This is a genomic window from Photorhabdus caribbeanensis (genome assembly GCF_018448885.1).
Taxonomy (GTDB): Bacteria; Pseudomonadota; Gammaproteobacteria; order Enterobacterales; family Enterobacteriaceae; genus Photorhabdus; species Photorhabdus caribbeanensis.
On the sequence record NZ_RCWB01000001.1, the window covers coordinates 171,392 to 229,062 of the forward strand.

General features: G+C 44.0%; 53 protein-coding genes and 1 other RNA gene (1 of these 54 cut by a window edge). 33 read left to right on the forward strand and 21 right to left on the reverse strand.

Annotated features, from left to right (window positions below; all coding sequences use genetic code 11):
• The 4 genes from ftsQ to lpxC form a co-directional block, all read left to right on the forward strand.
• On the forward strand, positions 1-65 hold the final stretch of the coding sequence (gene ftsQ, locus EAE90_RS00945; protein ID WP_214051863.1) for a cell division protein FtsQ. It extends 742 nt beyond the left edge of the window; the window shows 65 of its 807 coding nt (coding positions 743-807); its start codon lies off the left edge, out of view; the stop codon is at positions 63-65.
• A 41-nt stretch (positions 66-106) separates the two neighbouring features.
• Entirely contained in the window at positions 107-1,363 is a 1,257-nt protein-coding gene (gene ftsA / locus EAE90_RS00950; RefSeq protein ID WP_036777496.1) for a cell division protein FtsA, read from the forward strand.
• 61 nt (positions 1,364-1,424) lie between these two features.
• Positions 1,425-2,585, forward strand: coding sequence for a cell division protein FtsZ (gene ftsZ / locus EAE90_RS00955; RefSeq protein ID WP_214051864.1), 1,161 nt, complete (start codon positions 1,425-1,427; stop codon positions 2,583-2,585).
• A gap of 98 nt (positions 2,586-2,683) precedes the next feature.
• A complete protein-coding gene (gene lpxC / locus EAE90_RS00960) occupies positions 2,684-3,601 on the forward strand; it encodes a UDP-3-O-acyl-N-acetylglucosamine deacetylase (protein WP_214051865.1) in 918 nt (305 codons plus the stop codon).
• Positions 3,602-3,696: 95 nt separating this feature from the next.
• Here the strand turns inward: lpxC and EAE90_RS00965 are convergent, their stop codons facing one another.
• A complete protein-coding gene (locus EAE90_RS00965; protein ID WP_214051866.1) occupies positions 3,697-4,215 on the reverse strand; it encodes a DUF721 domain-containing protein in 519 nt (172 codons plus the stop codon).
• 32 nt (positions 4,216-4,247) lie between these two features.
• Between EAE90_RS00965 and secM the strand changes: the two genes are divergently transcribed.
• The 3 genes from secM (at position 4,248) to mutT (ending at position 8,082) form a co-directional block, all read left to right on the forward strand.
• A complete protein-coding gene (secM, locus tag EAE90_RS00970; RefSeq protein ID WP_214051867.1) occupies positions 4,248-4,772 on the forward strand; it encodes a secA translation cis-regulator SecM in 525 nt (174 codons plus the stop codon).
• 82 nt (positions 4,773-4,854) lie between these two features.
• Positions 4,855-7,566: a preprotein translocase subunit SecA gene (gene secA, locus EAE90_RS00975; protein ID WP_214051868.1), complete on the forward strand. Its 2,712-nt coding sequence runs from the start codon at positions 4,855-4,857 to the stop codon at positions 7,564-7,566.
• Positions 7,567-7,689: 123 nt separating this feature from the next.
• Entirely contained in the window at positions 7,690-8,082 is a 393-nt protein-coding gene (mutT, locus tag EAE90_RS00980) for an 8-oxo-dGTP diphosphatase MutT (protein WP_214051869.1), read from the forward strand.
• Between the two features lie 37 nt (positions 8,083-8,119).
• Here mutT and yacG read toward each other — a convergent pair whose 3' ends face one another.
• The 6 genes from yacG to ppdD all read right to left on the reverse strand — a co-directional run bounded on the left by yacG (position 8,120) and on the right by ppdD (position 13,045).
• A complete protein-coding gene (yacG, locus tag EAE90_RS00985) occupies positions 8,120-8,317 on the reverse strand; it encodes a DNA gyrase inhibitor YacG (protein WP_214051870.1) in 198 nt (65 codons plus the stop codon).
• A 30-nt stretch (positions 8,318-8,347) separates the two neighbouring features.
• The gene (gene zapD / locus EAE90_RS00990; RefSeq protein ID WP_214052031.1) at positions 8,348-9,100 is read right to left on the reverse strand and encodes a cell division protein ZapD; all 753 of its coding nucleotides are present in this window, start codon (positions 9,098-9,100) and stop codon (positions 8,348-8,350) included.
• On the reverse strand, positions 9,093-9,716 hold the full coding sequence (coaE, locus tag EAE90_RS00995; protein WP_036777507.1) for a dephospho-CoA kinase: 624 nt from the start codon (positions 9,714-9,716) through the stop codon (positions 9,093-9,095). The genes zapD and coaE overlap by 8 nt, the downstream gene beginning before the upstream one ends.
• Before the next feature lie 91 nt (positions 9,717-9,807).
• A complete protein-coding gene (gene hofC / locus EAE90_RS01000) occupies positions 9,808-11,007 on the reverse strand; it encodes a protein transport protein HofC (RefSeq protein ID WP_214051871.1) in 1,200 nt (399 codons plus the stop codon).
• A gap of 2 nt (positions 11,008-11,009) precedes the next feature.
• On the reverse strand, positions 11,010-12,452 hold the full coding sequence (gene gspE / locus EAE90_RS01005) for a type II secretion system protein GspE (protein WP_214051872.1): 1,443 nt from the start codon (positions 12,450-12,452) through the stop codon (positions 11,010-11,012).
• A 167-nt stretch (positions 12,453-12,619) separates the two neighbouring features.
• Positions 12,620-13,045 (reverse strand): prepilin peptidase-dependent pilin, encoded by a 426-nt coding sequence (gene ppdD, locus EAE90_RS01010; RefSeq protein ID WP_214051873.1) that lies wholly within the window; start codon positions 13,043-13,045, stop codon positions 12,620-12,622.
• Between the two features lie 36 nt (positions 13,046-13,081).
• Between ppdD and EAE90_RS01015 the strand changes: the two genes are divergently transcribed.
• Positions 13,082-13,246 carry a hypothetical protein gene (locus tag EAE90_RS01015; RefSeq protein ID WP_214051874.1) on the forward strand — a complete coding sequence of 55 codons (165 nt, stop codon included), beginning with the start codon at positions 13,082-13,084 and terminating at the stop codon, positions 13,244-13,246.
• Here EAE90_RS01015 and nadC read toward each other — a convergent pair.
• A complete protein-coding gene (gene nadC / locus EAE90_RS01020) occupies positions 13,243-14,133 on the reverse strand; it encodes a carboxylating nicotinate-nucleotide diphosphorylase (RefSeq protein ID WP_214051875.1) in 891 nt (296 codons plus the stop codon). The two genes, EAE90_RS01015 and nadC, sit on opposite strands and share 4 nt — an antisense overlap.
• A gap of 603 nt (positions 14,134-14,736) precedes the next feature.
• Here nadC and ampE point away from each other — a divergent pair.
• Complete coding sequence (ampE, locus tag EAE90_RS01025) at positions 14,737-15,591, forward strand: beta-lactamase regulator AmpE (RefSeq protein ID WP_214051876.1); 855 nt, start codon at positions 14,737-14,739, stop codon at positions 15,589-15,591.
• A gap of 128 nt (positions 15,592-15,719) precedes the next feature.
• Here ampE and EAE90_RS01030 read toward each other — a convergent pair whose 3' ends face one another.
• From EAE90_RS01030 to EAE90_RS01060, 7 genes are all read right to left on the reverse strand, one after another.
• Positions 15,720-16,874: a hypothetical protein gene (locus tag EAE90_RS01030; RefSeq protein WP_214051877.1), complete on the reverse strand. Its 1,155-nt coding sequence runs from the start codon at positions 16,872-16,874 to the stop codon at positions 15,720-15,722.
• Positions 16,875-17,020: 146 nt separating this feature from the next.
• Entirely contained in the window at positions 17,021-19,663 is a 2,643-nt protein-coding gene (locus EAE90_RS01035) for a fimbria/pilus outer membrane usher protein (protein WP_214051878.1), read from the reverse strand.
• A gap of 82 nt (positions 19,664-19,745) precedes the next feature.
• Positions 19,746-20,381, reverse strand: coding sequence for a fimbrial biogenesis chaperone (locus tag EAE90_RS01040; protein ID WP_339920480.1), 636 nt, complete (start codon positions 20,379-20,381; stop codon positions 19,746-19,748).
• 177 nt (positions 20,382-20,558) lie between these two features.
• A complete protein-coding gene (locus EAE90_RS01045; protein ID WP_214051880.1) occupies positions 20,559-21,293 on the reverse strand; it encodes a fimbrial biogenesis chaperone in 735 nt (244 codons plus the stop codon).
• A 33-nt stretch (positions 21,294-21,326) separates the two neighbouring features.
• Positions 21,327-21,899, reverse strand: a complete 573-nt coding sequence (locus EAE90_RS01050; RefSeq protein ID WP_214051881.1) for a fimbrial protein — start codon at positions 21,897-21,899, stop codon at positions 21,327-21,329.
• A complete protein-coding gene (locus tag EAE90_RS01055; protein ID WP_214051882.1) occupies positions 21,899-22,618 on the reverse strand; it encodes a fimbrial biogenesis chaperone in 720 nt (239 codons plus the stop codon). Before EAE90_RS01055 ends, EAE90_RS01050 begins: the two co-directional genes overlap by 1 nt.
• Before the next feature lie 114 nt (positions 22,619-22,732).
• Positions 22,733-23,311: a fimbrial protein gene (locus tag EAE90_RS01060; protein WP_214051883.1), complete on the reverse strand. Its 579-nt coding sequence runs from the start codon at positions 23,309-23,311 to the stop codon at positions 22,733-22,735.
• A gap of 993 nt (positions 23,312-24,304) precedes the next feature.
• On the opposite strand from EAE90_RS01060, the gene EAE90_RS01065 reads away from it, so the two are divergent.
• The 9 genes from EAE90_RS01065 to acnB all read left to right on the forward strand — a co-directional run bounded on the left by EAE90_RS01065 (position 24,305) and on the right by acnB (position 36,653).
• On the forward strand, positions 24,305-24,883 hold the full coding sequence (locus EAE90_RS01065) for a hypothetical protein (RefSeq protein ID WP_214051884.1): 579 nt from the start codon (positions 24,305-24,307) through the stop codon (positions 24,881-24,883).
• A gap of 8 nt (positions 24,884-24,891) precedes the next feature.
• Positions 24,892-25,113 carry a helix-turn-helix domain-containing protein gene (locus tag EAE90_RS01070; RefSeq protein WP_011147794.1) on the forward strand — a complete coding sequence of 74 codons (222 nt, stop codon included), beginning with the start codon at positions 24,892-24,894 and terminating at the stop codon, positions 25,111-25,113.
• A gap of 328 nt (positions 25,114-25,441) precedes the next feature.
• Positions 25,442-25,714 carry a lipoprotein gene (locus EAE90_RS01075; protein ID WP_214051885.1) on the forward strand — a complete coding sequence of 91 codons (273 nt, stop codon included), beginning with the start codon at positions 25,442-25,444 and terminating at the stop codon, positions 25,712-25,714.
• Between the two features lie 47 nt (positions 25,715-25,761).
• The gene (locus EAE90_RS01080) at positions 25,762-26,130 is read left to right on the forward strand and encodes a hypothetical protein (RefSeq protein ID WP_214051886.1); all 369 of its coding nucleotides are present in this window, start codon (positions 25,762-25,764) and stop codon (positions 26,128-26,130) included.
• A 597-nt stretch (positions 26,131-26,727) separates the two neighbouring features.
• Entirely contained in the window at positions 26,728-27,492 is a 765-nt protein-coding gene (gene pdhR / locus EAE90_RS01085) for a pyruvate dehydrogenase complex transcriptional repressor PdhR (RefSeq protein WP_214051887.1), read from the forward strand.
• 189 nt (positions 27,493-27,681) lie between these two features.
• Positions 27,682-30,345 carry a pyruvate dehydrogenase (acetyl-transferring), homodimeric type gene (gene aceE / locus EAE90_RS01090; protein WP_214051888.1) on the forward strand — a complete coding sequence of 888 codons (2,664 nt, stop codon included), beginning with the start codon at positions 27,682-27,684 and terminating at the stop codon, positions 30,343-30,345.
• 14 nt (positions 30,346-30,359) lie between these two features.
• Complete coding sequence (gene aceF, locus EAE90_RS01095) at positions 30,360-31,958, forward strand: pyruvate dehydrogenase complex dihydrolipoyllysine-residue acetyltransferase (RefSeq protein ID WP_214051889.1); 1,599 nt, start codon at positions 30,360-30,362, stop codon at positions 31,956-31,958.
• A gap of 207 nt (positions 31,959-32,165) precedes the next feature.
• A complete protein-coding gene (gene lpdA / locus EAE90_RS01100) occupies positions 32,166-33,593 on the forward strand; it encodes a dihydrolipoyl dehydrogenase (RefSeq protein WP_214052032.1) in 1,428 nt (475 codons plus the stop codon).
• A gap of 462 nt (positions 33,594-34,055) precedes the next feature.
• On the forward strand, positions 34,056-36,653 hold the full coding sequence (gene acnB / locus EAE90_RS01105) for a bifunctional aconitate hydratase 2/2-methylisocitrate dehydratase (RefSeq protein WP_214051890.1): 2,598 nt from the start codon (positions 34,056-34,058) through the stop codon (positions 36,651-36,653).
• A gap of 979 nt (positions 36,654-37,632) precedes the next feature.
• Here acnB and EAE90_RS01110 read toward each other — a convergent pair.
• Complete coding sequence (locus EAE90_RS01110) at positions 37,633-37,929, reverse strand: Dabb family protein (protein WP_214051891.1); 297 nt, start codon at positions 37,927-37,929, stop codon at positions 37,633-37,635.
• A 374-nt stretch (positions 37,930-38,303) separates the two neighbouring features.
• Here EAE90_RS01110 and EAE90_RS01115 point away from each other — a divergent pair, with 374 nt between their 5' ends.
• Positions 38,304-38,672 (forward strand): YacL family protein, encoded by a 369-nt coding sequence (locus tag EAE90_RS01115; RefSeq protein ID WP_214052033.1) that lies wholly within the window; start codon positions 38,304-38,306, stop codon positions 38,670-38,672.
• A 135-nt stretch (positions 38,673-38,807) separates the two neighbouring features.
• Entirely contained in the window at positions 38,808-39,680 is an 873-nt protein-coding gene (mscS, locus tag EAE90_RS01120) for a small-conductance mechanosensitive channel MscS (RefSeq protein WP_214051892.1), read from the forward strand.
• A gap of 111 nt (positions 39,681-39,791) precedes the next feature.
• On the opposite strand, the gene EAE90_RS01125 is transcribed toward mscS, so the two are convergent.
• Positions 39,792-40,172 (reverse strand): hypothetical protein, encoded by a 381-nt coding sequence (locus tag EAE90_RS01125; RefSeq protein WP_214051893.1) that lies wholly within the window; start codon positions 40,170-40,172, stop codon positions 39,792-39,794.
• A 236-nt stretch (positions 40,173-40,408) separates the two neighbouring features.
• Between EAE90_RS01125 and argO the strand changes: the two genes are divergently transcribed.
• A complete protein-coding gene (gene argO, locus EAE90_RS01130) occupies positions 40,409-41,032 on the forward strand; it encodes an arginine exporter ArgO (protein ID WP_036810765.1) in 624 nt (207 codons plus the stop codon).
• A 113-nt stretch (positions 41,033-41,145) separates the two neighbouring features.
• Positions 41,146-41,868: an oxidative stress defense protein gene (locus EAE90_RS01135; RefSeq protein ID WP_214051894.1), complete on the forward strand. Its 723-nt coding sequence runs from the start codon at positions 41,146-41,148 to the stop codon at positions 41,866-41,868.
• On the opposite strand, the gene EAE90_RS01140 is transcribed toward EAE90_RS01135, so the two are convergent.
• Positions 41,865-42,767 (reverse strand): LysR family transcriptional regulator ArgP, encoded by a 903-nt coding sequence (locus tag EAE90_RS01140; RefSeq protein ID WP_214052034.1) that lies wholly within the window; start codon positions 42,765-42,767, stop codon positions 41,865-41,867. The two genes, EAE90_RS01135 and EAE90_RS01140, sit on opposite strands and share 4 nt — an antisense overlap.
• 405 nt (positions 42,768-43,172) lie before the next feature.
• Between EAE90_RS01140 and EAE90_RS01145 the strand changes: the two genes are divergently transcribed.
• The 4 genes from EAE90_RS01145 to serA all read left to right on the forward strand — a co-directional run bounded on the left by EAE90_RS01145 (position 43,173) and on the right by serA (position 46,416).
• Positions 43,173-43,727: a hypothetical protein gene (locus EAE90_RS01145; RefSeq protein ID WP_214051895.1), complete on the forward strand. Its 555-nt coding sequence runs from the start codon at positions 43,173-43,175 to the stop codon at positions 43,725-43,727.
• A 182-nt stretch (positions 43,728-43,909) separates the two neighbouring features.
• Positions 43,910-44,071 (forward strand): hypothetical protein, encoded by a 162-nt coding sequence (locus tag EAE90_RS01150; RefSeq protein ID WP_214051896.1) that lies wholly within the window; start codon positions 43,910-43,912, stop codon positions 44,069-44,071.
• Between the two features lie 170 nt (positions 44,072-44,241).
• Positions 44,242-44,901, forward strand: a complete 660-nt coding sequence (rpiA, locus tag EAE90_RS01155; protein WP_214051897.1) for a ribose-5-phosphate isomerase RpiA — start codon at positions 44,242-44,244, stop codon at positions 44,899-44,901.
• Between the two features lie 273 nt (positions 44,902-45,174).
• Entirely contained in the window at positions 45,175-46,416 is a 1,242-nt protein-coding gene (gene serA, locus EAE90_RS01160; protein ID WP_214051898.1) for a phosphoglycerate dehydrogenase, read from the forward strand.
• Positions 46,417-46,463: 47 nt separating this feature from the next.
• On the opposite strand, the gene EAE90_RS01165 is transcribed toward serA, so the two are convergent.
• The 3 genes from EAE90_RS01165 to zapA all read right to left on the reverse strand — a co-directional run bounded on the left by EAE90_RS01165 (position 46,464) and on the right by zapA (position 47,724).
• The gene (locus EAE90_RS01165; RefSeq protein WP_214051899.1) at positions 46,464-47,060 is read right to left on the reverse strand and encodes a 5-formyltetrahydrofolate cyclo-ligase; all 597 of its coding nucleotides are present in this window, start codon (positions 47,058-47,060) and stop codon (positions 46,464-46,466) included.
• A gap of 37 nt (positions 47,061-47,097) precedes the next feature.
• A non-coding RNA gene (ssrS, locus tag EAE90_RS01170) (6S RNA) lies at positions 47,098-47,284 on the reverse strand.
• 110 nt (positions 47,285-47,394) lie between these two features.
• Positions 47,395-47,724 carry a cell division protein ZapA gene (gene zapA, locus EAE90_RS01175; protein ID WP_214051900.1) on the reverse strand — a complete coding sequence of 110 codons (330 nt, stop codon included), beginning with the start codon at positions 47,722-47,724 and terminating at the stop codon, positions 47,395-47,397.
• A gap of 185 nt (positions 47,725-47,909) precedes the next feature.
• On the opposite strand from zapA, the gene EAE90_RS01180 reads away from it, so the two are divergent.
• From EAE90_RS01180 to gcvP, 7 genes are all read left to right on the forward strand, one after another.
• The gene (locus EAE90_RS01180; protein ID WP_214051901.1) at positions 47,910-48,485 is read left to right on the forward strand and encodes a YecA/YgfB family protein; all 576 of its coding nucleotides are present in this window, start codon (positions 47,910-47,912) and stop codon (positions 48,483-48,485) included.
• 46 nt (positions 48,486-48,531) lie between these two features.
• Positions 48,532-49,848 (forward strand): Xaa-Pro aminopeptidase, encoded by a 1,317-nt coding sequence (pepP, locus tag EAE90_RS01185; protein ID WP_214051902.1) that lies wholly within the window; start codon positions 48,532-48,534, stop codon positions 49,846-49,848.
• A gap of 8 nt (positions 49,849-49,856) precedes the next feature.
• Positions 49,857-51,035: a 2-octaprenyl-6-methoxyphenyl hydroxylase gene (ubiH, locus tag EAE90_RS01190; protein ID WP_214051903.1), complete on the forward strand. Its 1,179-nt coding sequence runs from the start codon at positions 49,857-49,859 to the stop codon at positions 51,033-51,035.
• 39 nt (positions 51,036-51,074) lie between these two features.
• Positions 51,075-52,307 carry an FAD-dependent 2-octaprenylphenol hydroxylase gene (ubiI, locus tag EAE90_RS01195; protein ID WP_214051904.1) on the forward strand — a complete coding sequence of 411 codons (1,233 nt, stop codon included), beginning with the start codon at positions 51,075-51,077 and terminating at the stop codon, positions 52,305-52,307.
• 358 nt (positions 52,308-52,665) lie between these two features.
• The gene (gene gcvT, locus EAE90_RS01200) at positions 52,666-53,760 is read left to right on the forward strand and encodes a glycine cleavage system aminomethyltransferase GcvT (protein WP_214051905.1); all 1,095 of its coding nucleotides are present in this window, start codon (positions 52,666-52,668) and stop codon (positions 53,758-53,760) included.
• Between the two features lie 121 nt (positions 53,761-53,881).
• On the forward strand, positions 53,882-54,274 hold the full coding sequence (gene gcvH / locus EAE90_RS01205; RefSeq protein WP_214051906.1) for a glycine cleavage system protein GcvH: 393 nt from the start codon (positions 53,882-53,884) through the stop codon (positions 54,272-54,274).
• 87 nt (positions 54,275-54,361) lie between these two features.
• Entirely contained in the window at positions 54,362-57,238 is a 2,877-nt protein-coding gene (gene gcvP / locus EAE90_RS01210) for an aminomethyl-transferring glycine dehydrogenase (protein ID WP_214051907.1), read from the forward strand.
• Positions 57,239-57,671 lie beyond the last annotated feature (433 nt).

The window sequence follows — 57,671 nt, forward strand, 5'->3', positions numbered from 1 at the left end:
GTGCCGCGGTAGGTTGGGCGCCTTTACCAATTGGTGATCTTAATGCTCCGGCCAAAGGGCAATAAACAATTACTGGCAATAATTATATGAGGCAGGCAGAGCAACGATGATCAAATCGACGGACAGAAAATTAGTAGTTGGCCTAGAAATTGGCACAGCAAAGGTATCTGCCCTTGTTGGTGAAATTCTGCCCGATGGTATGGTTAATATTATCGGGGTGGGAAGCTGTCCATCCCGCGGTATGGATAAAGGCGGTGTAAACGACCTGGAGTCGGTTGTTAAATGTGTACAGCGGGCTATCGATCAGGCTGAATTGATGGCAGATTGTCAAATTTCCTCTGTTTATCTGGCATTATCTGGAAAACATATCAGTTGTCAGAATGAAATAGGAATGGTTCCTATTTCCGAAGAGGAAGTCACTCAGGAAGATGTAGACAATGTTGTTCATACTGCCAAATCAGTTCGTGTACGAGATGAATACCGAATACTGCATGTTATTCCACAAGAATATGCCATTGATTATCAGGAAGGTATTAAAAATCCGGTGGGACTTTCCGGTGTGCGTATGCAGGCGAAAGTTCACTTGATTACCTGTCATAATGATATGGCGAAAAATATTGCAAAAGCCGTTGAACGCTGTGGTTTGAAAGTCGACCAGCTTATTTTTTCCGGGTTGGCCGCCAGCTATGCTGTTTTGACCGAAGACGAGCGTGAATTGGGCGTTTGCGTGGTAGATATCGGCGGCGGGACGATGGATATTGCAGTGTATACCGGCGGAGCGCTGCGTCATACCAAAGTTATCCCTTATGCCGGCAACGTTGTCACCAGTGATATTGCTTATGCCTTTGGTACGCCGCCAAGCGATGCAGAAACGATAAAGGTACGCCACGGTTGTGCACTAGGTTCGTTAGTCAGCAAAGATGAAAGTGTGGAAGTGCCAAGTGTTGGGGGACGCCCACCACGTAGCTTACAACGTCAGACGTTGGCTGAGGTCATTGAGCCGCGTTACATCGAATTACTGAATTTAGTGAATGATGAAATCTTGCGATTGCAGGAACAGTTACGCCAGCAAGGGGTTAAACACCATCTGGCGGCGGGTATTGTCTTGACTGGCGGTGGCGCCCAGATTGATGGCTTGGCTGAATGTGCTCAGCGTGTATTCCACGCTCAGGTGCGTATTGGTCAACCTCTTAATATTACTGGTCTGACGGACTATGCGCAGCAACCCTATTATTCAACAGCAGTGGGGTTGCTGCATTACGGGAAAGCCTCTCATCTTAATGGTGATGCGGATATTGAAAAACATGCTTCAGTGAGTCGCTGGTTTAAGAGAGTCAGTAGCTGGCTGAAAAAAGAGTTTTAATTTTATACAGAGGCTGCGTTTCTTTAGCCTCGATATAAAGGCACAAAGCGGAGAGAAACATATGTTTGAACCAATAGAATTAACCAATGACGCGGTGATTAAGGTCATCGGCGTCGGCGGTGGCGGCGGTAACGCTGTTGAGCACATGGTGCGTGAACGCATCGAAGGTGTTGAATTCTTTGCAGTAAATACGGATGCTCAGGCATTGCGTAAAACGGCTGTCGGCCAGACTATCCAGATTGGTAATGGTATTACTAAAGGTTTGGGGGCTGGGGCAAACCCGGAAGTTGGTCGCACTGCTGCTCAAGAAGATCGGGATGCATTGCGCACTGCGCTTGATGGCGCGGATATGGTATTTATCGCTGCCGGTATGGGTGGCGGTACCGGTACTGGCGCAGCGCCTGTGGTAGCTGAAATTGCAAAAGAGCTTGGGATTTTGACCGTTGCGGTGGTGACTAAGCCTTTCAATTTCGAAGGTAAGAAACGCATGGCGTTTGCCGAACAAGGGATCACTGAATTGTCTAAGCATGTCGATTCATTGATTACTATCCCTAACGACAAACTGTTGAAAGTGCTTGGTCGTGGCATTTCACTACTGGATGCTTTCGGCGCAGCTAATGACGTTTTGAAAGGCGCGGTTCAGGGTATCGCTGAATTGATCACGCGTCCAGGTCTGATGAATGTTGACTTTGCTGACGTGCGTACTGTGATGTCCGAAATGGGCTACGCCATGATGGGTTCTGGTATCGCACAGGGTGAAGATCGCGCAGAAGAAGCCGCTGAGATGGCGATTTCCAGTCCACTGCTGGAAGATATCGACTTGTCAGGCGCTCGCGGTGTTCTGGTTAACATTACTGCTGGCTTTGATCTGCGTTTGGATGAGTTCGAAACAGTGGGTAACACGATCCGTGCATTTGCATCTGATAATGCAACTGTCGTGATCGGTACCTCTCTGGACCCAGACATGAACGATGAATTGCGTGTGACTGTGGTTGCCACCGGTATTGGTATGGATAAACGTCCTGAAATTACGTTGATTACCAATAAGTCTTCTCAGTCAAGTGTAATGGAACACCGTCATCAGCAAATGTCTGGCGGTATGTCTTCATTGTCTGAAGAAAATAAACCAGCGGCAAAAGTGGTGAATGACCAAAGCGTACAAACTAGCAAGGAGCCCGATTATTTGGATATTCCTGCATTTTTGCGTAAACAGGCCGATTAATAGCTAAAAAATTGGATTCTCCGCTTTTTGTGCTAAACTTGCCCGCCAACCATAGTGTATAGTGGTTGGCAGGATGGATAACATTGCGAGATAAAACGATGATCAAACAAAGGACACTTAAACGTATTGTTCAGTCGACTGGCGTCGGTTTGCATACCGGTAAAAAAGTCACGCTAACAATGCGCCCAGCACCGGCTAATACCGGGGTCATCTATCGCCGCACTGACTTGAATCCACCGGTTGATTTTCCGGCAGATGCAAAATCCGTGCGTGATACTATGCTCTGTACTTGCCTGGTAAATGAGCATGACGTGCGAATCTCAACGGTTGAGCACCTGAATGCAGCACTTGCGGGGTTAGGGATCGATAATATTATTATCGACGTTGATGCGCCAGAAATTCCTATTATGGATGGTAGTGCCAGCCCGTTTGTTTTCCTGCTGCTGGATGCGGGCATTGAAGAGCTGAACGTAGCGAAAAAATTCCTGCGTATTAAGGAAACTGTACGTGTGGAGGAGGGTGATAAGTGGGCAGAGATGACACCTTATAATGGTTTCAGTCTGGATTTCACTATCGATTTCAATCATCCTGCGATTGATTCAAGCTCTCAACGTTACTGTCTGGATTTCTCGGCAGAAGCGTTTGTTCGTCAAATCAGTCGTGCACGTACATTTGGCTTTATGCGTGATATTGAATACTTACAATCTAAAGGCTTATGTTTAGGCGGCAGCTTTGATTGTGCGATTGTTGTTGATGACTATCGTGTACTTAATGAAGATGGCTTGCGTTTTGAAGACGAATTTGTCCGTCATAAAATGCTGGATGCAATTGGTGATTTGTTCATGTGTGGCTATAACATTATTGGCGCATTTACTGCGTTCAAATCAGGTCATGCGTTGAACAATAAACTGTTGCAGGCAGTTCTGGCGCAAGAAAGTGCATGGGAACTGATCACTTTCGAAGATGAAGCTGAAATGCCATTGGCTTTTCGTGCTCCATCAACTGTAATGGCATAACTCTCTAGTGTGCTGAGAATAATTCAATGATATATCAGTGGGTTATGTTATCAGTGATTTTGTTCTCGCTGATGTTTTTTACTCAGCGTTAGCGCTTATTTTTTAGCTGTGCTGGCACTCTCTCCGGCCAGTGCAGCTAATCGCTCTAATCTTTCCTTCAACTTTTTTGGGCTGCGGTTTGCCAGCACGATTAATTCTTTCGCACTCTCTTGACTTAACTGACGCATCGGTAATGTTTTGTGATCATCGCTCATCGTTTTTGCGAAGCTTTGCGCACTATTGTCACGCTTAATCATAAGTGATGGGTTAATCCTGATGTCGATAGATGACAATGATGGTAGAATTCCGCTTCTTAGTGTAGAGAGCAGTGTTGGCAGCTCGTAACGTAATCTGGTCATCCAACTGGCGTTTCCTGCTTCCAGTACCAGAATTTGTTTGCGATAATTAGCGACCCGGCACCACGGATGTAATTGTGCGGGAAGCAAGCTGATAACGGCACGGTTAAGTTTTAACAAAGCGACGGCTCGTTGCTGGATAACATGAAGCGGGCTTTTCTCAACGGCAGCGGCGTCTTCAAAAAGAACATCTAATGATTGTGGGCGGCTATCGCGCATAATAACAGTAGCTCCGGTATGATGAAGGATTAATGGGTATTCTAAATCTTTGGCGACAATTTGGCAGACGTTATTTCTGGTCACATCTGTTATTAGGAGTGGTTGCGGCAAGTATTGGCGTTCCTACCATTTTAGCGGGTGTTGCCGATAATATTTCACAAGCTAATACCTCTTCTAGCCAGAATTGGCAGAATCAGGCTTTATCAGCTTTTGATAATCTATTCTCATTGCAGAATGTTCAACATCAGCCTGCCAATGGCGTTAATTACTGGCAACAACATGCTGTACGCAATGTTATCAGGCAGCTTTCTTTTGTTTTTTCTGTTTCCCAACCTATGAACGATGAAACAACAAAACAAAGTATCCGGTTAAGTTCTTCCAGTATTCAACAGCTCGTATTAGAAACCCTGAATGCACTATTAACTCAGGAACCTAGGCCACCGGAACCCGTTTCAGATATACCGTTCCTGAATGTTTCATCACAATCTTCTTATACTCCGACGTTTTGGATTGCTAAAGCCCAAGGTATCCGTGCAGGTCCTACTGCCTATCTCTGAATCTTCGTTTTTTTACAAATTCCGAAATAAATAACTATTTGCTGGCCGCGAGATAACGGCCTTATCTGAGATGTAATTAACTATGCTGATTAAATTATTAACAAAGGTTTTTGGTAGTCGTAATGACCGTACACTGCGTCGTATGCGTAAAATTGTTGATGTGATCAACCGCATGGAGCCAGAGTTTGAAAAATTGTCTGATGACGAATTGAAGGGAAAAACAGCCGAATTTCGTGCCCGTTTAGAAAAGGGGGAATCGCTGGAAAGTTTGTTGCCTGAAGCATTTGCAACAGTACGTGAAGCGAGTAAGCGCGTGTTTGCTATGCGTCATTTCGACGTTCAGTTGCTGGGGGGGATGGTTCTGAATGAACGCTGTATTGCAGAGATGCGTACTGGTGAAGGTAAAACACTGACAGCGACTTTACCTGCTTATTTGAATGCATTAACCGGGCGTGGTGTTCACGTAGTCACAGTGAATGATTATCTGGCACAGCGTGACGCTGAAAATAACCGCCCACTGTTTGAGTTTCTAGGATTGAGTGTTGGTATTAACCTGCCAGGTATGCCGGCCCCCGTTAAACGCCAGGCATATGCGGCGGATATTACCTATGGTACTAACAACGAATATGGCTTTGACTATCTTCGTGACAACATGGCATTTAGCCCGGAAGAGCGTGTTCAGCGCAAACTACATTATGCGCTAGTGGATGAAGTTGACTCCATTCTGATTGATGAAGCGCGGACGCCATTGATTATCTCTGGCCCCGCTGAAGATAGTTCTGAACTTTATATTAAAGTCAATAAGTTGATCCCTAAATTGATTCGTCAGGAAAAAGAGGATTCAGAGACGTTCCAGGGAGAAGGGCATTTTTCTGTCGACGAAAAGTCCCGTCAGGTTAACTTGACGGAACGTGGTTTGGTTTTGATTGAACAATTACTGTCGGAAGCCAAATTGATGGAAGAAGGTGAATCTCTATATTCACCAACCAATATCATGTTGATGCACCATGTTACGGCTGCGTTGCGTGCTCATGCGCTGTTTACCCGCGATGTTGACTATATTGTGAAAGATGGTGAAGTCATTATTGTTGATGAGCATACTGGCCGTACCATGCAGGGGCGCCGCTGGTCTGATGGATTGCATCAGGCTGTTGAAGCTAAAGAAGGTGTAGAAATTCAGAATGAGAACCAAACTCTGGCTTCTATCACCTTCCAAAACTACTTCCGGTTGTATGAAAAACTGGCGGGTATGACTGGTACAGCCGATACAGAAGCATTTGAGTTTAGCTCTATTTATAAGCTTGATACCATTGTAGTGCCGACAAACCGTCCAATGATCCGTAATGATTTGCCGGATCTGGTTTATATGACCGAAGCTGAAAAAATTGAAGCTATCATTGAAGATATCCGTGAACGTACTGGTAAAGGGCAGCCTGTATTGGTGGGGACTATTTCTATTGAAAAATCTGAACTGGTTTCCCATGAACTGACTAAAGCGGGTATTGAGCACAACGTACTTAACGCTAAATTCCATGCAATGGAAGCAGATATTATTGCTCAGGCTGGTCAAGTGAGCGCGGTAACTATTGCGACTAACATGGCTGGTCGTGGTACGGATATCATGCTAGGCGGTAGTTGGCAGGCAGAAATTGCTAAACTGACCGAGCCAACAGAAACTCAGATTGAAGAGATTAAAGCCGCATGGCAGGAACGTCATGATAGGGTTCTGGCCGCAGGTGGTTTGCATATTATTGGTACGGAACGTCATGAATCTCGTCGTATTGATAATCAGTTACGTGGGCGTTCCGGTCGTCAAGGGGATGCGGGATCGTCCCGTTTCTATTTATCAATGGAAGACTCATTGATGCGTATCTTTGCCTCTGATCGTGTCACTGGCATGATGCGTAAATTGGGTATGAAACCGGGTGAGGCGATTGAACACCCGTGGGTGACTAAAGCCATTGCCAATGCTCAACGTAAAGTAGAAAGTCGTAACTTCGATATACGTAAGCAATTGCTAGAGTACGATGATGTTGCTAACGATCAACGCCGTGCTATTTATGCTCAGCGTAACGATTTGCTGGATGTGAGTGATGTTAGTGAAACCATTGGTAGCATTCGTGAAGATGTATTTAAAGCAACTATTGATGCTTATATCCCTCCTCAATCTCTGGAAGAGATGTGGGATGTGGAAGGTTTGCAGCAACGTTTAATGACTGATTTCGATTTGGAGCTGCCGATCAAAGAGTGGTTGGATAAAGAGCCTGAACTACATGAAGAGACGTTGCGTGAGCGTATCCTTGAACAGGCTATTGAAGTCTATAAACGTAAAGAAGAGATTGTTGGCATCGAAATGATGCGTAACTTCGAAAAAGGTATCATGTTGCAGACTTTGGATATGTTGTGGAAAGAGCATCTGGCAGCAATGGATTACCTACGTCAGGGTATCCATCTACGTGGTTATGCTCAGAAAGATCCAAAACAGGAATATAAACGTGAATCTTTCGCTATGTTTGCAAGCATGTTGGAATCGCTGAAATATGAAGTGATTAGTACATTGAGCAAAGTTCAAGTGAGATTGCCGGAAGAAGTCGAGGCATTGGAACAACAGCGCCGGGCGGAAGCTGAACGCTTGGCAAGGCAACAGCAATTAAGCCACGAAGTTGAAAAAGGCGCATTGATGTCTACAACAGAAGCTCAAATTGCCAGTGGCGCTCGTAAAGTAGGCCGTAATGATCCTTGTCCTTGTGGATCGGGTAAAAAATATAAACATTGCCACGGGCGCTTGCAGTGATGATGAAAAGGCGGGAAACCGCCTTTTTGTTGTTAGGTTTAAGTGAACAACGTTGGATGTAGCATTTGGTTATTGGTCGTTGATCAATTAAAACGAATATATAGATGAAGAAGTAAGAGTAATATGGAAAAGAAACACCTGCATATAGCCGCTGGGATTATTAGAAATACGCAACATGAAGTTTTTATTACTCAGCGTCATGCTGATGCCCATATGGGTGGTTTCTGGGAATTTCCTGGCGGGAAGGTTGAGAAAGAGGAAACGCCTGAACAGGCTTTAGTACGTGAGTTACAGGAAGAAATTGGTATTACTGTTACTCATTATGAGTTGGTAAAAACGGTTGAACATGATTTTCCTGACAGATTGATTACCCTGTATTTCTTCTTGGTGGATGGGTGGGAAAATGAACCTTTCGGTAAAGAAGGACAACTTTCTCGATGGGTATTACAGAAAGATTTAATTGCTGATGAATTCCCGCCAGCCAATCGCAGTATTGTTGCATTACTTACCGCTTGAGTTGTCAATAGCCGCATTATAATAACGCGGCTATTTATTATTGCTCTGGTTGTTCGCTCCAATCGTCGCTATCGGAGTTTTCACTTTGGCTTGGTATCCGTTTCTCTTCATTTGCCCATTCGCCTAAGTCAATCAATTGACAGCGTTTACTGCAAAATGGGCGATATGGGCTTATTTCTCCCCAAACCACAGTATTACCACATGTTGGACATTCAATCGTTAATAACTCAGACATAATAATTTTCCTAATAATTAGTTTGTCATATTAGCAACATGCTAATTCAAATGGTAAATGGGCAGGCACGGAGCCTTTTTCACTATCCAATGGTAAAAAACGGATAGCAAACCGGGTCTTATGGCCGGAAATTTGAGGAAACAGTAAAGGTTTTAATGGCAAACGTAATCTCAGTAAATCTGCGCCTTCTGCCGTATTCTGATGAAAACCGTTTTTACTGATTTCTGACCGGAAAATAGCAGATTGGCGGATGAGTTCTAAAATACTTTCCAGAGCTTGTTGGAGAGGTAGCAAACTATCAATCCAAAATGCGACCATTTTATCCCTTTCTGATTGCGGTAAATGAAGCCATAGATGTAGGGTGGGTAGATCAAAACCGCAACAACCGCTTGGAATACTGAGACGCTGGCGCACCATACTGATAATTTTATCTTCTTTCAGGGATTGCCCCAGTCGTGGAGCTTTACTTAACGCGATAGCCCGCTCTCTTAACTTTAATCTGAAACTATTGACGATATTAATATCAACATCGGGTATTTCAGCCCATTGTTTTAATTTTGCCTGTTGGCGTTCCAACTCTTTTAGTAATTCTGAACGTACTTCCCCTCGTTCTAGCACTTCAAGTAGTTCAGTCACTGTGCGGAAGAAGGCGAGGCTGCTTGCCAGTGAGTCTAAATGGCGTTGACTGGTGAGTTGTTGCAGAGAAGATTCAATTCTCAACCATGCCCGCATTTTTTCATTCAGTGGGTGTTCAAAGATGATTGTAGAAGTTGTGTCACTCATCATGATTATCCTGCCTGGCTGATCTAGCTAACCTTAAATATTGTTGATGTAGTTCGGCAACACGAGGAGCAATTGCCTGTACATTATCATGATTTGAGATAATGTCATCGGCATAAGCCAGCCTCTCGCTACGGGATGTTTGGGCCGCCAAAATATTTTCAACCTGTTGGTTGCTAATACCATCACGAGTGGCTACCCGGCTGATTTGTAATTCAGGTGAAACGTCAACGACTAGAATTCGATCCGCCAGATGTCCCAAATTATTTTCGACTAATAATGGAACAACCCAAATAACATAAGGTGCAGTTATCTGTTTCAATTGCCGTTGGGTTTCTTGATGTATTAGAGGGTGAAGAAGTTGATTAACCCACTGTTTCTCTTGTTTGTTGGTGAATATTTTCTGGCGTAACAGTGCTCGGTTAAGGCTGCCATCGGGGGTTAATATGTCATGACCAAAGTGTTCTGTGATAGCTTGTAGAGCCGACGTTCCAGGAGCAACGACTTCTCTGGCAATAATATCTGCATCAACAAGAGGAACACCAAGAGCTGCAAAAGCATTGGCAATCGTGGTTTTACCGCTGCCAATCCCACCTGTGAGTGCAATAATATAAGTCATCCTATCCCTTAATATTACTTGATACTATTTTGGGATTGTAACCGAAAGGAGGCAGATGACCTAGAGACAAAGCTATGGAATCATTTTTACTTTAGGTGAGTATCGTACCTAGCTGAAAAATGGGTAAATACATTGCGAGCAATAGCGTACCGACAATAATCGCTATTACGACTATAAGTATTGGTTCTAGTAACTGGGTCATATTATCAGAAATTTCCAATGCTTGTTGTTGGTACCAGTTAGCGAGATTTCCTAATAACAGTTCCAGATTACCAGATTCTTCGCCAACACTGACAAACTGTTGACACAGAGCAGGAAAACAAGATTGTTGTTTCAGTGTTTCGCTCATTGGTATCCCTTGATTAATTTGAGCTCGTAAGAATTTAGTCGCTTGCAGAAATACCGGATGATTTATTGATGCGATAGCACTATCTAACCCTGCGGTGAGTGTCAGGCCGGCTTTTTGAGTCATAAACAGGATATGGAAAAGTTGCCCTAATTGCTGGCAACTAATTAATTTTGCAATAACGGGTAATCGTAACATTAGATTTTTTTCACGATTAATCCATATTGTATGACGTTGACGTAATTGTAGGTAAAATAGAAACAGTATAATTAATCCAATAACACCATAGCTACCATATTGAATTAGCCAGTTAGAAGTTATTAATAAACTGCGAGTGAGCAGGGGAAGTTGTGCGTCAAATGAATGATAAATATGTTCAAATTCGGGTAAAACAAAAATAAGCATCAATAAAATAATGATGCTGGCAACAACGATAATAATCAGAGGGTAACGCAGAGCTTTTGCTATTTTCTTCTGTAATTTATCTTGTTGCTCCTGTTGTTTAACCAACAATTGACAGCAGATTTCTAATTGCCCGGTTAATTCGCCAACGGTAATAAGTTGACAAAATAAAGGCGGAAATAGAAATGGGTAATTTTTTAATGAAGATGAAAATGATTCTCCACGGGTAATATTTTTACTAATATCTGATAATACACAGTGCCAGAGTGGATGAGAACATTCACGAATAAGAATATTGAGGCAATTTAGTAATGGCATTCCTGATGATAATAGTGTTGCCAATTGACGAATAAAGTTCAGACGGTAAGCAACTTGTTGTTGATGATAAAATATCAATTTTTCACATTTTATATTATAAGGTTGCAATCCAGAATGAATAAGTTGCTGATATAAAGATTTTCGGTTATCACATAGTGATTTTCCTTTTGATATTTCGCCTTTATTGTTCACTGCTTGCCAATTATAAAGATAATGAATTTTCATTATTATTCCTGACCTGTGACTTGATAAATTTCTTCTAATGTGGTTATGCCTTGTTCCACTAATAAAATACCGGATGAAAGTAAAGTGTCTTTTCTTTGATCTATAATGGTTTTTTGCACATTTTGATAGTTTTGTTCTGATAATATTTGTTGAATATTATCTGTTATTTCTAAAAACTCATAAATAGCTGTTCGGCCGTAATAACCGGAAAAACAATGCTCACAACCAACGGCCAACCATTGCTTAATGAATAGAGAATTATTTTCAGTATTAATAATGGTTTCTTCTGTTTGTTGTTTTCGGCAATGAAGACACAATTTTCTAACAAGCCGTTGGGCGATAATTAATTTGATACAAGAAGCAACCATATAACCTGAAATACCCAGATTTTGTAGGCGGGATAATGTATCTATGGTTGAATTAGTATGCAATGTAGAAAGAACCAGATGACCTGTTTGTGCCGCTTTTACTGAAATTTCGGCTGTTTCGCTATCACGTATTTCTCCCACCATAATGACATCAGGATCTTGGCGTAATAGCGCCCGTAATACTTTGGCAAAATTGAGGTCAATTTTACTATTAGTTTGTGTCTGATTAATGCCATTCAGCGGGATCTCTACTGGGTCCTCTACACTGCAAATATTCTTTTTATTCTGGTTCAGATATTGTAAACAGCTATATAAAGTCACGGTTTTCCCACTACCTGTCGGGCCAGTGACTAAAATCATTCCTTGTGGTAATGCGAGTTTTTGTCGAAGCTGATTTAATAATGGATCAGGAATACCTAGTTGATCTAACGACAATTGTTGCATTGTATTTAATATCCTAAGTACAACTTTTTCTCCATGTATTGTCGGCAAAGTTGCCATACGAATAGCATAGTTGTGTCGGGTGTCAGACCAATCAAATTGCCCATCCTGGGGTAGCCGTTTTTCAGCGATGTTTAATTTAGCCATTATTTTAAGGCGTGCGGCAATGCTTGCATTCATTTGAGGAGATGGCGAGGACAAGAGATGTAATGCGCCATCAACCCGGATACGAATACGATAACCTTGTTGGAATGGTTCAAAGTGGATATCGGATGCACGTCGTTGGATTGCAGTTAATAAAGTTTGATTAATAAGTTGAATGACGGGGGCGTCATTGTCATCTGTATTGGTATCCGCTATAAGTGGTAATAATGAGGATTCTTCCTCTGGTACACGACTCAGAAAAATATTTTGATGTAATATTGATTCAATCCTTGCCAATGGCCAAATTTCTACATTAACAATACATCCGGAAATAAAGCGTAATGCTGATAATAAATCATCATTGGGTAATTCGTTGCTGGCAATTGTTATCGTATTATCATCTTTTTTTATCATAACAGATTGGTGGCGTTGACAAATATCATGAATTTCTCTTTCCATTAATGTGTTTTCTGCTGTTGAATGTGAGTTCATTATTGCTTCCTGTGTAAGTGTGTATTGATATACCCGTCATCTTTCAAGTTGCCTCTTTGTTGGCTGCACTCGCTCACTCCGGTCATATAGTTATCTATGCTCCCGGGGATTCACTTCTTTGCCGTCGCGATGTATCTTGAAATCCATAGGGTATAAGAGTTAATGAATTAAAATTCAAATATTTCCTGGCAACGACTTTTTAATGAATTGTTTGTCGATTCACATTTAATATTCCATTTAATTATACCTGTTTGTGTATTTTGTGTCGGCTTTAATGTAACACTAAGGTTTTTAAGACTCTGTTGCCCGTTAATGGTAATTTCCCCATTTTTAACCGAAATATTCCCGATATATCTACTGTTATGATCTTTGGGGATTGATGCTATTCCTGCATTGCAACCTATGAAATCTTCAGCTTCAAAACTGCAAAGTTCTATACCTGATTTATAAGGCACAATAGTTTGTAATATATCTGTTAAAGCAGCTTTCTGAATATATCCTTGATAACTTGGAATACCAATAGCACTTAAGATGGAAATGATAGCAATGGCAACCATGATCTCCATTAAAGTAAATCCTTGTTGTTGTCTCATATTTTTTCTCCGTGTTGTGGTATTGAGGTATAGAGAATGACGGAAAGAGAAAAAAATGAAATAGGATATATGAAGGTTATGGAATTGACTCGAAAAAGAATTTCTGAATTGCAAGGTTTGCAAAAATATTTACGGTGGTGTTCGCAAATATTTGATCTGCCAATTGCTGATTTACACCACCATCAATATTATTATTGCTAATTAAAGCGCATGGAGAGATCTAATGCTCTAATATGTTTGGTGAGTGCTCCAACAGAAATAAAGTCGATGCCTGTTTCAGCATAGCTGCGCAGAGTATCCAGGGTGATATTGCCAGATACTTCTAAAGCGACTTTACCTGCTGTGATTGCGACGGCTTCTTTCATCATTGGAATAGTAAAATTATCTAGCATAATAATATCAACATTAGCTTTTAGTGCCAGAATGAGTTCATCTAGCGTTTCTACTTCGACTTCAACAGGGATATCAGGATGAGAATAACGAGCTTTATCTACTGCCTGTTTAATAGAGCCATTGGCAATAATATGGTTTTCTTTGATAAGGAAAGCGTCGAATAATCCAAGGCGGTGATTATTACCACCTCCGCAAAGTACGGCATATTTTAGAGCTGTACGTAATCCCGGTAGCGTTTTGCGCGTATCAAGTAATTGGGTTTTTAAACCGGCAAGACGGTGAACATAATGACTGGTTTCCGTTGCAACGCCAGAGAGAGTCTGAATAAAATTAAGGGCAGTTCGTTCACCGGTCAATAATATCTGTGCTGGACCTCGTAATATGCAAAGTTTTTGGTTGGCTGCAATTGCATCACTATCTTTAACTAACCATTCAATGGAGATTTGGTCGCCTAATTGAGTAAAAACTTCATTCAGCCATTGTTGTCCACAGAAAATACCATCTTCACGAGTGATAATAACGGCGGTGGCTTGTTTGTCTGCGGGAATTAATTGGCCGGTAATATCAGAGGTGAAATTTGTATTTCCATCCAGATCTTCTTTTAGTGCGAGGGTGACACTGGCAGGAATGTCGTTTTGCAAGTGTTCCATAAGCACAGCACGGCGCTGATCTGTATTGTAATTTTGTTTTGTCATTAAAAAGCTCCAGAGGTGATAACAATATTAATGGTCTTAACATGCTACCCTGTTGTGTAGTGAACAACTACTATCTTGGTTTTATCATCTGGATTTAAGAAGGAAAAAAATGTGGTTACATGATGAATTGAGTTAGAGAAATTCTTTCACACGATTCGTGTCCACAGGGTGAGCAACTGTTTTATTAGTTATACTCAAGATACTTCAAAGTGCATGTTTGAAAAACGATTATGTTGTTGAATTTAAATGTTTTTATGTCTGGCGGCTCAAGCATCTTGAAGTTCATTCGGTATATACCCAATGGATTTCAAGATGCATTGCGACGGCAAGGGAGAGCGAATCCCCGGGAGCATAACAAACTATGTTACCGGGGGTGAGTGAGTTCAGCCAACAAAGAGGCAACTTGAAAGATGACGGGTAGATTCATCGTATTAGTTTGTCTCCAGGAAAGCTTTGTTTGTACTGATACAATGACTTATAGGTAGACCCGGATATAAAAGAACATATCACTGACTATAATGATGTTGTTCTGGGAAGAAAAATTGATCTGGGACTTTATTTCGATTGGACACATTACCAGCAATTGTTACAGGAGCAGAAAGAATGACTCTCTTTATACTGTTGTTAGTGTTGGCATGGGAACGGGTTTTTAAAATGGGTGATCATTGGCAATTGGAGCACCGTCTTGAGCCATTGTTTACCGATTTGAAGTCTTTTTCGTTATGGAAAAGTCTTTTAATGACGTTAGTCGTCATGATGATTACATGGGTATTGATTGAAATATTAAATGATTTTATGTTCGGCATTTTTGAACTGGTTTTATGGGTGTTTATTTGTTTGCTGTGCATCGGAGCGGGGCGCTTACGGCATGATTATCGTGAATATTTTCGTACTGTTCATCAGGATAACAGGGAACAACAAAGAGAATATCTTACGCGTCTCGCCATTATTCATGGTTTACCTTCTGATACTAGCAAAGAGAATATGTTGCGAGAGATACAAAATGCGTTGCTATGGATAAATTTTCGCTATTATCTGGCGCCGATTTTTTGGTTGATTGTAGCGGGTGAATTAGGGCCGGTTGCTTTAATGGGATATTGTTTCTTAAGGGCTTATCAGGGATGGTTGGCACAATATGGTACACCGGTTCAGCGAGCGCAATCTGGCGTTGATGGCTTGTTGCATTGGTTGGATTGGATTCCCGTTCGTTTGGCTGGCATTACTTATGCTTTATTAGGACATGGTGAACGAGCTTTACCGGCGTGGGTTGCTTCTCTTGGTGATTTAAGAACCTCACAATATAAAGTGCTCTGTCAGCTTGCTCAGTTTTCATTAAGTCGCGAGCCCCATCTTGATTCAATTCAAACGCCTATTGCTGCGGTGATACTGGCGAAAAAAGTGACGTTCTCTATTATCGTTGTCGTTGCCTTACTGACAATTTATGGGGCATTGGTTTGATGACTCTGATTGGTTCGGGTTTTATTCATCCCGTGTATGGAGTTGTTTGACGTATATTTAGCTATTAGAGTCGGTTTATGCAGCGCCGATTGGCGCTGCAACAATCGCAATAACAACAATCGCAATAACTAAGCAGATGGTTCAACGAAGTTAACATCCGACCACACGGAAATAACTGCGACAGCCCGGGCTAGCCCTCCAGCACCGTCAGTCTTCAACAGAATCGGTACCACAGACACTTGTGTTGATGCTGTGTAGTTATCGTTCCCTTGTTTAACGTATCTTGCGTTCTCTCCTTCACCTCGGTGGCCGACACTGAGTGATAAGGGTTTGTTGGCTGCATCAGTAAACATGAAGGCGACATCTTCTATTGAAGAGGCTAAGGCATTCGGTTTCCCCGGCACAAATGGCCCATCAATCCGGTAGAGTAAGCGTGAATTTTGAAATACATCTTCATCGCCGGAACAGGTGCTGCTTATCCCTATTTGTCTCGCTGATTCCAGTGTATCTCCCGCCTGTTTACCGGCTCTTTTCACTGTTCCCCAATCCACTGATGACGGGGTAAGGACAACGGCACAAGTGGACGGCTTTTTAACGGATGAAAGGATGATTGTGGTCCACAGGGGTTTCAGCATGCCGTTAGAGCCGGATATGGCCGCAGGAGTCCAACCGATCGCGCCCACTGACAAATGACTTCCAGCCGGTTTTGCATTGAAATTACCGTCACTGTCCGGGTAAATCGCCCCTGTTACTGTACGAATACTGACATCAACCAGGCCGTTGGCATCTGGGACGCAAGGAATATTAATTCCGGTATTCCCACCTGCCAGATTGGCGGAGTGGTAAGTATCGGATAAACCATGCGTCTGGCAAGAGAGTGAAGATTGTCCAATATCAACCATAAAGTCGCCAGCTTTTCCTACTCGGACGCTACCCGGTGACGACGAAGAGATCGATGGGCTGGTTCCCGATCCCACGGTGTAGGCCATAAATTGCGTTCCAGTGGGAACGCGACAGGTTGTCGACCAGTCAAGAGGGCCGCTGGTGGTATAACCCACTATTTCATCCCGTGGATAATCACGCTTATCTTTGTTGTTCGGCATCATGGCATAACCAGTGACATTGTGAGCCATATGAACCAGTTCAGACTCACAATCCTGATAAGTCTCTGCCGCCTGGAGGGGTAATGCGGTCAATAAAAAGAACAGTGACGCCCCCAGCCCCATGATAGTTGGGACGGGGTTTGCTGCATGACCGCCCCACAAACGTTCAGTGTTTAACATCCTTCTCTCTCCAAATTACTTATCTGTTCACATCTCTCTTTCACTGCCGGGGTTCACCTCGCTTTTGGTGGCGCCCCGGATGTAAAAGCGATATCGGTGATATCTCATCGGGCACACCGGTCAAGCTGCCCATATGAGGGTCACGCTTATAGACATATGGCATCGGCCTGCACCAGTTTCCCGGGGGTATCGGACGACACCTGATAACGGGTGGTGCATTGTTGATTTGCTCCGTTTCCCCATTTAACTTTCACATGACCGGCGGATGGCATGCCGCTCAGATAAACCCGGCCGTTATCACCCACAATGCCGCTGCCGGCTTGGGTTGCATTTCCTGTCAGCGTTGCGGTGGCGCCAAAGGGCACGGGTTTGCCATGATGTGTCAAGGTCAGCAGCAACTGGCTGCCTAGCCGAACCTGATAATTAGCCAGCGTCACCGCCCCTTTGGTCGGGTAAACGTTGCGGCTGGTCTGGTCAATATCGACCCCTTCCGGCAGGGTGGACGGGTCCAGATTGATGGTGTTTTTATGGTAGACCGATCCGCCTGGCAGTACGGCGTAGCCGCGCCAGTCGGTCTGTACGTTGCCGTTGCTGACTGTCACTCCTTTCGCACCGGGGGCGCGAACTAATACCGCAGTATCCCCCAACGAACGTGACAGCGTTATCCCGTAAGGATGGATCAGAAGAGCGCCGGAAGTGCCATAGGTAACATGCTGGCTGTTTGCGCTGTCGTTGTAACCCAGATTAACGCTCCCCTGACTGCCCTGATAACCTAGCGACAGGGACCGGCTGTTTTGCTGGCCGCTGTGCCCCCAGCCTTGCTGGAGGTTATAACTCAGGCGGTTATCCCATAACATGCCGCTGATGCCGGTTTGCTGAGAAAAGTTACCCTGCGAGTCGCGCGAGGCCGTATAGCGGGTGTAAACGCTCCGTAACGCCGGTGATGATCCAAAGAGACTCAGCGGGACTTGCATATTGAATGATACCTGACGGTTTTCCGGCCAGTGGCCTTCGCCCTTTATACGAGAGATGTTATAGCTCAGGTTATAGCTGATCCCCATCAGCATTGCGTTGTAACCCAGACTCAGGTTGTTGTCGGTACGGCCATTCCAATAATCGTTGCGTGTCCCGGAGGCGTAAAGACTGCCCCAGCGTCCCAGTGTTTGACGCAGATTCACCTGCCAGGTGTTCTGACGCCGGTCAAGCGCCCACGGCACCTGATATTCATTCAGGCTGTAGCCCATGCTGTTAGCATCACTGAAACTGTAGTAATGCTGAGTCGAATAGCGGTAGGCGGCCAGATCAATGCCGGTGCCGGTACTGATCAAGTTCTTGGAATATTTCACGCGATAAGATTGGCCGAATTGTCCGCTCTCTTCCTGATCTTTGCTCCCCTGTAACTGTGCGCGGGCCAGCGTCACATCCGTAGACAGTGCGCCAAGTACCCCCAACGAAACGCCGGTGCCTAATACACCCGACTGGTAGTTGCCTGCGACCAATCCCCCGCCGTACAGGGTGATACTGTTGGGTAAACCGTAGACCAGCGTACCCATTGCAAATACCGGGGAACGGTTGCCATTGGTAAGGCTGCCACCGTGATATTGACCGGTCGTTAATTCATATTTAATACCACCGGGCCGCTGCATCACCGGGACAGATGAAGAGGCTATTGTTGAGACACGGGTACGGCCATTTTCCTCTTTAATTGTCACCGTCAGGTCGCCCGCACTTCCGGTGGTATAGAGGTCGGTGAAACGAAACGGCCCCGGGGCCACCGTGGTTTGATACACGATATTGCCATTCTGGGATACCGTCACTTGCGCATTGGAGTTCGCCACACCGGTTATCTCCGGGGCAAAACCGCGCTGACTGTCGGGTAACATCGCCTCCTCAGAAGCCAGTTTCATGCCGCGAAATGGGATGCTGTCAAAAATATCGCCACCGGTATAGGTTTCACCCGCCGTGAACTCACTGCGCAGTGAGGGGATATCACGTTGCAGATAGGTATTACTCACCTGCCATTGGGTCTGTGCCGGTGTGGAAAAACCGGAGGCGCCCTCGTTGCGCTGACGATTGTAACTGTAAGTTTGTGTACTGCGCAGACGCCACGGCCCCAGATTCAACCCGTTACGAAAAGAAGCAAACAGATTACGGGAGCGTGATCCTCGCCAGTTTCCCTGACCGTCATAACGCCCTTCCGAACCGTTAACGGTGTAATTCATCAAAAAGGCCGGGATCCCGTTATCCCACAGTGACGGATCAACCATCCCGGAATAGTGGGGTTGCATGGCGACCTGCGGGACGCTGAGATCCAGACGCAAACGGGCGAAATCCAGTGTTGCGCGGGCATGCGGGATCTGTTTCGCCAGATCCGTGATGAGGCTGTCGTCCGCTTTACCCTTAAAAGCGGGTAATCCGCGGGTATTGACCCCATACCCTTCCAGTTGTGCGACGGTTAATACCGGCTGGAGATGGCCGTTAACCAGCCTGAATTCAATCTCGCGGTTGTCTACCTTACTCTGGTTCATGTAGATATCGACCAGATAGCGCCCGGGCGCGACATAGCCTGCGTTTTCATACGCCGAGAGATCGACATGACTGCGTTCACCATCAGCGCCCATCAGGAATGCGGGATTAAAGTATTCCCGTGCCGAGGCGGGCAGGATTGTTGCCGTCAGTGAACACAGCAGACATAGGTATACCGGACGGGGCCGGAAACTGCCCGGCTGACCGGGCGCGCGTTGATTACTCGCCCGCAGTGCAGACGGAAATAAAGTGTTTATTGCCATAGCTCATCTCTGCTTCTAATTAAGCTTATGCTGTTAATCTTGAGGTCGCTCTGCCGGTACACCGTCCGCAGATGCGGCGGGTTTATAACGGGGCGTGGCGATCCTGACTGTCGCCGGGAAAACGCCAGATTAGTGGCCCTTGTCCCCCGGCGGTAAACGAATAGGTTTGTATGCCTTTCGGGGGCACCATCGTCTGGCGTGTGTGGTCATCCGCATGCTGTGTTCCTACTTTCAGGACCGAAAAGGCCAGAAAATAGGGTGTGGGATTTTCCACTCGCAATTGTGTTCCCCGAAGGGAAAATTTCACCTGTTTAGCCACCGTGGCGTTATCTCGGGCGGGGACTCCCGGAGGACGATAAAACAGCCGGATATTCATCTGTAAAGCGACCTGCACTTGCGAGTTCTTGCCAGTCTGGCGTTCAGGTGTGCTCGTGTTCGGTACAGCGACGCCGGGGATAGCTCGTAGCGAGACTACAAAGGCCGATTCCCGATCCGGCGGTAACTGCCCACCAAGCTGGCGAATACGGAATGAGAATTTCCCGCCAGCCTCAATCCGCTTTAACGGCGGCAGGACAACAAAAGGGGGAACTTGCCCGGTTTTGGTGTCAAAGCGGCCGGTATCGGGGTCCATCGGGCTGACAAATCCCTGCACCAGATAGCCCTGCGCCGTGTGATTGGTCATACTGAGGGTCACACCGCCCGGGTTGTCTTTAGCCACATAAGACAACTGCATCGGGGAGAACGATAACCCCTGATTCTCCGCTGCCTGCGCCTTTAACAGGCCGCCCAGCAGCAGGGCGAGACAGAAAGGGTAAATCATTGATCCACCGTGTGCTCGTCCATTCCCGTTACTGACTCTCTTCACTTTCCACCTCTGGATAAAACAAGGGCGAATTTAACGCGCCACTTTGGCGGTAAACAGGTTTGAAGCCCCGCCGTAATCATTAATCATCGACCAGCTCACCGAGTTTTTGCCCGCCTGTCCGACATAGGTCACACAATCCTGCGGTGCTATCATGGAGGGATAGCGATTCAGATCGAGTGTCTGTCCGTCCAGCGTGAGGCTGTCCAGCGACAGGAAATACGGCGTGGGATTGCACGCCTTAATGCCATCGGGTTGCGACTGAAATCGCAACTGTCCATACGCCTCTTCCGGCAACATCGGCAAGTCATGCGGCCGCCAGAAAAACTTAATTCGCATTCCCACGCTCATCGACGCCTGATCCCGAGCGTGCTCACCTGCCATCTGATGGGCGGCGGGGATAGCATTCATCTGGACATACCCGAGCGATTCCCGATCCACTGGAAAAGGGGACAGATTAAACGTCGGCAAAATACGCAGGCTGTTCTGACTGTGGGCCTCCAGCCTGAACAGCGGCGGCGTCACCACAAACGCCGGTGCGGTTTTCTCCTGATCCCCTGTGATTCTCACCTGAACCAGCCACGCCTGAGGTGTAGTGTTAACCACCGTTAGCGTCTGTGTCCGCGCCCCTTGGGTAAAAATCACCCGGGTTTTATTCAGGCTGATACCGGTTGCCTGACAGGGTTCTGTGCCGGTTATGCCTAACCCCAGCCAGAATAGTAGTGGTGCCAGCCTGTACCGCGTTGTGCGCATCCGACCTGTTTCCACAACGCCTCCTGAAACCTGTTGCCTGAGCGACACTCAGTGGTAGTCAAATTGAAATTGAATGTGCGCGGTCAGCTCTCCGGGGGTGGGGACCGCCGTGCCGGATTCATGTCGCATATCCATCTGGAAGGTAATTTGGCCGTCTTTAACGGCGTTACCAGGTGATGCCAAATCCACATAATCGCCATTTTTCAGGTAGCTCCCCAGCCCGCCTCCCGGCGATTGATAACGCAGGCCAAAACCCACATTTCCCGCCGCAGTGGAGGCTTCATCCCGAAATAACGTCGGGTGGTTTTCTGGCGTGGGGCCGGCTATTTTAATCGCCGGGGTACGGCCCGCTCTGGCTGATCCCGCACAACCTGACAACGCCAGCGTAACAGGCTTGTTGTCTGCTGCTTCGATATGTTCCGCACTGCGCTGCACTTCGCTAAGCGGTATGGATGAAAACTCAACATGGGATGTCTGTACGTTGAGTTCACAGGTTGGCTGTTCCAGCGTCAGTGCCAGCGTCAGTTCTGCGGTGTTTGTACTGGCTCCCCCGGGCAGGGGGATGGTACAGAGCAGACCGGCCAGTGCTGTCCGTCCGATAAGAGTCCACGGTTTTAACATTACGGTATCTCCCCTTGATAGGATGATCCTCCACCGAGGTCATTAATCACTGTCCAGCTCACTTTGGCCGGGTAATTCACGCCTTTGAGGGGGAAAAACAAGGCAGAGAATGGTGAGACCATGCTCTCTTTCTGTTGTTTCGTCATCAGCTCTTGGCCGCCCACTTTTAAGGAGGCGAAGGTGATATAGTACGGTGACGGATTCGTGACCGTTATCCCCCCGACTGTCGGTTTGAAGCGCAGTGAACCAAATCCTTTCTCCGGTGCAACTGGCAGCCCTGACGGGCGATACATCAGCTTAATTGTATTAGCCATAGCAATCTGTATACCCCCGGTGACTTGCTGCCGGGAGGGATTGTCGATTTCGGGGCTTAACGGGATGGCTTTCGCGGTAAACCAGAACAGGGATTCTCGGTCGGCAGGCAGTGCCTGGCCGGTTTTGATGATACGAACCTGATTCTGGCTGCCGGGCTCCATACGAAACAGGGGCGGTGTCACCAGAAATGGTGCGGTTTTGCCCCCCTCTGGGGTAGAGCTGACCGTCACCTGCATCAGATAGACGGCCTCTTTACTGCTGTTGCGTACTGAAGCGGTTGTCGCGTAGCTATCAGCCGGGTAGATAATGCGGGTGGCATTGATCCCCACTCCTTCCGCCTGTACGGAAGTGACCGGACAGCCTAACAGACCGGCCACTATCATCGCTGTCATCAATCTTTTCACTGAGTCACCTGAAAATGTCTGTTTTGGTATTACGTAAGCAAGAATTGGACCTCCCTGTCCAATTTCACTGCTATGTTGTTCCTTGCACCTGATGGTGTTGATTAATGATATTGATTATTTCTGAATAAGTTGAAACGTTAGCGGCACACTTATGTTCCCAGCGTTTACTTGATTAGGGTCCTTAACAACCAGCCCCACGTTAAATTCTTTCTTAATATCAGCAAGATTAGAATCGCTAGCAAAGTCAAACTCTGTTTCGTTTTGCAGAAGTGTGCCAGTAACTTTCGTGTCTTCCAGACCCACGGCTACGTCACCTGCTTTTGCGTCGGGGCCAAGATTGCCAAAGTAAGTATTCTCACCGTGGATTGTTGTCCCCCTAACTACTAACTTAGCGGCGGTAGTGGATCTTTTAGTTTTACTATCGATGATTCCATCACACTTCTTGAGTGAAACAGTTAATGGCTGTTGTTTGACTAATTTGCCAGCTTTACCTGCAAAGTCCGCATCTGTAGCCATTCCCAGATCGAGAATGTCATTTGATAAGCTCATTTCACAAGACACAGCACCTACCTTAGCGTTTACAACCACTGAACTATTAGCAAGCACATCGCCCGAAGCAGCATGTGCCATCCCCATCCCCATGCTCAGGAGCACTGCGGCTAATACGCTGGTTTTCATCATTTGCTTTTTCATTTCATTAATTCCTTATCTACATCTCGTCGTTAATACATTTTGCCTAAAACAACACCATGACAGATTAAACAGCCGGGCCGCTAGCGCGGTGCATTTACTGGTCATTTAGAGTTATTTTGTTCAGTTATTAACTTGATGAAATATATGAATATAAATATTCTCCTTATGAAATCATTTGTGGCTTATGCCATCTGGTTTCAGGATTTCAGCCTTTTGCATAAGAAAATGAATATTAAATTGCTCAAAAAACGAGCTTTGTGCGGGCCGTAATATACGTAATGAAAGAAATAATTTCTTTTTGAAATCAAAAAATTAAGTAATTTTTTACAAAAAAACACAAAAAATCGCTTTTCAGTGATGAAATTTTCCGTATACTGCCCCGGCGGTTGAAGAAAACCGAACAAAATAACTCTAAATGTTCGGTTTTTTGTCCCATATCAGAAATTGACGTCATTGAAAGTCACACCACTATTTTGAGTAACGCTTTTCCTCACTCTTACACCTTCTTACCCTTGCGCAGAAACACGAATCTTCAGAATCGCAAAAGTGTTACATTAATTATTTTTATTAATTTCAGTATTGAAGGAATTGGTTAAGACCTGATATCAGGTTCGTTTTGAGCCATCATCTTCGATTCACTTTGTATTGAAATCGACCGGCATTGGCGGGTTTTGAAAGGTGCCCTGAGTAAACCGTTCTATATTTGTCATACAATCTTCACAACAAATTATCGCTGTAAACCATGTAATGGCGGGATGATAGAACAGTGACCAAGTAACATATACTGCTTGTTGTTTACTGTTTCAGGTAAATGATGACTTTTTTCCTTTTCTATCAATAAATTAATGATATTTTTCAATGATTATCACTCTGATTTATCTATCACCCTGAATCATAATCTGTCTATTTAGTGATAAAAAATTATTGTCATACGATAATTTTTAAAGTACTTTAGCGACAGTTTAGTTAAACATGTATATGGAATGACACAAAATGTGTGGTGAACAGGAGTTTGTAACTAATCCCAGAATCAAGCTACTCAGCTTTCTGGCTATTATTATTGCTTCCGTTATGGCAATTGGTGATATGGGGTTCCATATTGCGTCTTGGTCGATATGGTATGATACCACTCGTCAGGCTGTTCTTGAGGCATATAGCGATCTTATGCCGGCATTGACTGCAAAAGGATTTAAGCAATCTTTATTAAGTCAGGTGCTTTATATCTCGCTGGATACGATACCGCGGATTATATCAACGTCATCTTATATATTAATTGGCATTCTATTTTTCCGGTTTGCTAAAGGTGAAATATGGAGTAACCGTAATATTTCCGCTTCATTTATTATTGGTTTCCTGATGATTCTGGAGCAACTTCTTTACCCTGTGATTAATACATTACAAGGAATGGCGTTATCTGTGGATTTAGTAAAAGGACAACGGGTATTTAGTTTCTCGCTTGGTGTTAATTCAGAGTCTCTGTTTATTATTATGTTTGGTGTATTCCTTCTGATATTTAGCTTAATTATGCGTGAATCTAAGAAAATAAGCGATGAGCAGCGTTATTTTATCTGAGAACCATCATGAGTATTATAATAAGATTGGATGTGATCTTAGCGAAAAGGAAAGTGAAGTCTAAAGAGTTGGCTGCAATTATTGGTATTACCGAGCAAAATCTATCATTGCTGAAAAATGGCAAAATAAAAGGTATCCGTATCGAGACGTTGGAAAAAATTTGTAAACATTTACAGTGTCAGCCTGGAGATATATTGGAATATGTGGAAGATGGAGAGGATAACCGATAATACAATAAATGAAGTTATTGTGTATCTTTTGGTATCTTATACTCATTAGCTAGTTTTAAGTGCATGAAAATATTAATTATTTCATGTTTTTTATCTAGCCTGTTGCTCTTCGGTGTTAATGGAACGCCAATAAAGCAGGTTTCTCCTGGCGATAAGAATATATATTTCTCTCTGGGGGAATATTGTTCTGATATTCCTTGGAATGCCAGAAAGATAAAATGCATATTTAGATATTACTTACTCGATCGTAAAAAATAATTTCTTTTTTATATGATTTTTATTTAAATTAAATTTTTATAATATATACAGCAATTTAAGGATATTAACAATGAATAAATTTCTCATTGCTTTATTATCGACATTTTTGGTTGCGGGATGTTCCATGCCACGGCTTACTGATAGCTATATTTCAACTTGTGGTTATTTTGAATGTAATGTCACGGATATAGTTTCAGGCAGTGAAGTTAAAGTAGATAATATACGTTCTATTCCTGATATTTACCGGGATATCTCAAGCCAAGACAGACAAATTATACAATCTGGTGGAAGGCCATCTTTTGAAGATAAGAGTTACCGTATTAGAGGGACTTTTAAATTCTAATTTAATTTCTTTGGTTAATTCTTTATTTTTAGTTAAGGTATTTTTATATGAATTTTATAAGAAAAATAGCTGTTATCCCTTTATTTACCTTATTTACTGTATTGGCGGGTTGTACATCGTGGGAAAAACCAGGCGCAACTAAGTATGAAAGAGACAGGGATTACGCTGAATGCAAAGCATTGGGTTATTCTCAATTACCATCAGACTGGACCAGCGAAGTCGTTCATTCTTTCGAGACAAAACATTTTCCCTGTAAAGATAAAGACGAAAAAGAAGATAAATCTTGTAATCATTACATTACTGTGCCAAAAACTGAAATTAAGCGTTGGGATAAAAATGAATCGTCAAGGCGTTGGATAATTTCATCCTGTATGTATAGAAAAGGGTGGCATGAAGAGACGCGCTATTGGTTTTAATATAGTCCATTTTTTCCATCAGCAGGAGTTATGTGTAGCTGTTGCTGGTGGTTCCTCACATATTTGTCATTATTCCTTTCTAATAGCCAGTTTTAGCCTCTCGGTCTTATCGATTTGAGCTACATTTATAACCTGATAGCATGCAATTGTATTTAAAATCAACAGGTGATGATTTGGTCGCTATATTTTTTTATAGAGATTCAACTATTTTATTGCTGTAACGATTCAATATGCCCATTTATATGTTTAAAAAGGTTGGTTAAAATATTATCTTAGGATGTTTATTAACCTACAGGTTATCAGCTTTTGCTAATTTTTAAAAAAAATTGTTAAAATTTGCAGGTTTTTATGATTTAGCACAAGGTCTTTATGGACAGTTGGTGAATACTTTGTTACTTTTATGGCCCGGTAGTTTAAATTGGTATTACCAATTGACTTCGGCGAAGACCGAAACAATGTTTATCCATATAAGTACCTACCTTAAGTAGGCGTTATTGATGCAGGCTGTTTGAATACTGCCTAGGTTCGAAACGACAAACAAAATAGCCTAATGAGATAGGTTCTAACTGGCTTGGTTCTAACTGACTTATAGTAAATATGGCTTATAGCAAAATCCGCCAACCAAAATTATCAGATGTCATTGAGCAGCGTCTTGAACATCTCATCCTTGAAGGATCTGTGCGTCCAGGGGAGAAGTTGCCGCCTGAACGCGAGTTGGCGAAACAGTTTGATGTGTCACGCCCTTCACTGCGCGAAGCCATTCAGCGGTTAGAAGCTAAAGGTTTTCTTTTTCGCCGTCAGGGTGGGGGGACGTTTGTTCAGAGTAACCTCTGGCAAAGTTTCAGTGACCCGCTGGCACAACTACTGGCTGGGCACCCAGAATCTCAATTTGACCTCCTTGAAACCCGCCATGCTTTGGAAGGTGTTGCTGCCTATTACGCGGCACTGCGTGGAACTGACGAAGATTTTGCACGCATTCGGCAATATCACCTTGTTATTCAACAAGCTCAGGAAAGTGGTGATGTCAATGCGGAATCCGAAGCTGTTTTGCAATATCAGCTTGTCGTTGCCGAAGCTGCGCATAATGTAGTTCTCCTTCATTTATTACGCTGTATGGCACCTATGCTGGAACAAAATATCCGGCAGAATTTTGAGTTTTTGTATACCCGCCGGGAAATGCTGACGGCTGTCAGCGATCATCGGGCGAAGATTTTTGAAGCGATAATGGCGAGACAACCAGAGAAAGCCCGTGAGGCATCCCATCGCCATTTAGCTTTTATTGAAGATGTTTTATTGGATCTCAGCCGCGAGCACACTCGCCGCGAGCGATCATTACGACGTCTTCAACAGCATCAGGAATAAAATTAGCTGTGTAGATCTTGAAGTTTGCTGCGTCTGCACAGCTAAGTTGAGTCCCTTTACTGAGGGCGCTAGCGGCAACAACAGTGAGGGCCTATCTTCCAGTCATGACCGGCTGAACGTCAAAGGGTATGACGGGAAGATAGGCTCCAAAACAATCATTAGAAACAGATAACAGATAAGGAATACACCATGTCAGACATTTTGAAAAATGACGTGGATCCGATCGAAACTCGCGACTGGTTACAGGCGATCGAATCGGTCATCCGTGAAGAGGGTGTTGATCGTGCCCAGTTCTTGATTGATCAGGTACTGAACGAAGCACGTAAAGGTGGCGTGAGTGTTGCAGCCGGTGCTGCTAACCGCGATTATATCAATACCATTGCTGTTGAGGATGAGCCTGCTTACCCTGGCAATCTGGATTTGGAGCGCCGTATTCGCTCTGCTATTCGTTGGAATGCTGTGATGACCGTGTTGCGGGCATCCAAAAAAGATCTGGAATTGGGTGGTCACATGGCTTCATTCCAGTCTTCGGCAACCATGTATGAAGTTTGTTTCAACCATTTCTTCCGTGCCCGTAATGAAAATGACGGCGGCGACTTGGTTTATTTCCAAGGTCACATCTCTCCAGGCGTCTACGCGCGTGCTTTCCTTGAAGGCCGTTTAACTGAAGAGCAGATGAATAATTTCCGTCAGGAAATTCATGGCAATGGTCTCTCTTCTTATCCGCATCCGAAATTGATGCCTGAATTCTGGCAGTTCCCAACTGTTTCAATGGGATTGGGGCCAATCGGGGCGATTTATCAGGCTAAGTTCCTGAAATACCTGGAACACCGTGGTCTGAAAGATACCTCCAAGCAGACCGTTTATGCTTTCCTGGGCGACGGTGAAATGGATGAACCAGAATCTAAAGGGGCGATTACTATCGCAACTCGTGAAAAACTGGATAACTTGGTATTTGTTATCAACTGTAACCTGCAACGTCTGGATGGCCCGGTTACAGGCAATGGCAAAATCGTTAATGAGCTGGAAGGCATTTTTGATGGTGCCGGCTGGCAAGTGATCAAAGTGCTTTGGGGCGATCGTTGGGATGAACTGCTGCGTAAAGATACCAGCGGTAAATTGATCCAACTGATGAACGAAACGCTGGATGGTGATTACCAGACGTTCAAATCCAAAGATGGCGCTTATGTACGTCAGCATTTCTTTGGCCGTTACCCAGAAACTGCTGAATTAGTTAAAGATATGACTGATGACCAGATTTGGGCGCTGAACCGTGGTGGTCATGATCCTAAGAAAGTCTTTGCCGCTTTGAAAAAAGCGCAGGAAACTACCGGCAAACCAACGGTTATTCTGGCTCAGACTATCAAAGGTTACGGTATGGGTGATACGGCGGAAGGTAAAAACATCGCTCATCAGGTTAAGAAGATGAATATGGAAGGCGTTCGCCATTTCCGTGATCGTTTCAATGTGCCTGTGGCTGATGAGCAACTCGAAAATCTGCCGTATGTGACTTTTGATAAAGACTCTGAAGAGTACAAATATTTGCATGAGCGTCGTGCAGCGTTGGGTGGCTATTTGCCAAGCCGTCGTACTCATTTTGAAGAGAAACTGGAACTGCCAACGCTGGAAGATTTTGGTGCGTTGCTGGAAGAACAAAACAAAGAAATTTCTACCACTATCGCGTTCGTTCGTGCTTTGAATGTGATGTTGAAGAACAAGTCAATCAAAGATCGTCTGGTTCCAATCATTGCCGATGAAGCGCGTACTTTTGGTATGGAAGGTCTGTTCCGTCAGATCGGCATCTACAGCCCTAACGGCCAGCAGTATACTCCGCAGGACCGTGAACAGGTTGCTTACTATAAAGAAGACGCTAAAGGTCAGATTCTGCAAGAAGGCATCAATGAACTGGGTGCTGCTTCATCGTGGCTGGCGGCGGCAACGTCTTACAGCACTAATAACCTGCCAATGATTCCGTTCTACATTTACTACTCTATGTTCGGGTTCCAACGTATTGGCGACATGTGCTGGGCAGCAGGTGATCAACAGGCTCGCGGCTTCCTGATTGGGGGTACTTCCGGTCGTACAACCCTGAATGGTGAAGGTCTGCAACACGAAGATGGGCACAGTCACATTCAGTCTCTGACTATTCCTAACTGCATCTCTTACGATCCGGCATTTGCTTATGAAGTTGCTGTGATTATGCATGATGGTTTGGAGCGTATGTATGGTGAGAAACAAGAGAACATTTACTACTACATCACCACGCTGAACGAAAACTACCACATGCCGGCGATGCCAAAAGGCGCAGAAGAAGGTATTCGTAAGGGTATCTACAAGCTGGAAAGCTTGGAAGGCGACAAAGGTAAAGTTCAGCTATTAGGTTCTGGTTCTATTCTGCGTCATGTTCGTGAAGCTGCACAGATTCTGGCTAACGATTATAGTGTGGGTTCTGATGTGTACAGCGTGACTTCATTCACTGAACTGGCTCGTGATGGTCAGGATTGTGAGCGTTGGAACATGTTGCACCCAACAGAAGCGCCACGCGTACCTTATGTTGCTCAGATCATGAATGAAGCGCCGGCAGTGGCTTCTACTGACTACATGAAGCTGTTCGCAGAACAAATTCGTAACTTCATCCCTGCAAGCGAATTCCGCGTATTGGGTACTGACGGTTTCGGTCGTTCCGATAGCCGTGAAAACCTGCGTCATCATTTTGAAGTTGATGCTTCTTACGTGGTAGTTGCTGCTTTGGGTGAATTGGCTAAGCGCGGCGAGATCGACGTGAGTGTTGTGGAAGAAGCAATCAAGAAATACAACATTAACCCAGAAAAAGTTAACCCGCGTCTGGCATAAGAGGTAAAGAATCAATGGCTATCGAAATTAAGGTACCGGATATCGGTGCGGATGAAGTTGAAGTCACCGAAATCATGGTGAAAGTCGGCGACACAGTGGAAGCTGACCAATCGCTGATTACCGTGGAAGGTGATAAGGCTTCTATGGAAGTTCCATCCCCTCAGGCGGGTGTTGTTAAAGCGATCATCATTGCGGTTGGCGATAAAGTTGAAACTGGCAAACCGATTATGATTTTTGATTCCGCGGAAAGTGCTGTAGAAGCTGCGCCAGCGGAAGAGCCAGCAGCGGTAACATTGTCTTCGCGTATGGCAGAGCCAGAACCAGTAGCTTCTGCGGCTATGAATGTTCATGTACCAGATATCGGCGGTGATGAAGTCGAAGTTACCGAAGTGATGGTGAAAGTTGGCGACGCAGTGGAAGCTGAACAATCGCTGATCACCGTAGAGGGCGATAAAGCTTCTATGGAAGTACCCGCGCCATTCGCAGGTATCGTCAAAGAAATTAAAATCAAAGCCGGTGATAAAGTAGAAACCGGTTCTATGATCATGATATTCGAAGTCGCGGGTGCCGCGCCTGCTGCTCCGGCTGCCTCAGCTCCAGCGCCAGCGGCTGAACCAGAGAAAGCGGCAGCACCGGTTATTGCTAGCAGAAGCTTCGCAGAAGAAGACAAAAATGACTTCGCTGAAAATAGCGCTTATGTTCATGCAACGCCGGTGATCCGTCGTTTGGCGCGTGAATTCGGTGTTAACTTGGCTAAAGTGAAAGGTACAGGGCGTAAAGGCCGTGTTCTGCGTGAAGACGTTCAGGCTTACGTGAAAGACGCGGTTAAACGTGCTGAATCTGCTCCTGCATCAGCCGGTGGTGGTCTGCCTGGTATGCTGCCTTGGCCGAAAGTTGATTTCAGCAAATTTGGTGAAATTGAAGAAGTTGAACTGGGCCGTATTCAGAAAATCTCTGGTGCTAACCTGAGCCGTAACTGGGTGATGATCCCACATGTTACACAGTTCGACGAGACAGATATCACTGAAGTTGAAAACTTCCGCAAACAGCAGAATCAGGAAGCTGAGAAGAAACAGCTTGGCGTGAAGATTACTCCGCTGGTATTCATCATGAAAGCGGTAGCAAAAGCGCTGGAAGAGATGCCGCGCTTTAACAGCTCTATCTCGGAAGATGGTCAGAAACTGACGCTGAAAAAATACATCAACATTGGTGTGGCGGTTGATACGCCTAATGGTCTGGTGGTTCCAGTGTTCCGTGACGTTAATAAGAAAGGCATCATTGAATTGTCTCGTGAGCTGACTGAAATGTCTAAGAAAGCTCGTGCTGGCAAACTGACTGCATCTGATATGCAGGGTGGATGCTTCACTATTTCAAGTCTGGGCGGTATCGGCGGCACAGCATTTACGCCAATCGTTAATGCGCCAGAAGTGGCTATCTTGGGCGTATCTCGCTCATCAATGAAGCCGGTATGGAATGGTAAAGAGTTTGTACCACGTCTGATGTTGCCTCTGTCGCTCTCCTTCGATCACCGAGTGATCGATGGCGCTGATGGTGCGCGTTTCATCACATTTATTAATCATGCGATGAGCGATATCCGCCGTCTGGTGATGTAATCTCAAAGGCCGGCCATGTGCCGGCCTGATTGTTATTGCGGTGACAGAGGAACTACTTACATCTGGTGAGTTTTGTTGCGAGTTCTGTCACGTTAACGCGCTTTTCAGGTTATTAACAATTCTGTAAACTGCTCGCGGTGTGTAGGTCCCGGTGGAATATATCGTTTTTGGCGCCTGACCCGCCGGACAAACAATTAAGAGGTCATGATGAGTACTGAAATTAAAACCCAGGTTGTGGTGCTTGGGGCAGGTCCAGCAGGGTATTCTGCTGCTTTTCGTTGCGCGGATTTAGGTTTGGAAACCGTCCTGGTGGAACGTTACTCTACCTTGGGTGGTGTTTGTCTTAACGTTGGTTGTATCCCTTCTAAGGCATTGCTGCATGTAGCAAAAGTTATTGAGGAAGCTAAAGCGCTGGCAAATCATGGCATCGTTTTTGGTGAACCCAAAACAGACATCGAAAAAGTCCGTGTTTGGAAAGAAAAAGTTATTAATCAGCTAACCGGTGGTTTGGCTGGTATGGCTAAAGGCCGTAAAGTTAAAGTGGTTAATGGTTTTGGTAAATTTACGGGAGCTAACACCTTGGTTGTTGAAGGTGAAGGTGGCGCAACAACGATTAATTTTGATAACGCCATTATTGCCGCGGGTTCCCGTCCTATTCAACTGCCATTTATTCCTCATGATGACCCGCGCGTTTGGGATTCTACCGATGCTTTGGCGCTGACAACGGTTCCTGGCCGCTTGTTAGTGATGGGCGGCGGTATTATCGGTTTGGAAATGGGAACCGTTTACCACGCTCTGGGCTCTCAGATTGATGTCGTTGAAATGTTGGATCAGGTGATTCCTGCGGCTGATAAAGACGTGGTGAAAGTCTTTACCAAACGTATCAGCAAACAATTCAATCTGATGCTGGAAACCAAAGTTACCGTGGTAGAAGCTAAAGAAGATGGTATCTACGTCACGATGGAAGGCAAAAACGCACCGGCAGAACCACAGCGTTATGACGCGGTTCTGGTTGCCATCGGTCGTGTACCTAACGGTAAAATGCTGGATGCAGGTAAAGCCGGTGTTGAAGTTGACGACCGTGGCTTTATCCATGTTGATAAACAAATGCGCACCAATGTACCGCACATCTTTGCTATTGGCGATATCGTTGGTCAGCCTATGTTGGCGCATAAAGGTGTTCACGAAGGTCACGTTGCGGCGGAAGTTATTTCCGGTAAGAAACACTATTTTGATCCAAAAGTGATTCCATCTATTGCTTACACTGAACCAGAAGTTGCATGGGTTGGCTTGACTGAGAAAGAAGCGAAAGAGAAAGGTATTAGCTATGAAACGGCAACTTTCCCGTGGGCAGCTTCTGGCCGCGCAATTGCTTCTGATTGTGCTGACGGCATGACTAAATTGATTTTCGATAAAGAAAGCAATCGTATTATCGGTGGTGCTATTGTTGGTACTAACGGTGGTGAACTGCTAGGTGAAATCGGTCTGGCAATTGAAATGGGTTGTGATGCGGAAGATATCGCGCTGACCATCCATGCTCACCCAACGTTGCATGAATCGGTAGGTCTGGCTGCTGAAATCTTTGAAGGCAGTATTACTGATTTGCCAAATGCGAAAGCAAAGAAAAAGAAATAATTTCTTAAATCGATTAATCTAATTTGCTCAATCGGCCTCCATTTATATGGAGGCCGTTTTTTATTCTGGTATGACCTGTTTGAAGAAACATGGCATAAAAAGTATGGTTTTTGTGGGTGTTACTGGCAAAAATCAGCGGAATAATCTGTTTTAATAGCTTTGTCTGCTGTTAATTCAGAATATTACTATCAGTTAATGTTACTTTTATGTGAACGAATTAACATCGCATTCAAATTTTGGTATGCTGGATGCCCGAAGCTGGGCATAACTTGTTTGCACTTATTAAGTTATGCTGGCAATCCTCTGACCTGGCACCCGGAACCATAATTAACAACCTGTCCCTGGAGGGGCTATTGTTGCGAAAACATATGTTGTTACGCAAAGATAATAGCTTGTGAGGCAGGTTCCAAGGCGGGTGCAGAGCCGGGTAGATAAAATGACAATGAGAGCGAGGAGAAAGTCGTGCTAGAAGAATACCGCAAGCACGTAGCCGAGCGTGCAGCCCAAGGCGTCGTCCCTAAACCATTGGACGCGACACAAGCGGCGGCGCTGGTTGAGTTACTGAAGAGCCCACCAACAGGTGAAGAAGATTTCCTGTTAGATCTGCTGATTAACCGAGTTCCCCCTGGCGTTGACGAAGCGGCTTATGTAAAAGCCGGTTTTCTTGCCGCTATTGCGAAAGGCGAAACTATTTCACCACTAATCACGCCAGAAAAGGCGATTGAACTGCTTGGAACGATGCAGGGTGGTTATAATATTCATCCTTTGATTGATGCTCTGGATAATGAAAAACTGGCTCCAATTGCAGCTAAAGCGCTCTCTCATACTTTGTTGATGTTTGACAACTTCTATGATGTAGAAGAAAAAGCAAAAGCAGGTAATCCACAAGCCAAACAAATTATGCAATCTTGGGCGGATGCGCAGTGGTATCTGGAACGCCCGGAATTGGCAGAAAAAATTACAGTCACGGTATTTAAAGTGACAGGTGAAACAAACACTGACGATTTATCTCCTGCGCAGGATGCATGGTCACGCCCTGATATTCCGCTGCATGCTCTGGCAATGTTGAAAAATGCTCGCGAAGGGATTGTCCCAGATCAAGCCGGTGTTATTGGTCCAATCAAACAGATTGAAGAACTGAATAAGAAAGGCTATCCGCTGGCTTATGTCGGTGATGTTGTGGGTACAGGTTCTTCCCGCAAATCGGCCACTAACTCAGTGCTGTGGTTTATGGGCGAAGATATCCCCTTTGTGCCAAACAAACGTGGTGGTGGCGTTGTTCTGGGCGGTAAAATTGCGCCAATCTTCTTCAATACAATGGAAGATGCTGGAGCACTGCCAATAGAGATAGATGTAACCAAATTAAATATGGGTGATGTGATTGATGTCTACCCATATAAAGGAGAGGTGCGTCACCACGAAACCAATGAGTTGCTGGCTGAATTCGAACTGAAAACCGATGTATTGTTAGATGAAGTTCGTGCTGGTGGTCGTATTCCACTGATTATTGGCCGTGGTTTGACCAGTAAGGCGCGTGAGTCTCTTGGCTTACCCCCCAGCGATGTCTTCCGTCAGGCGAAAGCGGTTGAGGAAAGTAGTCGCGGTTTCTCCCTGGCTCAGAAAATGGTTGGCCGGGCATGTGGCACGACGGGTATTCGTCCAGGTGAGTATTGTGAACCTAAAATGACCTCTGTTGGTTCTCAGGATACAACTGGCCCAATGACCCGTGATGAACTGAAAGATCTGGCGTGTTTGGGTTTCTCTGCGGATCTGGTAATGCAATCATTCTGCCATACGGCTGCTTATCCTAAGCCAGTTGATGTCACTACACACCATACCTTGCCTGACTTTATTATGAACCGTGGCGGCGTTTCTCTGCGTCCGGGCGATGGCATCATTCACTCATGGCTGAACCGTATGCTGTTGCCTGATACGGTTGGTACTGGTGGTGATTCCCATACCCGTTTCCCAATAGGTATTTCTTTCCCGGCAGGTTCTGGCCTGGTGGCGTTTGCTGCTGCGACGGGGGTGATGCCTTTGGATATGCCAGAATCGGTGTTGGTTCGTTTTAAAGGGCAGATGCAACCTGGTATTACTTTGCGTGATTTGGTTCATGCGATTCCTTACTATGCGATTCAGCAAGGTCTTTTGACGGTTGAAAAGAAAGGTAAGAAAAACATCTTCTCTGGTCGTATCCTCGAAATCGAAGGTTTGCCAGATCTGAAAGTTGAGCAGGCGTTTGAGCTGGCGGATGCTTCTGCGGAGCGCTCTGCGGCGGGCTGTACCATTAAATTGGATAAAGCGCCGATTATTGAATACCTGCAATCTAATATTGTGTTGTTGAAATGGATGATTGCCGAAGGTTATGGTGATCGTCGCACACTGGAACGCCGCGTAACGGGTATGGAAAACTGGCTGAAAGATCCTCAATTGCTGGAAGCCGATGCTGATGCAGAATATGCAGCAGTTATCGAAATCGATCTGGCCGAAATTAAAGAACCTATTCTATGCGCGCCGAACGATCCAGATGATGCTCGTTTACTGTCTGATGTGGCGAACAGTAAAATCGATGAAGTTTTTATCGGTTCTTGTATGACTAACATTGGTCATTTCCGTGCAGCCGGTAAGTTATTGGATCAACATAAAGGTCAATTACCAACTCGTTTGTGGGTTGCTCCGCCAACGAAAATGGATGCGGCTCAACTCACAGAGGAAGGTTATTACAGCATCTTTGGTAAGAGTGGAGCACGGGTTGAAATTCCTGGTTGTTCCTTGTGTATGGGGAACCAGGCACGTGTTGCTGATGGTGTAACTGTGGTTTCTACTTCGACTCGTAACTTCCCGAATCGTCTGGGGACAGGGGCGAATGTTTACCTGGCATCGGCTGAACTGGCTGCTGTAGCTTCTCTGTTGGGACGTTTGCCAACACCGGAAGAGTACCAGCAATTTATGGCTAAAGTTGATGAGACCGCGGAAGATACTTACCGTTATCTCAATTTTGATCAACTAAACCAATACACCGAAAAAGCGGATGATGTGATTTTCCAAACTGCGGTGTAATGCCGATATATTGCAATACGAATGAATGGGAGGTAAAAACCTCCCATTTTAGTTACTGGCTTTTAATGTTTCGCCTATCACTGCTGAGTGTTTATCAATGATAAAACAAGTGCTAAGAAAGGTCGTTTTTTGCTTATCAGTGTGGTTTTAAAATCAGGAAAAAAGAGTAAGAGTGTCGTTAAAAAACAGATAAAAACTTTAATCATTAAAGGTAAAAAGAGTGATTAACGATTTTTTAAAGTGGGTGAAAAATTTGATGATATCATTGACATTAAAAGGGAAAATGTCTGGAAAAATGGATTTTAAATTGATTAATAAGGGTGGGTAATGACAATATTAACCGTGTTGAGAAAATTAGTGGCGAAAAAAATAAAAACGCTTGTCGGCATTAAAAACCATTAAAGAAGTTGGCTGTAATTTTAATGTTACTAACAAACCTGTTGCTCTTTTTGGTTTTAAACCTAAAAAATGAAAACAGAAAAAGCCTGATTTTAGGCATAGCAAAATTCACAAATAAATGATTTTACAGTGTATGAACTGGATTACTTACAATGTTATTATGTTGCATTTATTATGCAAAATCATGATAACTTAAATACGTTGGTTTAAATGGGTTTTACACTGTTTTAATCTGTCCGATTGTTATGATTTTTTCTCTTTTTTCAATGGTATAGAAATTCCTCTCCTTTTTTAAATGGTTTTTTCAGTATCCTAAAATGGAAGGTAAAATCCGCTATTTTATTATCTCATTATCTTTTATAAATGATGCTGATTTTATAGCAAACTGTCATAAAATAGGCGAGGTTAAAAACTTTTTATGCAGTATTTAATTGTTGATTAAACATTTAAATTTCTCATGAAAATTTGCGTAATTCTATTTATAGTGATAATTGGCGCGTCTAATTATTCTTAGACGTGCCAGCAATATTTGTGATGTTGAACATTGATTAGTAGGATAGTTATTCCCAAAGAATGAAAATTATATTTCATAATCAAAGACGATGATATCGTTGACAGAATCTATAAGCAGATCTTTTAATTTGTCATGCTTAGGGTGAGACAAATAATTTGAAATAGCCTTTTGATCATCAAATGTCATGGTGATGGCATGTGTAAAACCTTTATTTTTATTTTCACTACTTACATTACTTCCCCATTCAACGGCAGAAATACCTGAGATTTGATGCTGCATAGAAATTGCTGTGTCTCTTATCATCATTAATTGTTGTTCTTTTATTTCGGGTGTGAATTTTAACAAAAGAATATGACGTATCATAATGGCTCCTAAGAAGTGGCTTTGTTTTTCCAGACAAGATAGAAAATAACTGGTTGTATTGCAAGATTCTTGAATATACCTCATCGATTAGCGGATGTGTGTTCGATTTTGCTGTTTTTGTTTCTCTGAGATATTATTAATTATAGTGTATTTGTTTATATTTGCACTGAGGCTGAACTCTTCTCCGATGAAAGCCATAGCGGACACAAACTTCAAGGGTAGCTTAGGGTGGACATTGCGGTTATCTAGGTGCAAACCATATCGTTGTGTCAGCATAGAGGCGTTAATCTCACACTTCTTGTCAGTTTGTGGGCTGATTCTGGGGCGGAATTGCTAGAAAATTTAGAACGGAAAGAACGCACCGGAGGTTAATGATGGACTACGAATTTTTGCTGGATGTCACTGGGAAGGTGACTAGCCGATTCTCAATGGATCATGAAGCTATTGGTCAGTGGCTGAATGAAGAAGTTAACGGTGATTTAACGGTGATCGATAAGGTTGCCGCAGCGCTAGCTGAAATTAAAGGTAGTGAACGTCAATGGCAACTTGTGGGTCACGAATATACGCTGTTAATGGATGACGAAGAAGTTATGATTCGCGCTAATCAGCTTGAGTTTGAAACTGATTCGGTGGAGGAGGGCATGAGCTATTACGATAATGAGAGCCTGGCTTTTTGTGGCACCAAGGATTTTCTTGATATGTTGACTGATTATCGGGACTTTATTTTAAAAAACGATTGGTAAGAAGCTGTATATAGGCAAAAAGAATTCTCTGGCACGATAGGTTTTGTTCTTACTGTTAACGGTTGCTATGAAGGATAGTCATTGAGTCATTTTACTCACTTATAGTTGAATAGCTAAAGAATCAAGGTGGTTTTAATGGAAGATATCAATCTGTCTGGTGGCATTAATGAAGCTACAAGCTGGCTTATTAATCATCAGGATTTAATCATTCAATATCTGGTCAATACTGTTGCTGCTATTCTGATTCTTGTTCTGGGATTGATGGCGGCGAAACTCATTAGTAAAGGCGTAAGAAGAGTTATGTCATTGCGTGGCATTGATGTAACGGTATCAGATTTCTTGGCTGCTATTGTTCGTTACTCGATTATTGCGTTTACTATTATTGCAGTTTTGGGCAAATTAGGTGTTCAGACGGCTTCTGTCATTGCGGTTATCGGTGCTGCTGGTTTGGCTGTTGGTTTGGCTTTACAAGGTTCTTTATCCAACTTTGCCGCGGGAGTATTGCTGGTGGCTTTTCGTCCAATCCGTGCGGGCGAATATGTTATTCTGGGCGCAGTTGAGGGCACGGTTGTTCAGGTGCAGATTTTCTCTACTACATTGCGTACAGCGGATGACAAGATCGTCGTAATCCCGAACGGGAAAATTATTGCTGATAATGTTATTAATACCAGCCGTGAACCGAATCGCCGAACTCAGATTATGGTCGGTGTTGCGTATAATGCGGATATTGATGAAGTTAAAAAAGTATTAGGTGATGTTATTGCCGCAGACAACCGTATTCAGCATGATAAAGGCGTGACGATTCGTTTGCATGAAATGGCGCCTTCTTCACTGAATTTTATTGTGCGTGTATGGACGACCAATGGTGATGCTTGGGAGGTTTATTGGGATTTGATGGAAAATTTTAAACGTACATTGGATCAACACAATATCAGCATTCCTTATCCACAAATGGATGTATATTTGCATCAGAACCAAGCTATGGCGCGGAATAAGATGAGTGATTAGTCAGAGGACATGGGATAATAACCATCTAATAGTGTGAATAGAATGTAAGTTTTTACCAGTAAATTAGCGCCGCGTTATGAATAGCACGGCGCTCTGTTCTCCTGACTTATTTTATTGACATAAGGTATTAAAGTTGTTTTTGATAAAATCATCGTTGATATCTTCTGTCAGTGCTATTTTCTTGTTATCAGATAAGCAAAGGACAGCGGATGAAACATCTGAAGTATGGAAATTAATGTCAGCAGTGACTATGCCATCACCTTTTTCACCTTGTATTTTTAGAATAAAACGCTCACAGCCTTTTTTACATAAGAAAGGCTGATAGTTACTGAGTTCTACGTCTGTAATATTTGCTGTACCAATATAATATCCAATTATTTCATGGTGGTTTAATGTCTCTTCAACATCATTTCGCAGCAAATAGTAGTTTCTGATAGTAAGAGTAGCAATAATAATGATGACTAATAGCATGAAACCGGTAATTTTTTTCAAAATAATCCCTTCCTCTTAATTTTCATAGCATTGATAGATTCATTAACGCTTTTAATGTGTATTGGCTTGATTTCCTTTGAATTAATCAAATAGTTTTCCTATAAAAATCTGCTTTTTGGTTGGTTATTAAAATTTCTTATGATCAATTAGAAGCATTTATTTCCTCTAATGAGCTATTCTTCTTAATATTCTGAACATTGAAATAGCAAAGTGAATAATTATTGAGGAGTTTTTTTATGTTATCGACATTTGTGCAGGGTTTTTTTCTTAGCGCAGCAATGATTTTGCCTCTTGGTCCACAAAATGCCTTTGTGATGCAGCAAGGTAGCAGGAGACAATTTCATTTGATGAGCGCAACTTTGTGCGCGATCAGTGATGGTTTTCTGATTGGTGTCGGTGTATTTGGTGGTAGTGCATTACTTAGTCAGTCAACTTTACTCTTGCAATTTGTCACCTGGGGGGGTGTTGCTTTTTTATTCTGGTATGGATGGGGGGCTTTACGGGTGGTTTTGTTTGCCAATATTGAACAAGTGCAGGCCAGTAGTACAGCAAAAAACCGTTGGCGGGTCATTGCGATTATCTTTGCGGTCACTTGGTTAAATCCGCATGTTTATTTAGATACCATTGTTGTTCTGGGCAGTATTGGTGGTCAGTTATCCTCAGAACTCAGGCCCTGGTTTACTTTTGGTGCGGCAAGCGCTTCTGTTAGTTGGTTTTTTTCTCTGTCATTGTTGGCTGCATGGTTTTCCCCGGTGTTAAGTAAGCCGCTTTCTCAACGGATTATTAATGGGTTTATCTGTGTCATTATGTGGTATATCGCATGGCAACTTGCTAAGCAGGGATTACTAATTTCTGATTGAGCTGGACACTTTTTTGCATGCAGTCTCTGTGTTAGTGTTTTATTCATCCCATATATATTTCGGTTTTTCCGTGGGATGAACATTTTCTGTAACAGGTTTTCTTCGGAGGTTGTGTGAAATTGAAATCATTAGGGTTGGCCGCCATGTTAAGTGCCGGGGTGCCGCTTGCTGCACAGGCTGCTGATTTACCCGGAGTCCCTCATATTATTACTTCTGGTAATGCGATAGTGAAAGCTGAACCGGATATAGCAACGTTGATGATTAACGTCAATATTTCTGCTAAAGATGCATCTGGAGCTAAAAAGCAGGTTGATGAGCTGGTTGCTAAATATTTTGATTTTCTGAAAAAGAACGGTATTGAAAAGAAAGATATTGATGCCGCGAACTTGCGTACTCAGCCTGATTATGAGTATGACAATGTATCTGGCAAATCAGTATTGAAAGGCTATCGTGCGATCCGTACAGTGGAGGTGAAGGTTCGTAAGTTAGATCAACTTAATGATCTGCTAGATGGTGCATTAAAAGCGGGTTTGAACGAAATCGTATCTGTTCAGTTTGGGGTGGACAATCCGCAAAAATATCGTGATGAAGCCCGCCAGAAAGCCATTGAAAATGCGATTGAACAAGCTGGTGCGCTAGCGAAAGGCTTTAATAGCAAACTTGGTTCGATATACAGTATCAATTACCGAGCGCCAGAGATAATTGACCATATGAAGTATCGCAATGCTGATGTGATGATGGCGGGAGGCGCTGCTGCTGGAGTGGGTGAAACTTACCAGCAGGATAGCATCAATTTCAACGATCAGGTTGATGTTGTGTTTGAACTAAAACATTAATCCATGTCATCTTGTCTTAACATCTGACGCCCAAGTTTCAACAGGGCGTCAGTCACTTTTTTCATGGTCCTGCTTTCCGGTGCGAAACGATGCCAATAGAGCATCCGGCGCTGACATAAACCCGGAGTCAGGTCGATCAGTTCACCATTCTTCAATTCCTGATCAATCTGTAAATGAGGGATCATACAACAGGTGGAACCCTGTTTTGCCAGTTGTACAAAGGCTTCAGATGAGTTGACGATATGACATGGAACGCTACCCGGAGATAACTCGAAGTTCTGTTGTAGAAATGCCTGATGCATATCATCCAGATGATCGAATGCAACCGCAGGAGCTTTTAGTAACGCTGAACGGGTAACTCCATTTGGGAAATAACGGTCAGCAAATTCTGGTGAGGCGACAAACAGATAATCCAGTGCGCCTAATTTATCGACCAGACAACTAGGTAAGGGTTGTGGTTGAATACTGACCGCGCCAACGACTTCACCTCTTCTTAACTGTTCCTGAGTTCGAGTTTCATCTTCAACTTGAATATTGAGTCGGATAGGCAAATCAGCAAGTACCGGATGTAGTGCCGGTAACAGCCAGGTTGCTAAGCTGTCAGCGTTGACTGCCAATGAAAGCAGCAATGGCGTATCTGTCCCTTGTTCATCGCCTAACCATTGTTCTTCCAACAACTCTACCTGATGTAATAGTGCGAGTAGTTTTTGTCCTTGTTCGGTGGGGCGCGGAGGAACGGTGCGTACTAGCAGAGGCTGACCGAATAGATTTTCCAACTGTTTGATACGTTGAGAAACCGCGGATTGAGTGATACAGAGTTTCTGGGCGGCGCGTTCGAAACCACGTTCACGGACAACAGCATCCAAGGCTTGCAGTGTTCGATAATCAGGACGTTTCATTACAGAAAGATTCTCCATTTATGTTTCCGTATAGCACTATGCCATATTTTTCTGATGGATGAGGCAATTTATCTGATGTGTTGTAAAACCTCACCTGCTAAAGATTACGGATGTGGCATCCAATTTTGAATAAATTTCGTTGATTGGCGGCCCTTATGGGAAGGTGGTTCCATTTTTTGAAGATTACGTTTGTTAACGTGGTTGAATAAATAATATGCTCAGGGAACACCAACTGTGTGAAGTTGTTTTGGTTAGCTTAATAATTAGCTTTTGATTGAATTAAGGTGAGTGAATTAAGGATTGTTTGCATGTTTCGTTTAAGTATGGATTTTTCATAAAATTGTCTAAAAGACGTTGCTTTAGGCTATTTAATAACAATAAAAATGTAGGTAAGGTTGCTTTATTATGCTGTCACTGAAACATGTTGCACAATTAACATATAATACTTTGCAATCATATATGGATCAGAGAGGAATAGATTTGGCTGTTGGTCCTATCTCTGACAGCGATGCAAACATGCTAACGGGAGTGTATGGTGAGCTTAACTGGGGCTATTATATTACAGAGATCGGTAATCGACATGACTGTTTCAGCTTATGTATAAAATTTGTCATATCAAGGGAAAATCTTCAAATTGAGTCTGCTCCGGCTGGGGTCGCTTTGTCTACATACGATTTAAGCGATAAGAGTTTTAACATCCATGTATTAGAAAATTTTGTGAAGGATACAGAAAATCATCCATTGCATAGAAAGATGCTTTTGTATACTCTGTATGCGACATTGATTTTTATGAATATGTCTGGTGGTGAAGATATTAGAATTCATGAACCTGTTAAGGATAAAATAGCTTACTATCGTTTGTTTGGTTTTGAGCTAGAGCGCTGCGGATATGTAATGTCATGTGATATTAAGACATTAACGGCAAAGTTGAAGAGTAGGTCTAAGGGGTTAATTCTTTGATATCTCTGTGTTTATATGTGCGTTATGGTATCCAAGTAGACTAGGTAGAACCAAGTAAAATAGCTATTTTGTTCATTTAGATTTGTTGCGATGGTCATAACAGAGAGATTTTGTCGGGAATTTTTTGTCTTGTATGACGAAATCAGTTCAGTAATGTGAAGTTGTTTTATGAGGTGTTGCTAATGAGAACACAAAAAGAACCGATGTTCGATACCATTCAAACGTATAAAAAAGCTGGAGAGACCTTGGATTTTCTCATGAAAGTAGGTCCGGCTTTGGAAGAACATGCGCGGGCACCAAGCCAGGAAAAGCAAGGTCGTCGTCGCAACAAAGAAGCAGCATAAACATCACTCTTTTTGTCGCCCGCCATATGGCGGGTTTTTGGCATCATTTAATCTTATATTTCCCGTGGCTTATCCTATCCAACTTTAATTGAATTGCGGTTTCTTTGTTGCCATCAAAGTTTATACTAGTCGAGGTCTTTCCTTGTAACTGATATAGGCAATGAATTGATATGACTCAGGACGAACTAAAAAAAGCAGTAGGTTGGGCAGCACTCGAATTTGTTACGCCAGGAACAATTGTGGGTGTGGGGACAGGTTCAACGGCTTCACATTTTATTGATGCCCTCGGTTCCATTAAAGATCAAATTGAAGGGGCAGTATCCAGCTCTGAGGCTTCTACTGAGAAGTTAAAAAGCTTGGGAATTCCTGTATTTGATTGTAATGAAGTGGATTCCCTTGATATCTATGTTGATGGTGCGGATGAAATCAATGGCAATATGCAGATGATTAAAGGTGGCGGGGCTGCATTAACGCGCGAAAAAATCATTGCTGCAATAGCAAAAAAATTCGTTTGTATTGTTGATGCTTCTAAAAAAGTTGACGTATTGGGTAAATTTCCTCTGCCAGTCGAGGTGATCCCAATGGCTCGCGCTTATGTTGCTCGTGAGTTGGTTAAGTTGGGGGGAGTACCAGAATATCGTCAGAATGTGGTGACGGATAACGGCAATGTGATCCTTGATGTGCATAATCTAGCCATACTCGATCCTGTTGAGTTAGAGAATAAAATTAATCGTATCTCCGGTGTAGTGACTGTGGGCTTATTTGCTAACCGTGGTGCGGATATTATATTGATGGGAACACTTGATGGAGTGAAAACCATCACTCAATAATATTATTCATAGGGGGCGAAGTTTTTCGCCCTTAAAAATTTTTTCACTTTTCAAATTGGTGAAGAATTTAGTGATATATTTCATATCGCTGGTTGTTATTTAACCTAAATCCTAATTTTGTTCTCTTTCAGATCATTTTATTCCGCATAATAACTACTTTATTAAGACTTATGTGACGGGAATAGCAATCGTTTATATTGCTGTGTTCGTTTTTTTTGTTATGTTGAGAGAATGAATCTTAAATGTAACGAAGAGTAACAATAGGCAGGATAAATGGTTAAGGTATCTCTGGAAAAAGATAAGATTAAATTTTTGTTATTGGAAGGTGTGCATCAGAGCACGGTAGAAAATCTGCGGGCAGCCGGTTATAGCAATATCGAATATCATAAGGGAGCATTAGATTCCGAAGAGTTAAAAGAGACAATTCGTGATGCCCATTTTGTTGGTATCCGTTCCCGCACACAACTGACCGAAGACATTTTTCAGGCAGCCGAAAAATTGGTTGCTGTAGGTTGTTTCTGTATTGGCACCAATCAAGTTGATCTGAAAGCGGCTGCGAAACGTGGTATCCCTGTCTTTAATGCGCCATTTTCTAATACCCGTTCTGTTGCTGAAATGGTCCTTGGTGAATTGTTGTTATTGCTGCGTCGTATCCCTTTAGCGAATGCGAAAGCTCATCGAGGGGTATGGGATAAGCAGGCTAAGGGCTGCTATGAAGTGCGTGGGAAAAAATTGGGTATCATCGGTTACGGCCATATTGGTACTCAGCTTGGTATTCTGGCTGAAAATATCGGAATGGATGTCTACTTTTACGATATTGAAAACAAATTGCCATTAGGTAATGCCCATCAGGTACGTCATTTGTCAGAATTACTGAATATGAGTGATGTGGTTAGTTTGCATGTACCGGAAACGCCATCGACTAAAAATATGATTGGCGCAACCGAACTTACACTGATGAAACCGGGTTCTATCTTGATCAATGCTTCACGTGGGACGGTGGTGGATATTCCGGCATTATGTGATGCATTGGAAAGCGAACATCTATCAGGGGCGGCTGTGGATGTGTTCCCTGTTGAACCGGCAACCAATAATGATCCGTTTGAATCACCGTTGTGTAAATTTGATAATGTGTTGCTGACGCCACATATTGGTGGCTCTACCCAGGAAGCGCAAGAAAACATTGGTTATGAAGTAGCAGGAAAGTTAGCGAAATACTCTGATAATGGTTCTACCTTATCAGCAGTAAACTTCCCAGAAGTGTCTCTTCCTGTTCATGCTGATGATACCAACCGGTTTTTGCATATTCATGAAAATCGTCCGGGTATATTGAACAGTATTAACCAGGTGTTTGCTGAACAGGATATCAATATTGCCGCTCAGTATCTGCGTACCAGTGGGGACATGGGTTATGTGGTTATTGATATTGTGACTGAAAATCCGGCTCAAGCTGAAATGGTATTTCAGAAACTGAAAGCATTGCCAGGGACTATCCGTTCTCGTCTGCTTTACTGATTATTTTGATATGTCACAAATGGGCGTTTTGTGTAGGCGCCCATATTTTACTGCCACTGCCAGATTTTTTCAGGAGTGATGATTTCTGGTAATGGGATATCCCATTCGGCTGTTGGCAATGTATCGACTAATTGGCAGTTATGTGCCAAACCTATCGGATAGAAGTTTTTTTGTTGCCATTGGCTCAGTGTACGATCATAAAAACCACCACCCATGCCAAGCCGCTGCCCTGTGCGGTCAAAAGCAACCAGCGGGACCATCATAATATCCAGCTCTGATAACGGTAAAACCTGGCTAACATCTAGCGGCGGCTCTTCTATATTGAAGCGATTTCTGACAAGCGAGGTGTTGGGTTGATAGTTTAAAAACAGCAGATGGTGATGACGGAAAGGATGTAATACGGGCAGATAGATCTGCTTATTTTGTTGCCAGAGTTGGTTAATCAGTGGACGGGTATCAAGTTCACCATCAAACGAAAGAAATAGCGCGATTTTATTGGCTTGGCAAATTTTGGGGTGGTTGATTGCTCGCTCAGCAGCTTGTCTTGCAAACAGCGATTGTTGTTCAGGGGTGAGTTCACGGCGTCGCTGGCGTATTTTCTTTCTAATGCTCTGTCTGAGTGATAATAGAGACTCTGATTGCATAGAACCTGCGATTGGATAGCAGCAGCGATTAAGGTTGAGATTCTCCAAGATGCCGTTACAGGTAGTAACCCTTGAACCCTTGGTTCAAGGTGAACGCAGCGTCGCAGCTTTAAGGCTTCTCGGCCGAACCGAGCATGCACACCAGACTACGGAGCACCACATTCTATCATGTATGAAATATCGGCTCAGGGGACTTTCCCCGTTCACGAACATCTCAGAGAAATTTATTCAGCGCTTGTAAGCAACTTTGTGACACCTATTGTATGAAACTAAATACAGAAAGCAACTAATTCTCGAATGATTCACTCACTAATGTATGATTTATCAATAGAATTCATTCATTTGGTGAAGTAGTGCTCTCCGTGATGCGACCTTGTTCCACTAATGCTTGTTCTATAGTCTGTTGGAGCATCTTTATTTTCTGTTCCATATTATAGGCATAGTCACGGGTTTTCACTTTTTCTTGTGCCAATTCGTGACAGATATTCAGTGCCACAATAAAAATCAGTTGTTCAGTATTGGTTACTCTGGTGCGTTCTTTCAAATCTTCTAAACGTTGCTCAAGTTCCACAGCCGCAGCCAGTAATGCTTCTTTTTGCTCTGATGGACAATTGACACGTAGTGACCGCCCAAAAATCTGGATATCTACCGGTTGTGCAGACATGACCCCTTCCTGACTTATTACTGCGCGTCGGTTTTAATTCTGGATTGTAGAATTAAAACCGGCGCCAATCATTGTAACGCGATACCGACAGACAACTAACGATTAGCTAGGTTGTTGTCTGGTATAGCGACTCCCCTTGGTGGTAGCATAGCATGAACTTACACCGTCAACGATGACCAATACACATGTCTATACAGAATTCATTACCAGATTATCAATCTTTTGACGAAATATTGCATCAACAGTCAGTAGCGCTGACGGCAGCGGAGATGCATGGGTTGATTAGCGGCCTGCTGTGCGGCGGTAATCGCGACAGTAGTTGGCAGGTCTTAGTTCATGACTTAGCGAATGATGGGTTAGCTTTTTCCCATCCATTAGCTCAACAATTGCGTGAATTACGTGAAATCACATTTGAATCATTGGATGACAGTAATTTTGCATTCAGTTTATTGCTGCCAGATGAGGACGATAATGTGTTTGAACGAGCAGATGCATTAGCGGGATGGGTTAACCATTTTTTACTGGGATTAGGTGTTGCTCAACCGAAGTTCGCGGATAGAAAAGAGATCGGTGAGATTATTGGTGATTTGCGCAATATCGGTCTGCTTGGTTATGAAGAAAGTGATGATCAAGAAGAGCTAGCCCAGGCACTGGAAGAGGTCCTTGAATATGTGCGGGTGGCTGCACAGCTTTGCTATATCGCCTTTACTGAACCTAAAACTGTTTTAATCGCCAAAAATGATAAACCAACATTGCATTAATCGGTGTTTATTGAACGCAAAATAATTATAAGTCGCAGGAGAGGGTATGATCAAACAAGAATATTTATCCCGCCGTCAGGCTTTACTGGCAAAAATGGCTCCGGCCAGCGCAGCGATTATTTTTTCTGCCTCGCCTGCGCCACGAAATTCAGATAATGAACATCCCTATCGTCAGCATAGTGATTTCCTTTATTTGACCGGGTTTAATGAACCGGAAGCGGTGCTGATATTAATTAAGAGTGATGATACGCATAATCATAGTGTGCTTTTTAATCGAGCGCGTGACCTGACTGCGGAAATTTGGTTTGGTCGTCGTCTTGGGCAAGAAGCGGCGCCGGAAAAACTGGGTGTTGACCGAGCTTTGCCTTTTGATGAGATCAAGGAGGAGCTTTATCAATTACTGAATGGTTTGGATGTGGTTTATCACGCACAGGGCGAATTTGCCTACGCCGATGAAATTGTCTTTCATGCGTTGGATATATTAAGAAAAGGCGGTCGCCGTAATCTTTCTGCGCCTTTAACGATGACTGACTGGCGCCCTTGGGTGCATGAAATGCGGTTGTTCAAATCCAAGGCAGAAATTGAAGTTATGCGCCGGGCAGGTGAAATCAGTGCGCAGGCTCATATGCGTGCGATGAAAATTTGCCGCCCAGGTATGTTTGAGTATCAACTGGAAGCCGAAATTCATCACGAATTTACTTATCAGGGGGCTCGCTACCCTGCTTACAACACGATTGTCGGGAGTGGTGAAAATAGCTGTATTCTGCACTACACCGAGAATGAAAGTAGGATGAAAGAGGGTGACTTGGTGTTGGTTGACGCAGGTTGTGAATATCTGGGTTATGCCGGAGATATCACCCGTACTTTCCCTGTCAATGGCAAGTTTACCCGTGCTCAGCGTGAAATTTACGATATCGTCCTGAAAACGCTCAATGTCTCATTGGAATTGTATAAGCCGGGAACCAGCATCAACAAAGTCACAGAACATGTCGTTCAGATTATGGTAGAAGAGTTGGTGAAACTGGGCGTTATGCACGGTGAAGTTGAACATTTAATCGAAACTAAAGCCTATCGTCAGTTCTTTATGCATGGCTTGAGTCATTGGTTAGGGTTGGATGTGCATGATGTCGGTGACTATGGTGTAGAGCGTGACCGTATTTTGCAACCAGGGATGATATTGACTGTTGAACCGGGGCTTTATATTGCACCGGATGCCGATGTGCCGATGGAATATCGTGGTATCGGTATTCGTATCGAAGATGATATTTTGATCACTGAAACAGGTAATGAAAACCTGACGGCCAGTGTCGTTAAAGAAGCTGATGAGATTGAAGCTCTGATGGCGGAAGCAAAACAGGGTTAAGTTAAAGAATGAACGTGATTATCGTTGGTGGAGGCATGACCGGCGCGACGCTTGCGCTGGCGATATCTTCCCTGAGTAAGGGGCAGATTCATGTGTCCCTGATTGAAGCAGCAGAGCCGGAGCAGACACATCCCGGTTTTGATGCCAGAGCGATAGCGCTGGCTTATGGAACTTGTCAGCGTTTACAGCAGATTGGCGTTTGGTCTGCTCTGGAAGATTATGTGATACCAATAACTCACGTTCATGTTAGTGATCGTGGTCATGCAGGGTTTGTGAACCTTTATGCAAAAGAATATAACATTCCAGCTTTAGGTAATGTTATCGAATTGTACGATGCAGGTCGGTGTTTGTTCAGGTTGCTGAAAAATACGCCTGGTGTAACCCTCTATTGTCCATCCAGGGTTATGGCTGTTGAAAGAACGCTGTCATCGGTCGCTGTCACTCTGGACAGCGGCGAACGACTGCAAGGTGAATTGCTGGTAGCGGCGGATGGCAGCCATTCTGCTATTGGTCACGCCTGTAATATTCAGTGGCGACGGCACGCTTATGAACAGGTTGCCGTGATTACCAATGTACTGACCTCAGAGCATCCGCGAGGCAGTGCATTTGAACGTTTCACAGAACATGGCCCGCTTGCTTTGTTGCCAATGTCTGGGGGGCGAAGCTCGCTGGTATGGTGCCATCAGTTGGCGCGGAAAAAGGAGATAGCGGGTTGGAATAATGAGCAATTTCTTCGGCAGTTACAGCAAGCATTTGGCTGGAGACTAGGGAAAATATTGGAAACCGGTCAGCGTCATAGCTATCCATTGACTCTATCTACTGCAAATCAACAAATTAGCCACCGATTAGCATTGGTGGGAAATGCCGCGCAAACATTACATCCGATTGCAGGTCAGGGTTTCAATCTTGGTATGCGAGATGTTATGACACTGGCTCAGATTGTTTCTGAGGCTTTTGCTGCGGGTCAGGATATCGGTGATTATCAGGTTCTGGCTAACTATCAACAGAAACGGGTTTTAGATCGGGAAAACACCATCGATATTACCGATGGATTGATACGGATATTTGCCAATCGTTATTTTCCATTACAAGTCGGGCGTCACTTCGGCCTGATAATGATGGAAAAATGCTCTCCTATGCGGGATATACTGGCCCGTCAGACTCTGGGTTGGGTCGCCCAAAGATAACCGCAGATCAAGCAGACAAAATAAGAGGACATTATTATTATGCAATCATTTGACGTGGTTATCGCTGGCGGCGGTATGGTTGGTTTAGCGCTTGCCTGTGGTTTACAAGGCAGTGGCTTGCGGGTGGCCGTGGTGGAGAGCTATCCGCCTACTCAACCCGTTATTGCTGGAGAAGAGTATGCTTTGCGGGTTTCTGCAATTAATGCAGCCAGTGAACGCTTATTACAGCATCTTGGCGTGTGGCGACATATTCTGGATATGCGCACCAGTCCTTATCAGAAAATGGAGGTTTGGGAGCGGGATAGCTTTGGCCGTATTCAGTTCAGCGCGGCTGAATATGGGCTGGAATATCTTGGTCATATCATTGAAAACCGGGTTATTCGTGAAACATTATGGAAAAAAGCGGATAGCTTATCTGATGTAACCATTTTGGCGCCGGCGGCTTTGCAACAGGTTGCCTGGGGTGAAAATGAAGCTTTTATGACTTTATCCGATGGTCGCATGTTAACTGCTCGTTTAGTTGTTGGTGCTGATGGCGCTCATTCATGGTTGCGTCAACATGCTGATATCCCTCTCACATTCTGGGATTATGAACATCATGCATTGGTAGCCACTATTCGCACCGAAGAGCCGCACGGCCGGGTTGCCCGTCAGGTCTTTTATGGTGAGGGTATTTTGGCGTTTTTGCCCCTTGCCGATCCTCATTTGTGTTCTATCGTCTGGTCACTACCGGGTGAAGTTGCTGAACAGTACAAACAGTTTGATCATCAGCGTTTCAACCAGCAATTGGCGGTAGATTTTGATCTGCGCCTTGGTCAATGTGAACTGATGGGTGAACGTCTGACAATCCCACTAACCGGTCGCTATGCCCGTAATTTTGCGGCTCATCGGCTGGCTCTGTTGGGAGATGCCGCTCACACTATTCACCCATTGGCAGGTCAGGGAGTAAATTTGGGCTTTATGGATGTCGCTGAACTGATAGGTGAACTGCGTCGTTTGCATAGTCAGGGAAAAGATATTGGTCAGCACTTTTATTTACGTCGCTATGAACGCCGACGTAAACATGCTGCTGCTGTGATGCTGGCTGGAATGCAAGGTTTTCGTCAATTATTTGATGGCAATAATCCGGCGAAAAAACTTTTGCGGGATGTCGGGTTATCTCTGGCAAATAATTTACCGGGAATTAAACCTAAATTACTTCATCAGGCAATGGGATTGAATGATTTGCCGGACTGGCTCTCTTCTAAATCCTATTCGGCTGAAAAAATCTAATTTAGCCTCTGCTTATCGATAACTTTTTCTCATATCTTGCTGAAATATGAATAGGTGATTTTATTCATATTTCAGTTAGCTTGTAACAGAAAATGGGTGTTTTCTAAAGTTAATTGTTAATTTTGAGTATTATGACTCATTTTAATAGTTGAAAATTCTGCATACTCATAACACGTTTTTTGATGGTCACTGGATTGAACCCTATTTTTACTTATGGTTCATTTTGGTTTTCAGTGATAACTTTCATTTTAAGATATCGTTTGCGTCGCGTTTTTTAGCCGCTTTTTGTTCATGATTCACAGTATCTGTCGGTTAATACGCGGTATGTTTTCATGTAGGAAATGAAAAGAGGGAAATAATGGCAAAACAAACTCCATTGTATGACCAGCATCTGGCTTGTGGTGCGCGTATGGTAGATTTTCATGGCTGGATGATGCCTTTGCATTATGGTTCACAAATGGATGAGCATCATACTGTTCGCACTCATGCCGGTATGTTTGATGTTTCCCATATGACGATTGTGGATCTGCATGGTACTGGTTGCCGTGATTTCCTGCGTTATTTGCTGGCAAATGACATTGCTAAACTGACAGAAAAGGGCAAAGCCTTATACACCGGGATGCTTAATGCTTCTGGCGGTGTAATTGATGACCTGATTGTTTATTACCTTAGCAATGATTTTTATCGATTGGTGGTCAATTCTGCGACTCGTGAGAAAGATCTGGCATGGATTAATGAACATGTAGCCAGTTACCCGGTTGATATTCAGGTTCGTGATGATCTGGCATTAATTGCGGTTCAGGGGCCGGAAGCTCAGGCAAAAGTAGAGTCTCTATTGGATGATGAACAAAAACAGACGATTGCCGGAATGAAACCTTTCTTTGGTGTTCAGGCGGGGGATCTGTTTATCGCAACAACGGGTTATACCGGTGAAGCGGGTTATGAAGTGGCATTACCAAAAGAGCAAGCAGTGGATTTCTGGCAAAAATTGCTGAGTGTCGGCGTCAAGCCCGCGGGGTTAGGTGCGCGTGATACATTGCGACTTGAAGCCGGTATGAACCTCTATGGGCAGGAAATGGATGAAACCATTTCTCCCCTTGCGGCTAACATGGGCTGGACAATCGCTTGGAAACCCGAAGATCGCCAGTTTATTGGTCGTGAAGCGCTAGAAAAACAGCGTGAAGAGGGTACCGAGCAGTTAGTTGGCTTGGTGATGAGAGAAAAGGGTGTGTTACGCGGTGGCTTAATAGTTAGTTTTACTGATGAGATGGGCGCCTTACATTCTGGCGTTATTACCAGTGGTACGTTCTCTCCAACATTAGGATTCAGTATTGCCCTTGCCCGTGTGCCGCAGGGGATTGGTGAACAGGCGGTTGTCCAAATCCGCAATCGTGAAATGCCGGTTCAGGTAGTCAAACCTAGTTTTGTACGGGCGGGTAAACCTCTCGTATAGTCATTTTTATCGAATAATAACTTGATGAGTAAATAGCAATTTATCCCAGTAGGCATGATTGGCGTAGGGGCACAACATAGCCTAATAGGGATAGATTCTAGGATTGAAGGAGATGATGGTAATGAGTAATGTACCCGCAGAGTTAAGATATGCCCAATCACATGAGTGGGTTCGTGCAGAAGGTAATGGTGAATACACTGTAGGTATTACCGAGCATGCACAGGAGCTGCTAGGCGATATGGTTTTTGTCGATTTGCCGGAAGTAGGTGATGAAATCAATCTTGGCGATGATTGCGCGGTTGTTGAATCAGTGAAAGCGGCTTCTGATATCTATGCGCCATTGAGTGGTGAAATTATTGCCGTCAATGAAGCGCTAAATGACTCGCCTGAATTGGTTAACAGTGAGCCTTATAACGAAGGTTGGCTATTCCGTATTAAAGCCTCTGATGAAAGTGAACTTTCGGGTTTGCTGGATGCCGAAGGATATCAGGCACTTCTGGACGAAGAAGAATAATATGCTTACCGTCGCCCTGTTTCACATTGTGAGCAGGGCGTTTTTATTTGTATGCCATTTCTGGCCAGCTTCAGGAATTAGTAACAAATGACCCAGACACTAAGCCAACTCGAAAACCAGGGCGAGTTTATCCGCCGTCATATTGGCTCTTCCGCCGAACAGCAAAAAGAGATGCTGGCGACGGTGGGGGCAAGTTCCCTCAATGACTTAACACAGAAAATTGTTCCCCGTGATATCGTGTTGCCAGAGCCGCCCGATGTTGGCGGTGGCGCAACTGAACAACAAGCACTAGCTGAACTGAAAGCGATTGCCAGCCAAAATAAACGTTACCAATCCTATATTGGTATGGGGTATGTGCCTGCGGTGCTTCCGCCGGTGATTTTGCGTAATTTATTAGAAAATCCCGGCTGGTATACCGCTTATACACCTTATCAACCAGAAGTTTCTCAAGGTCGCCTTGAATCACTGCTGAATTTCCAACAAGTGACGATCGATTTGACGGGGCTGGATATTGCTTCTGCCTCTTTGCTGGATGAAGCTACCGCGGCGGCTGAAGCAATGGCAATGGCAAAACGTACCAGCAAACTGAAAAATGCTGACCGTTTTTTTGTGGCTGATGATATCCATCCTCAAACATTAGACGTTGTTCGTACCCGTGCGGAAACCTTTGGCTTTGATGTGATTGTGGATAAAGCAGAAAAAGTCTTGGAGCTGGACGGTGTATTTGGTGTGTTGTTGCAACAGGTTGGCACAACCGGTGAAGTTCATGATTATGCTGATCTGATCGCACAACTGAAACAGCGCAAAATCATTGTCAGTGTTGCCGCTGACTTGATGGCGTTGGTGCTTTTAACCGCACCGGGTAAACAGGGGGCTGACATTGTATTTGGTTCTGCCCAACGCTTTGGGGTACCGATGGGTTATGGCGGTCCCCACGCAGCATTTTTTGCCAGCCGTGATGAATTCAAACGCTCTATGCCGGGACGTATTATTGGCGTTTCCCGTGATGCGGCAGGTAATGCGGCACTGCGCATGGCAATGCAGACTCGTGAACAGCATATCCGTCGTGAGAAAGCGAATTCCAACATTTGTACGGCTCAGGTGCTGTTGGCAAATATCGCCGGGATGTATGCGGTATATCATGGTTCTAAGGGGCTGAAACGCATTGCGGGCCGTATTCATCGTCTGGCTGACATCTTGGCGGCCGGGTTACAAAAAGCTGGATTTACTCTACGTTACAAAACTTGGTTTGATACGCTGACGGTTGAAGTCGCTGATAAAGCGGCAGTATTAGCACGGGCAGAAAAAGCTGAAATCAATTTGCGTACCGATATTTATGGCGCGGTGGGTATCACATTGAGTGAAGCTACCGGTCGTGATGATCTGGTCAAATTGTTCTCTGTGCTGACAGGCACGGATGACAAGCTAGATGTTGAAGCACTGGATCAAGCGCTGATGACGGAAAGTCACTCCATTCCTGCATCCATGTTGCGCAGTGATGAAATCCTTCAGCATCCAAATTTCAACTGCTATCACAGCGAAACAGATATGATGCGCTATATGCATCGTCTTGAGCGCCGAGATTTGGCACTGAATCAGGCTATGATCCCATTGGGTTCTTGCACCATGAAACTTAATGCTGCGGCAGAAATGCTACCGATCTCTTGGCCTGAATTTAATGAACTACACCCATTCTGTCCGCCAGAGCAAGCGCAGGGTTATCAGCAAATGATCAGCCAATTATCTCACTGGCTGGTGCAACTGACAGGTTATGATGCCGTTTGTATGCAACCAAACTCCGGTGCACAGGGTGAATATGCCGGTCTGCTTGCTATTCGCCGTTACCACGAAAGTCGTGGAGAAGGGCATCGTCATATCTGTTTAATCCCAAGTTCTGCTCATGGTACTAACCCGGCTTCTGCTCATATGGCAGGCATGACAGTGGTGGTAGTGAGTTGCGACAAAGAGGGCAACATTGATCTGGCAGACCTGCGTGAAAAAGCGGAAAAATCCGGTGGCGAACTTTCTTGCATCATGGTGACTTACCCATCAACCCACGGCGTATATGAAGAAACTATTCGTCAGGTGTGTGAAATCATTCATCAGCATGGTGGTCAGGTTTACCTTGATGGCGCGAATATGAACGCGCAGGTTGGCATCACTGCGCCCGGTTTTATCGGTGCTGATGTTTCACACCTCAACCTGCATAAAACATTCTGTATCCCACACGGCGGCGGTGGTCCAGGAATGGGGCCGATTGGCGTAAAAGCTCATTTAGCGCCGTTCTTACCGGGGCACTCGGTAGTTCAAATGGATGGCATTACGGAACAGAGAGCTGTGTCTGCGGCGCCATTTGGTAGTGCTTCTATTCTGCCTATTAGCTGGATGTATATCCGTATGATGGGTTCACAAGGATTAAAACAGGCAAGCCAGACGGCGATTTTGAATGCTAACTATATTGCTGCTCGCTTAAAGAATGATTATGACGTGTTGTATACCGGTCATAATGGTTATGTGGCGCATGAGTGTATTTTGGATATTCGACCGTTGAAAGAAGAGTTTGGTATCAGCGAGATGGATATTGCCAAGCGCTTGATTGACTACGGCTTCCATGCGCCAACCATGTCATTCCCGGTTGCTGGCACGCTAATGGTGGAACCTACAGAATCAGAAAGCAAAGTAGAAATTGATCGCTTTGTGGATGCGATGCTGGCGATCCGTGCTGAAATTGGCAAAGTGGCAAAAGGCGAGTGGTCATTAGAAGATAACCCATTGGTCAATGCGCCTCACGTACAAGCTGAATTGGTTTCTGACTGGAGCCATAGTTACAGCCGTGAAACCGCGGTTTTCCCAACCCTGGAAACCAAAACCAATAAATATTGGCCTGCGGTTAAACGCCTTGATGATGTTTACGGTGATCGTAATCTGCATTGTTCCTGTGCACCTATCAGTGATTATCAATAATCACTAAGTCATGGCAACACCGGTATAATTACTGGTGTTGCTATTGTTTATATTTATTGGCGAAATTGATTTAAATATAAAATTATTTTATATATTTAATGTCTTTTTCTCCCGAATTTTACGTGCCATTTCTAACCTAATAGTATCTTTCATTATTACTATTGTTATTTAATAAAATGTTTTTATTGATATTTTATTTAAATAAGTTTTTATGGGTAATGATATTTCATTAATAAATAATTGAAACTATTATTAATATAATAATTTATTATTACTGTATGATATTCATAATCTTTAGTCTTTTCCTTCTACTCCGTCACCATTTAGCATCTCCAACCTTAACGCTATTTTCTGGCATTTAATATGTCAGATTCTCCATTATCAGGATTAAAAATCCAGACGCTGATCACATTTTATACTAATGATTTAGACG

Coding starts and splice junctions, on each gene's coding strand:
- gspE (WP_214051872.1), bottom strand. CDS start 12,452: ATGAACTCACATTCAACAGCAGAAAACACATTAATGGAAAGAGAAATT.
- yacG (WP_214051870.1), bottom strand. CDS start 8,317: ATGTCTGAGTTATTAACGATTGAATGTCCAACATGTGGTAATACTGTG.
- mscS (WP_214051892.1), top strand. CDS start 38,808: ATGGAAGATATCAATCTGTCTGGTGGCATTAATGAAGCTACAAGCTGG.
- EAE90_RS01150 (WP_214051896.1), top strand. CDS start 43,910: ATGAGAACACAAAAAGAACCGATGTTCGATACCATTCAAACGTATAAA.
- ubiI (WP_214051904.1), top strand. CDS start 51,075: ATGCAATCATTTGACGTGGTTATCGCTGGCGGCGGTATGGTTGGTTTA.
- EAE90_RS01110 (WP_214051891.1), bottom strand. CDS start 37,929: ATGATACGTCATATTCTTTTGTTAAAATTCACACCCGAAATAAAAGAA.
- EAE90_RS01030 (WP_214051877.1), bottom strand. CDS start 16,874: ATGTTAAACACTGAACGTTTGTGGGGCGGTCATGCAGCAAACCCCGTC.
- gcvH (WP_214051906.1), top strand. CDS start 53,882: ATGAGTAATGTACCCGCAGAGTTAAGATATGCCCAATCACATGAGTGG.
- nadC (WP_214051875.1), bottom strand. CDS start 14,133: ATGACAAAACAAAATTACAATACAGATCAGCGCCGTGCTGTGCTTATG.
- lpxC (WP_214051865.1), top strand. CDS start 2,684: ATGATCAAACAAAGGACACTTAAACGTATTGTTCAGTCGACTGGCGTC.
- ppdD (WP_214051873.1), bottom strand. CDS start 13,045: ATGAGACAACAACAAGGATTTACTTTAATGGAGATCATGGTTGCCATT.
- aceF (WP_214051889.1), top strand. CDS start 30,360: ATGGCTATCGAAATTAAGGTACCGGATATCGGTGCGGATGAAGTTGAA.
- EAE90_RS01080 (WP_214051886.1), top strand. CDS start 25,762: ATGAATTTTATAAGAAAAATAGCTGTTATCCCTTTATTTACCTTATTT.
- serA (WP_214051898.1), top strand. CDS start 45,175: ATGGTTAAGGTATCTCTGGAAAAAGATAAGATTAAATTTTTGTTATTG.
- ampE (WP_214051876.1), top strand. CDS start 14,737: ATGACTCTCTTTATACTGTTGTTAGTGTTGGCATGGGAACGGGTTTTT.
- pdhR (WP_214051887.1), top strand. CDS start 26,728: ATGGCTTATAGCAAAATCCGCCAACCAAAATTATCAGATGTCATTGAG.
- EAE90_RS01060 (WP_214051883.1), bottom strand. CDS start 23,311: ATGAAAAAGCAAATGATGAAAACCAGCGTATTAGCCGCAGTGCTCCTG.
- EAE90_RS01050 (WP_214051881.1), bottom strand. CDS start 21,899: ATGTTAAAACCGTGGACTCTTATCGGACGGACAGCACTGGCCGGTCTG.
- ubiH (WP_214051903.1), top strand. CDS start 49,857: ATGAACGTGATTATCGTTGGTGGAGGCATGACCGGCGCGACGCTTGCG.
- EAE90_RS01115 (WP_214052033.1), top strand. CDS start 38,304: ATGGACTACGAATTTTTGCTGGATGTCACTGGGAAGGTGACTAGCCGA.
- EAE90_RS00965 (WP_214051866.1), bottom strand. CDS start 4,215: ATGCGCGATAGCCGCCCACAATCATTAGATGTTCTTTTTGAAGACGCC.
- secM (WP_214051867.1), top strand. CDS start 4,248: ATGGGTATTCTAAATCTTTGGCGACAATTTGGCAGACGTTATTTCTGG.
- zapD (WP_214052031.1), bottom strand. CDS start 9,100: ATGAGTGACACAACTTCTACAATCATCTTTGAACACCCACTGAATGAA.
- EAE90_RS01140 (WP_214052034.1), bottom strand. CDS start 42,767: ATGAAACGTCCTGATTATCGAACACTGCAAGCCTTGGATGCTGTTGTC.
- mutT (WP_214051869.1), top strand. CDS start 7,690: ATGGAAAAGAAACACCTGCATATAGCCGCTGGGATTATTAGAAATACG.
- pepP (WP_214051902.1), top strand. CDS start 48,532: ATGATCAAACAAGAATATTTATCCCGCCGTCAGGCTTTACTGGCAAAA.
- EAE90_RS01035 (WP_214051878.1), bottom strand. CDS start 19,663: ATGGCAATAAACACTTTATTTCCGTCTGCACTGCGGGCGAGTAATCAA.
- gcvT (WP_214051905.1), top strand. CDS start 52,666: ATGGCAAAACAAACTCCATTGTATGACCAGCATCTGGCTTGTGGTGCG.
- EAE90_RS01075 (WP_214051885.1), top strand. CDS start 25,442: ATGAATAAATTTCTCATTGCTTTATTATCGACATTTTTGGTTGCGGGA.
- EAE90_RS01180 (WP_214051901.1), top strand. CDS start 47,910: ATGTCTATACAGAATTCATTACCAGATTATCAATCTTTTGACGAAATA.
- EAE90_RS01070 (WP_011147794.1), top strand. CDS start 24,892: ATGAGTATTATAATAAGATTGGATGTGATCTTAGCGAAAAGGAAAGTG.
- rpiA (WP_214051897.1), top strand. CDS start 44,242: ATGACTCAGGACGAACTAAAAAAAGCAGTAGGTTGGGCAGCACTCGAA.
- EAE90_RS01065 (WP_214051884.1), top strand. CDS start 24,305: ATGTGTGGTGAACAGGAGTTTGTAACTAATCCCAGAATCAAGCTACTC.
- ftsA (WP_036777496.1), top strand. CDS start 107: ATGATCAAATCGACGGACAGAAAATTAGTAGTTGGCCTAGAAATTGGC.
- coaE (WP_036777507.1), bottom strand. CDS start 9,716: ATGACTTATATTATTGCACTCACAGGTGGGATTGGCAGCGGTAAAACC.
- EAE90_RS01145 (WP_214051895.1), top strand. CDS start 43,173: ATGCTGTCACTGAAACATGTTGCACAATTAACATATAATACTTTGCAA.
- EAE90_RS01165 (WP_214051899.1), bottom strand. CDS start 47,060: ATGCAATCAGAGTCTCTATTATCACTCAGACAGAGCATTAGAAAGAAA.
- argO (WP_036810765.1), top strand. CDS start 40,409: ATGTTATCGACATTTGTGCAGGGTTTTTTTCTTAGCGCAGCAATGATT.
- ftsZ (WP_214051864.1), top strand. CDS start 1,425: ATGTTTGAACCAATAGAATTAACCAATGACGCGGTGATTAAGGTCATC.
- gcvP (WP_214051907.1), top strand. CDS start 54,362: ATGACCCAGACACTAAGCCAACTCGAAAACCAGGGCGAGTTTATCCGC.
- lpdA (WP_214052032.1), top strand. CDS start 32,166: ATGAGTACTGAAATTAAAACCCAGGTTGTGGTGCTTGGGGCAGGTCCA.
- hofC (WP_214051871.1), bottom strand. CDS start 11,007: ATGAAAATTCATTATCTTTATAATTGGCAAGCAGTGAACAATAAAGGC.
- secA (WP_214051868.1), top strand. CDS start 4,855: ATGCTGATTAAATTATTAACAAAGGTTTTTGGTAGTCGTAATGACCGT.
- EAE90_RS01015 (WP_214051874.1), top strand. CDS start 13,082: ATGACGGAAAGAGAAAAAAATGAAATAGGATATATGAAGGTTATGGAA.
- aceE (WP_214051888.1), top strand. CDS start 27,682: ATGTCAGACATTTTGAAAAATGACGTGGATCCGATCGAAACTCGCGAC.
- zapA (WP_214051900.1), bottom strand. CDS start 47,724: ATGTCTGCACAACCGGTAGATATCCAGATTTTTGGGCGGTCACTACGT.